Here is a 57149-nt window from a genome sequence, read left to right on the forward strand (position 1 = left end):
CTGACCGAACCACCAACAGAGCCAAACCACCACCCCATCAGCCCGGCGCATTCTACTCGAATCCGCCGCCAGTGCAACCTCTTATTTCGTCTAACTCATTGTTTAACAAGGAGTTTTCAGATCGGGCTGCGCCGGAAGTGGTGCGCATTATAGGCCCGCAGAATTCCTCGTCAACCGATTATTGCGAGAAATATCAAATACTTGCCGAACGGCACCTATAGCCTCGAAAAACGCCTCTCTCACATAGAAGCGACAGACCTACAGCACACCCGCCACACGCAACTCGGCGATCTGCTCAGCCCTCAGCCCCAGCCATTGCTGCAGCACCTGTTCGGTATGCTCCCCCAATAACGGCGGCGCCTGTCGATACTCCACAGGCGTAGCCGACAGGCGAATCGGGCTGGCCACCTGGGGCACCACACCGGCCAGTGGATGCGGCAGCTCGACCCTCAAGCCACGCGCCTGCACCTGAGGATCGGCGAAGACCTGCTCCAGGTCGTTGATCGGCCCACAGGGAACGCCCGCCTGCTCGAGCGCAGCAATCCACTCCTTGGTGGTCTTGAATACCGTGGCCTGACGAATCAACGGGATCAGCTCCGCCCGGTGCGCCACCCGCCCCTGGTTCGTGGAGAAGCGCGGGTCATCCGCCACGCCAGCCAACCCCGCCACCTCGCAAAATTTACGAAACTGTCCGTCGTTACCCACCGTCAGGATGAAATCGCCATCGGCGGTCGGGAAGTCCTGGTACGGCACAATGTTCGGGTGTGCATTGCCCAGGCGACGTGGTGCTATCCCAGTGGTCAGGTAGTTCATCGCCTGATTGGCCAGACACGCCACCTGCACATCGAGCAGCGCCATGTCGATGTGCTGCCCTTCGCCGGTCTGCTCCCGACTGGCCAGCGCCGCCAGGATCGCCGCCGTCGAGTACAGGCCCGTGAGAATATCGGTCAGCGCTACGCCTACCTTGACCGGCCCCGCGCCCTCCTCGCTTTCGGCCCGCCCGGTCAGGCTCATCAAACCACCCAAGCCTTGGATCATGAAGTCGTAACCCGCCCGCTTGGCATAGGGACCACTTTGACCAAAGCCGGTGATCGAGCAATAGATCAGGCGCGGGTTGATGGCTTTCAGCGTGGCGTAGTCGAGACCATAGGCCGCCAGACCACCCACCTTGAAGTTTTCGATCAGGATGTCCGACTTCGCCGCCAGCTCCCGCAGCAGGGCCTGCCCCTGGGGCTGGGTGAAGTCCACGGTCAGCGATTGCTTGTTGCGATTGGCCGCCAGGTAATAGGCCGCCTCTCCGGTAGCCTGCCCCTCCGCATCCTTCAGATAGGGCGGCCCCCAGTGACGGGTATCATCCCCCGCGCCCGGCCGCTCGACCTTGACCACATCAGCCCCAAGGTCGGCGAGGATCTGACCGGCCCACGGCCCCGCCAGCACTCGGGACAGATCCAGAACACGCAGATGGGAGAGCGCGCCAGCCATGACAACTTCCTTCTATATAGAAGAAGGGGTGCCGACGAACGCGCCGCACCCGTGGATTGACTCAGAAGAACGCCTGGATGCCGGTCTGCGCGCGCCCCAGGATCAGCGCATGCACGTCATGGGTGCCTTCGTAGGTGTTGACCACCTCGAGGTTGACCAGGTGGCGCGCCACACCGAACTCGTCGCTGATGCCATTGCCGCCGAGCATGTCCCGCGCCAGTCGCGCGATATCCAGTGCCTTGCCACAGCTGTTGCGCTTCATGATCGAGGTGACTTCCACCGCCGCCGTGCCTTCGTCCTTCATCCGCCCCAGGCGCAGGCAGCCCTGCAGGGCCAGGGTGATTTCCGTCTGCATGTCGGCCAGCTTCTTCTGCACCAATTGGTTGGCAGCGAGCGGCCGACCAAACTGCTGACGGTCCAGGGTGTATTGACGCGCGGTGTGCCAGCAGAACTCCGCCGCGCCGAGCGCACCCCAGCTGATGCCATAACGGGCCGAGTTCAGGCAGGTGAACGGCCCCTTCAGGCCACGCACATCCGGGAAGGCGTTTTCTTCCGGGCAGAACACGTTGTCCATGACGATCTCGCCGGTGATCGATGCGCGCAGACCAACCTTGCCGTGGATCGCCGGCGTGCTGAGCCCCTGCCAACCTTTCTCCAGGACGAAACCGCGAATCTCACCCGCCTCGTCCTTGGCCCAGACCACGAACACATCGGCGATCGGGCTGTTGGTGATCCACATCTTGCTGCCGGTGAGCCGATAGCCACCGTCCACCTTTTTTGCCCGCGTGATCATCGAACCCGGGTCGGAACCATGATTCGGCTCAGTCAGGCCGAAGCAGCCGATGTACTCGCCCGACGCCAGCTTGGGCAGGTACTTCTGCTTGGTGGCCTCGCTGCCGAACTCGAAGATCGGCACCATCACCAGTGACGACTGCACGCTCATCATCGAACGGTAACCGGAATCGATGCGCTCCACTTCGCGAGCGATCAAGCCATAGCACACGTAGTTCAGGCCACTGCCGCCATAGGCCTCGGGGATGGTCGCACCCAGCAGGCCGGTCTCGCCCATTTCGCGGAAGATCGCCGGGTCGGTCTGCTCATGACGGAAGGCTTCGAGCACACGGGGCGCCAGCTTGTCAGCGGCGAACTGCCGGGCGCTGTCACGCACCATGCGCTCCTCTTCGCTGAGCTGCTGATCCAGCAGCAATGGATCTTCCCAGTTGAACTGCGCTTTACCCGCCATGAGCCAATCCTCGATACGTGACAGTGAATGCAGGGCGCGCCTGCTCGATAGATTCAGCCTAGGCACCCAGGCCCCAGGGAGCAAACGAGAATTCCGCACTCATCTGTGCATAAACCTCACTTCGAGATAGTCTGGAACGGCCTTTATCTCCATCACGAGTGAGTGCTTCGCATAGATGCGCCGCAAGATCCCCAGCACCACCGCCCTGATCGCCTTCGAAGCGTCCGCCCGGCACCAGAGTTTTACCCGCGCCGCCGACGAGCTGGCCCTGACCCAGGGCGCCGTGTGTCGGCAGATCGCCAGCCTGGAAGCGTTTCTCGGGGTCGAGCTGTTTCGCCGCTCACGCCGGGGCGTGGTCCTCACCGAAGCCGGCACCGCCTACAGCCGCCAGGTGGCGGCACAGCTGGACGCCGTGGAGCGCGATACCCTGGCCCTGATGGGCGCGCAAGGCGCCATGAGCATCGAGTTGGCGGTGGTGCCCACCTTCGGCACCCAGTGGCTGCTGCCCCGGCTCAAGGCCTTCCAGCGATTGCACCCGGAAGTCACCGTGCACCTGACCAACCGCACGCGTCCGTTTCTGTTCGCCGACACCCACTTCGACGCGGCCATCTACTTCGGCGATGCCGAGTGGTCCGGTACCGAGGCGCACTTCCTGATGCACGAACACCTGCTGCCGGTGTGCAGCCCCGCCCTGCTTGGTGGCCAGCCGGCGAGCGCATCGCGCATCGCCGAACTGCCACTGCTGCAGCAGACCACCCGCCCCTATGCCTGGCGCCAGTGGTTCACCGCCCAAGGGATGAGCGTTGCCCGCGACATGACCGGGCCGCGCCTCGAACTGTTTTCCATGCTCGCCCAGGCCGCTCGCCATGAGATGGGCGTCGCCCTGATCCCGCCCTTCCTCATTCAGCGAGAACTGGATGAGGGTAGCCTGATGGTCGCCCTGGACAACCCCGTACCGCACAACGACCGCGCCTATTACCTGATGGTGCCGGAGCGCAAAGCCCAATCCGCAGCGCTCACGGCCTTTCGCGACTGGCTGCTGGTCGAGGCAGGCGCCTACCGCCAACGCTGATCAAGAGTCGCGTGCGGGCGCCCATTCGCCCAGCGCTGCGAACACGGTGGTGCGTTGTCCCGGAATCCCCGCACCAGATACCGAAAAGCCCCAGCCAGCCTGGCCTGCAGCAAAGTAGTGACTCGATCACAGCACTACATAAAAAGTTCAACCTAAAATGGCTGAAACGCCCGTCACCACTGGCATTCACGCTATTTCGAACAGCCTGTGCATTACCTTCCACACCCTGCCGGGTGCGACAATCTGTCATTCACATGACGAATGCCCCCATCCACGCTACAGGCAGCGCCAGCAAAGGCCTAAGCTAGAAACGACGCGGCCTGCAGGACGTATGAAAATTCGTCATGCGCCCATAACTTGTAGTTATCCAAATTTTTTACTCCATAACTTATTGTAAGGGCTCGTGTTCGCCTGCAAAATGCCGCGCCCGGCCCGATTGCTGTGTCGGTCGGGCAGGTTTGTGCTGATCCTCCTTTCGCTGGCGTGCCATCCGTAGTGCGCCGGTTCACTAAAAAGATCACGCAGGAGATTTAACGTGCACATCGGTGTTCCTCTCGAAACCCACGCAGGCGAGACGCGGGTAGCCGCAACGCCCGAGACCATCAAGAAGCTGATCGGCCAGGGTCATCAGGTCACTGTGCAGAGCGGGGCGGGCGTCACCGCCAGCATCCCGGACAGTGCCTATGAAGCCGTTGGCGCAACCGTTGGCGACAGCGCCGCTGCCTTTGGCGCCGAGCTGGTGTTGAAGGTCGTCGCGCCGAACGATGCCGAACTGGCCCTGATGAAACAGGGTGCCGTGCTGGTCGGCATGCTCAATCCGTTCAGCAACGAAACCATTGCGCGCCTGAATGCCCAGGGCATCACCGCCTTCGCCCTGGAGGCCGCCCCGCGCACCTCCCGCGCGCAGAGCCTGGATGTGCTGTCCTCGCAGGCCAACATCGCCGGCTACAAGGCCGTGCTGCTGGCGGCGCATCACTACCCGCGCTTCATGCCCATGCTGATGACCGCTGCCGGCACCGTGAAGGCCGCGCGCATCCTGATCCTGGGTGCCGGTGTGGCAGGCCTGCAGGCCATCGCCACGGCCAAGCGCCTGGGCGCGGTGATCGAGGCCTCCGATGTGCGCCCGGCGGTGAAGGAACAGATCGAGTCCCTCGGCGCCAAGTTCGTCGACGTGCCGTTCGAGACCGATGAAGAGCGCGAGTGCGCCCAGGGCGTAGGCGGCTATGCCCGCCCGATGCCGGCGTCGTGGATGGAACGCCAGGCCAAGGCCGTGCATGAGCGCGCCAAGCAAGCCGACATCGTCATCACCACGGCACTGATTCCGGGCCGAAAGGCTCCGACCCTGCTGCACGAGGCCACCGTTGCCGAGATGAAGCCGGGCTCCGTGGTCATCGACCTGGCCGCCGCACAGGGCGGCAACTGCCCCCTGACCGAAGCCGAACAGGTGGTGGTCAAGCACGGCGTGACCATCGTCGGCCACAGCAACCTGGCGGCCCTGGTGCCGGCAGACGCCTCGGCCCTGTATGCGCGCAACCTGCTGGACTTCCTCAAGCTGGTCATCGACAAGGACGGCCAGTTCCACCTCAACCTCGAAGACGACATCGTCGCCGCGTGCCTCATGTGCCGCGACGGTCAGGTCGTCCGCACCAACGGCTAAGGGGAGCGCACAGACATGGATCTGATTTCCGATGGCATCTACAACCTGATCATCTTCGTGCTGGCGATCTACGTCGGCTACCACGTGGTCTGGAACGTCACCCCCGCCCTGCACACCCCACTGATGGCGGTCACCAACGCGATCTCGGCGATCGTCATCGTCGGCGCCATGCTCGCCGCGGCGCTGACCGTCACCCCCCTGGGCAAGACCATGGGCACCCTGGCCGTGGCCCTGGCGGCGGTCAACGTGTTCGGCGGCTTCCTGGTCACCCGGCGCATGCTGGAAATGTTCAAGAAGAAGGCCCCGAAGGCCCCGGTGGAGAAGCACTAAATGAGCATGAACCTGATCACTGTTCTCTACCTCGTGGCCTCGGTGTGCTTCATCCAGGCGCTCAAGGGCCTGTCGCACCCGACCACCTCACGCCGCGGCAACCTGTTCGGCATGATCGGCATGGCGATCGCCGTGCTGACCACCGTGGGCCTGATCTACAAGCTCGGCGCCGAGCTGGCGACCCAGGGCATCGGCTACGTCATCGTCGGCCTGCTGGTCGGCGGCACCGCCGGTTCGATCATGGCCAAGCGCGTCGAGATGACCAAAATGCCGGAGCTGGTGGCTTTCATGCACAGCATGATCGGTCTGGCCGCGGTGTTCATCGCCATCGCGGCGGTGGTCGAGCCGCAGTCGCTGGGCATCGTCGCCAGCCTGGGTGACGCCATCCCGGCCGGCAACCGCCTGGAGCTGTTCCTGGGTGCCGCCATCGGTGCGATCACCTTCTCCGGTTCGGTCATCGCCTTCGGCAAACTGTCGGGCAAGTACAAGTTCCGCCTGTTCCAGGGCGCCCCGGTGGTCTTCAAGGGCCAGCACTGGGTCAACCTGGCGGTGGGCCTGGCGATCCTCGGCCTGGGCCTGTACTTCACCTTCACCGGCAACATCACTGCCTTCGCCATCCTGGTGGCCCTGGCGTTCGTGATCGGCGTGCTGATCATCATCCCGATCGGCGGCGCCGACATGCCGGTGGTGGTGTCGATGCTCAACAGCTACTCGGGCTGGGCGGCGGCCGGTATCGGCTTCTCGCTGAACAACTCGATGCTGATCATCGCCGGCTCCCTGGTGGGCTCCTCCGGCGCCATCCTCTCGTACATCATGTGCAAGGCGATGAACCGTTCGTTCTTCAACGTGATCCTTGGCGGTTTCGGTGCTGACGCCGATGCCGGCGCGGCAGCCGGTGGCAGCAAGGAGCAGCGCCCGGTGAAGTCGGGGTCGTCCGACGACGCAGCGTTCCTGCTGACCAACGCCGACACCGTGATCATCGTCCCGGGCTACGGCCTGGCGGTGGCCCGTGCCCAGCACGCGCTGATGGAACTGGCGGAAAAACTGACCCACCGTGGCGTCACCGTGAAGTACGCGATCCACCCGGTGGCAGGCCGCATGCCCGGCCACATGAACGTACTGCTGGCAGAGGCCGAAGTGCCTTATGAGCAGGTGTTCGAGATGGAGGACATCAACTCCGAGTTCGGCCAGGCCGACGTGGTCCTGGTGCTGGGCGCCAACGACGTGGTCAACCCGGCGGCGAAGAACGATCCCAAGTCGCCGATCGCCGGCATGCCGATCCTCGAGGCCTACAAAGCCAAGACGGTCATCGTCAACAAGCGCTCGATGGCCAGCGGCTATGCCGGCCTGGACAACGAACTGTTCTACCTGGACAAGACCATGATGGTTTTCGGCGACGCCAAGAAAGTCATCGAAGACATGGTCAAGGCCGTCGACTGATCCCCTGTCGGCAGCCTCCTGAAGCCCGGCCTTGAGCCGGGCTTTTTTTCGTCTGCCACACCCTTCGGCCAACCCCTGAAAAAGTGATACAGATCACTCGCCTCGATACTGAAAATCAGCAAAAAGCTGAACTTCAGGTCAGTCGATCAAACCGATCAATTTGAAACTGTACCTATAGACAAATCTCGCCGGTAACATGCTTCACAGGAAAATATCTCGCCTGTTGTACCGGTACGCGGCAAACCACTTATGGCCAGTACAGTTGACTGAAAAAACGATCAAACAGTTACAAAGCAACCTATCTAATAGGGCAACAATTTAATGCATCTGTGACTACTGAGTCGGTCGGCAAAAGCGGATTATTGATTTCAGTAAACAACCCTTACCAGACCCGCCACAAGCGGAAGGATGCACACCATGGAACGTACCCTCAGTTCCGACCTGCTCTTCGAACAAGCTTCCACCAAGACCCAGGCCGCCTGGCCGCTGCGCCTGATCGCCGCCCTGACCATATGGCAGCGCCGCATCGTCAGCCGCCGCCAACTGGCACGCCTCGATTCGCGCCTGCTCGCCGATGCCGGCATCAGCGAAAGCCAGCGCTACGTCGAGATGAACAAGCCGTTCTGGCGTTGAGCAGAGCGGCACCTGCCGCTCGCACACGACTTGCGACAAAGCCCGCCATTGGCGGGCTTTGTCATTTCTGGCGTCGCACGTCCGATACAGATTCCGCCCACCCGAGCAGAACAGTTAGCAGGAAATCCAAACTGCGCCAATACAATCCTCTTCCACTGTGTCTGCCGGTTCTCGCCCGATAGCGCGACGATGGTCTCTCATACCCCTACTCCGCATGACGCGGAAGGTTGAAGACCATGGAGCAGATACTCAGCCGCTCGGCACACGCCCTTCAGAGCCCCCCACACCGCGCCCCTCAATCTGGCCTGCTAGCCCTCCTGCGGCGCTGGCAACTGAACCGCCGCACCCGCCAGCAACTGGCCCTGCTGGATGAACGCCTGCTGGCCGACGCGGGTATCAGTCCCAACGAACGCAACGCCGAACTGGACAAGGCCTTCTGGCAATAAGCCAGGCTGTGCCGCGCCGGACGCCTGCGCTACCCTTGCGCCTGAACGGGCACGACAGCAGGTCGTGCTCCCCTGAGCCCTGGGAGTGATCGGGATGAATTCTGTGCGTGTAATCGGTTTCGTCACCTTGATGGCGGCGGCCTCCAGCGCGGCGGCAGGCAGTTTCCTGCTCACCACCGACACGGTGCTCGGCGCCGTGGCGGCAACGGTGGATGGCGTATCCGATCTCACCTCGTCCCTGCAGGACGCCAAGGTGGTACGGGCGGCCCGGGATGACGCCGCCAGCTTCGTCGCCAGCGAAGGCACGATCCGCGGTGCGCGCCTGGAGGCGGCGTTGCGCTATATCCGCCAGGAAGCGCCCGCACTCGTCGCCGACGACCTGCAATTGGCCCAGGCCATTCTCAGCCGCTGACCCCGCGGGCCACGGGCCGGTCAAGCCCATGCTGGCTCCCCCCGAGACATTCCGTTAGCCTTGTGCCGACCCCATACAGACAGCCCATCCTTCATGGCCTGCCGGAACTGATGCGGTCGTTCGTCGTCGAATCGCCATTCCCTGATTTATTGGAGACTCCGTCCATGCATCGCCCGTTGCTCGCCGCCGTTGCGCTGGCTGCCCTGTTCGCCGGTAACGTCCAGGCCCAGACCCTGGTCGCCACCAGCAATATCATCGTGCGCGCGCTCGACCGCACCATCAACTTCACCTCGGACACCACCACCTCGATTCGCGACATGAAGGTCGTGATCGCCGCCCGGGATGACGCCGCCAGCTTCGTCGCCAGCCAGGGCGAGATCCGCGGTGCACAACTGGAAGCCGCACTGGTCGCCGTGCGCACCCACGTACCCGAAGCCCAGCACGCGTCCGACCTGGACCTGGCCGAAGCCATTCTCGCGCTGTGAGCAAACGCCCTGCCTGGCTCCTGACGCTGGCCCTGTTGGCCAGCACCAGCAGTCAGGCCGCCCTGCGCCTGGTCCTGGATGCCGAGCCGCTCGATGCGGCACAGCGCCAGGCCAGCCAGGCCTTGCTGGACGAAGCCAGCGCCGCCCTCCCCCCGCTGTTCATCCAGCGCCTGGACCGCGATGTCCCGGTGCGCTGGACACCGATGCCCACCGACATCTATGGCCGCGCCGGTCGCTTCAGCGGTATCGAGCTGAATGCCGGCCTGCTGCCGGCGCTGACCGACGGCCGGGCTGCCGAGGACCGGACCGACCGCCCCCACGGCACCGTCCGCCAGGAACTGCTGGCCACCGTGCTCCATGAGCTCACTCACCTGTACGACCGGGGCCAGTTCTGGCCAGCGGCCGACCGGCGCCAGCAGCAACGCTGCCGCCAGCGCGAGAAGAGCCAGGGCCTGGTCGGCCTGCCCGATGACTGCCGTGGCCAGACCGAACGGCGCTTCACCCTGAGCGATGACCCGACCTTTCTCGACCTCGCCGGCTGGCCCCAGCAGGTCGGCACCCGGGGCGAGCGCGAGCGCAACAACGGCCAGGTGGCCCGGACTCCGGACCCTTACGAGCTGAGCAACCCGCGCGAGTTCATCGCGGTGAACATGGAGTACTTCCTGCTCGACCCGGCCTACGCCTGCCGCCGGCCGAGCCTGGCCCGCTACCTGGGAGAGCATTTCGGCTGGTCGCCCGCCAACCAGGCACCGTGCGCCAGCGAGCTGGCCTACCTGAACGCCGGCCGCGATTTCGCCCGCCAGCCACTGGGCAGCCTGGACCCCGAGCGGGTCTATGAGGTCGACTACCTGCTGGCGGAAGCCAACCAGGCCTGGGCCAGCCGCTGGGGCCACAGCATGCTGCGCCTGGTCATCTGCGCCCCGGGGCGCCCCCGTGGCCCGGATTGCCGGCTGGATCTGGAGCACCACCTGGTGCTGTCCTACCGCGCCTTCGTCGGCGACGTGCAGCTGTCCAGCTGGGACGGGCTGACCGGCGTCTACCCGTCGCGCCTGTTCGTCCTGCCGCTGGAGCAGGTGATCGAGGAATACACCAAGGTCGAGCTGCGCAGCCTGGCCTCGGTGCCGCTGAAACTGCAGCGCCCGGAACTGGAACAGTTGGTGGTGCGCGCCGCCGAGCAGCACTGGAGCTACGACGGCGACTACTACTTCATCTCCAACAACTGCGCGGTGGAAACCCTCAAGCTGCTGCGCAGCGGCAGCCGCAACCCCGGCCTGCAGGCGCTCGACAGCATCATGCCCAACGGCCTGCTCGACACCCTGGTGGCACGCGACCTGGCGGACCGCAGCGTGCTCGACAACCCGCAGGAAGCCCTGCGCCTCGGCTACCGCTTCGACTCGTTCCGCGACCGCTACCAGGCCATGTTCGCGATCCTGCAAACGCGCCTGCCGATTACCCAGAACACGGTCGAGGACTGGCTGGCCCAACCGTCCAGTGAGCGCCGCCCGTGGTTCGAGCAGGCGGACCTGCGCACCAGCGCGGCGCTGTTGCTACTGGAGCAAGCAGCCCTGCGCCGGCAACTGCTGCTGGCCCAGGACGAACTCAAGCGACGCTACCTGACCGGCCGTGCGGCCAATGACCCGACCCTGAACAAGGCCGGCGGGGCGCTGGACCAGATTCTGGCCAACAGCGGGTTCCTCAGCCGCCCGGCCGAGCTGCTGGAAGGCGGTTACGGCCTGCCGCAACAGGCCGAATGGCAGCGCCTGGAAGCCGAGAGCCGCAACCGCCAGCAGCAACTGCGCCAGCTCAGCGACGACCTCGACCATGAGGTACGGGGCCTGCTCGAACCAGCGCGGCTGGCCGAGCTGGAAGCCAACGAGGCCAACCTAACCCAACTCGGCGACCACCTGCGTGCCCTGCACAAGGCCAGCGGCGGGGTGCAGCTGCCCTGACCGAGTCGGTCAGGGCCGGTTTCAGAAACCGACGGTGGCCGACAGGATGAAGGTGCGCGGCGCCGACAGAGTCAGGCCGGGTTCGCTGTCATCCGAGGCACCCGCCGAGATCCAGTCCCGCGAGTCCGCCACGTTTTCGACGTTGCCGCGCAGGGTGACGTCCGTGCCATCGACCTTGAAGGCATAGCGCGCGCCGACGTCATAGCGGGTCCAGGAGTCGATTTCCTTGGTGTTGGCCTGATCCAGGTACTGCGAGCTGCTGTAGATCTCGCGGCCGGTGAGCGTCAGGCCCGGCACGCCCGGCACGTCCCACTCGATACCCAGGTTGGCGTTGAACTTCGGTGTGGCCGGTGCGCGGTTGCCGTCGGTCAGGCCGCCCACGGTATCGTTCAGCTCGCTGTCGATGTACATCACGCCGCCCAGCACGCGGAAGCCCTGCACCGGCTCGCCGAACACGCTCAGCTCCACGCCGTCGTTGACCCGCTTGCCGTTGGGGCCGAACACCCGGGACGTGGCGTTGGTCTCGTAGGCCGGCTGCTTGATGCGGAACACCCCAGCGGTCAGGGCGAACGAACCGAAGTCGTACTTGGCGCCCGCTTCGACCTGGCGGCTGATGAAGGGCGGGAAGATCTGGTCTTCGTTGATCGAGGTCGACGGGGCGATCTTGCCCTGGCTCAAACCTTCCATGTAGTTCGCGTACAGCGACAACTGGTCGGTGGCCTTGAACAGCACGCCCACCGATGGCGAGAGTTTTTCCTCGTCGTAGGCGGTCGGGCGCTTCACGCCGCCGGCCCAGTCGTCCACCTTCACCCGCTGCCAGCGCGCCCCCAGGGTCAGCAGCACGCGGTCCTCCATGAAGCCCAGGGTGTCGGACAGCGCGACGCCGGTGAAACGGTTCTCGGTGTAGACCTTGACGTCGGAGCGCGTCGGCGTGGCCGGCGTCGGGGTCGGCCGTGGGTTGTAGAGGTTGCTGGGGGACGCCGCATAACGCGCGCCGCCGTTCTCGAAGTCGAAGGAGAAGTAGTCGGCAGCCAGGTTCACCTCATGGCTGACCGACCCGGTCTGGAACCATTTGCGCAGGCCCATGTTCACGGTGCGCACGTCCTCGTCACGGGTGAAGTCTCGGGGCTGCACGCTGAAATCGCCGGCGTCGTTGGTGATCGACACGTTGTGCCGCAGGAAGTCGTGGTTGCTCTTGCGTGCCCCCACGGCGCCGTAGACCATCAGCGAGTCATCGATGTCGAACTCGCCGCGCAGGGCACCGAAGGTGTCGCGGGTCCGCGCCTTGCTCCAGGCCTGTGCATAGTTGTGCCGCACATCATCGGCGTCCGGCACCTTGGCGTTGGCGCCGACCAGCACCCGTTCCTGGGGCGCATCGGTATCACGCTCGGTATGGCCCACGTCCATTGACAGGCGCAGCCGCTCGTCACGCAGGTCCAGGCCCAGCACCGCCATCTCGCGGTTGACCTTCTGGTCATCCCATTCGGTATCGCCCGACTGCTTCACGCCGTTGAAGCGAATACCGAAACGGTCCCCTTCGCCGAACCGACGGCCGATGTCCACCGCACCGCCCACCTGGCTGTCGGACACATAGCTGCCGGTGAATTCGGTGATCGGCTTGCTGGTCGCGCGCTTGGGCACCACGTTGACGCCACCGCCGACGCTGCCGCGTGGCGAGATGCCGTTGACCAGTTGGGTCGGCCCGCGAAGGATGTCGACGCGGTCGGCCATCTCCATGTCGATCGAGTAGGTCGGCAGGATGCCGTACAGGCCGCCGTAGGACACGTCGCTGTTGAACAGGCTGAAACCGCGGATGGTGAACTGCTCGAAGCGTCCGCCCGCCGGGTTGGTGGAGCGCACCGCGGGGTCGCTGGCGGTCAGGTCATTCAGGGTCCGGGCCTGATTGTTCTTCACCGCCTCGCTGGTGTAGGTGGTCATGCTCAGCGGCGACTCCATGAAGTCCCGCGAGCCCAGCAGTCCCTGGGAACTGCGGCGCGCCACCTGGCCACCGGCGTAGCGCTCGCCGTCGAGGCTATCGGCCGGCAGCGTGAGCCCGGTGATCGCCGTCGGCGCGATTTCCAGGGCCCCGGCGTCCTCGGGCACCGGGATCAGGGTATAGGCCGAGCTGCCGACCGGCTGCAGCTGCAACCCGCTGCCCTGCAGCAGGCGCGCGAAGCCTTCGTCGACGCTGTAGCTGCCGGACAGGCCCGGGCTGCGACGCCCGCCCACCAGGGCCGGGTCCACGGAAATGCTCACCCCCGCCTGGCTGGCGAAGCGGGTCAGGGCCGCCCCCAGGTCGCTGCTCGGCACGTCGTAGGTACGCTCCTGGGCGTGGGCCACCAGCGGTGCGACCGCGCCGAAGCCGAGCAGCAGGCTCAGGCACACGGAGGAGCAGGAAAGGGAATGCAGCGGGCGCTTGCGGAACGGGGGTACGGCGGGCATCGGTGGAACTCTCTTGTCGATTCACTTACTTCCCATGACAAGCGAGTAAGAAAAAGGGGACAGGCCTCAGGCGTTTTTTTCACGGGGCACGAGCGTGACCCAATAGCGCGTGCGGGTGCGCACCTCCAGCGGCAGGCTGGCGGCCAGCAGCGCAAGGATCTGGTCCGTGTCGTCCAGGCGGAAGCTGCCGGTGACACGCAGCGATTCCAGGGCCGGCGACCAGCGCAGAATGCCGGGCCGGTACCGATCCAGCTCGCGCAGGAACGCACCGAGGGCCTGGTCGTTGGCGGTGATCACCCCTTCGCGCCAGCCGGGCTGCTGGGCATCGAAAGTCGCGATCGGCTCGACGCCCTGCGCCGTGAGACGTACCCGCTGACCCGCCTGCAACTGCAGCGTGCCGTGGCCACGGGTGCGCAGGATGCTCTCACCGGCGAACACCGAGAACTCGCACCCTTGCTCGTCCCGGCGTACGCAGAGTTCGCCGTGGGCCACCGTGGCCTGCCCGAAAGGCGTATCCACCCTGAACGGCGTGGCATCGGCCAGGCGCAGGGCAATCTCGCCGCGCACCAGGGACAGGCGCCGCTGCCCGGTATCCAGGTTGACGGCCGAGGCAGTGTTCAGTGCGAGCACGCTGCCGTCACCCAGGGACAGGTTACGCCGCTCGCCAGTGGCGGTGGACAGGTCGGCGCGCCAGGCCTCGAGGGGCAGTTCGCGGGTCACCAGCCAGGCAGCAGGTGCCACCGCGGCCACACCCAGCATGCCCTTGAGCAGGCGTCGACGCCCCGGATCGGGACGGTCCAGGCTGGCCATCGCCAACTCGGCGGGCAACCCGGAAAAGCGCTGGCGCAGCGCCTGGGCCTTCTGCCAGGCGTGTTCGTGACTGGCGCTGAGCGCGCGCCATTGCTGCAACCCGGCATGGTCGCGCTCGCTGGCCGAGCCCGATTCGATCAGCGCCAGCCAGCGCGCCGCGGAACGCGCGACGCTCCGGGCGTCGTCACTGACGTCGCGGTTCAGCACAGTTCCACCAGCAGGCAATGCTCGTAGGCCTGGGCCATGTAGCGCTTCACGCTGCGCTCGGAGACCTCGAGCCGCTCGGCGATTTCCCGGTAGCCCAGGCCCTCCAGTTGGCTGAGCAGAAACGCCCGGCGCACCACTGGCGGCAGGCCGTCGAGCAATTCATCCAGCTGCTGCAGGGTTTCCAGCAGCAGCCAGCGCTGCTCGGGGGACGGCGCGCAGGCCTCGGGCAACAGCGCCAAGGCGTCGATGTAGGCCTGCTCCAGGCTGCGGCGCTTGTGGAAATTGATCAGCAGCCGCTTGCCGATGGTTTTCAGGTACGCCCGCGGCTCCTGCAAGTCGGCGATCTGCTGCGAGCTGGCCAGCACCCGTACGAAGGTGTCCTGTCCCAGGTCGGCCGCATCCCAGCCGTTGCCCACCCGGCGGCTCAGCCATTGCTCCAGCCAACTGCGGTGATCGCGGTAAAGGTCGTGGAAAGCCTGCTCACTCGATACCGTCGTACCCGACATACCGCGCACTCACTGCGGAAACCAATAATGAGATCGATTCTAATTAACATGCGTAGCAAACGGTACCCTCGGCCCTGCGATTTGTCGTGACGTTCATCGGTGCAAGGCGGCGAACGCGGGGCAATCAGTCGATGCGCTCTTCGTCTTCCTCAGGCAGGTGCGGGTCCAGGTGCAGCCACGGCAGTCGGCTGGTGACCCAGATATGGCGGTCCGCCGGGGCCTGTTCCGGGTGATCCAGCGTGGCGATGGTGACATCCAGGGTCGTCGGGCTGTGCGAGGTGAACAGCGCCAGGTGCGCGCCACAGTCCACGCAGAAATAACGCGCGCAACTGGCGGAAGACTCAAAGCGCCGCGGCTCGCCGGCTAGCCACTCGAAGCTCGCCAGCGGCACCGTGATCCAGGTGGTGACGAGACCGCCGCTGCTGCGTCGGCACACCGAGCAGTGGCAATGGGCGATATCGCGCAAGGGCGCCTGGAACTGGTAACGCAAGGCTCCGCACTGGCAGCCGCCGGTATGGATATTCATCATCACCGCCTCTCGCAGTACTGCCTCACCGCTGAGAATGCTCCCGAATGAAAAGCAGCACCATGCCTTCGGATAACACTCCGCGTCCCAGGCGCGCGTGCTGTCTGCCGGGACCGCTCATCGTGGCTTGTCAGAAGCATGGCGCAAAGCCCGCACCGCCGGCGGCATCCGGCAGTGCGAGCTCTTTACTAGAACAAGCTCACCGTATAACTGACTATCAAGCGGTTTTCGTCAATGTCGGTTCGGTAGTTGGAGCGGGCCGTGACATTGCGCCAGCGCAGCCCGACCCCTTTGAACAGGCCATTCTGCACAACGTAGGCCAGATCCAGGTCACGCTCCCAGTCCTTGCCTTCATATCCCCGCCCGGTACGCACGCTATCGCCGGTGACGTAACGCAGAGTACTGGTCAAACCAGGGACACCCAGCGCCGCAAAATCGTAGTCATGACGTACCTGCCAGGAGCGCTCGCCAGGGGCGGAGAACTCATAGGTGGGCAGGGTATTACCCATGGGATTGGTATTGGCCCCTACCTGAATAAAGCCATCGTCACCGTCGATACGCTGGTGTCCCAGGTAGAAGGTATGGCCGCCGTGCCGAGCCGAGAGCAGGGCGAAGGCGGCCTGGTTATCCAGCTTGCCGGCGATGCTGCGCCCTTCGTCGCGGCTGTCGAAGTAGCCGGCGTTCAGCGCCAGTGTCCAGTCGCCGATCGGCTCGGCATGCTTGAAGCTGTAGAAGCGCTGCTGGTAGATGTCCTGCAACTGCGCCTGCCACAGGCCGACACTGGTGCGGTTGGTGTTGAAGGCGTAGTCGGCGCCAAGGTAATTGAAGCGATCACTGGTGAAGCGGGCGATGCGCGCCGGGTTGACCGGATCGTTGATCAGCCCGTACATCTCCTGGCGATCGGTGGAATCGCGCAGGCTGGTGGAACGCATTTGCCCGGCCTGCAGCGTTAGCCCCTGGATCTCGCTGGATACCAGCGCCGCCCCCTGATAGGTCGGCGGCAGCAGGCGCAGGTCGCTGTGCACCAGCACCGGCAGGTTAGGACGCAGTTCACCGACTTTCAGTTCGGTGCGCGACACCCTGGCCTTCAACGCTGCCCCCATGCGCCCGTACTCGTCGGCAGCCCGACCGTCGTGCACCGGTAGCAACCCGCTGCTGGTATGGCCACGGCCACTGTCGAGCTTGATGCCGTACAAGCCCAGCACGTCCACGCCAACACCCACCGGGCCCTGGGTATAACCCGAGCGAAAATCGAAGATGAAACCCTGGGCCCACTCCTGGGTTCTCGACTGTGGATTGCTGCCAACGATGCCGGAGTAGTCGCGACTGAAGAAATAATTGCGCAGTTGCAGATCGGCATGGGAACCCTCAAGGAAACCGGCCTCTTCGGCCTGGACGGCGATACTCAGGCCAGCGGCCAGCCAACCGGCGAAAACACGATGCAGACGACTCATGATCGACTCCAAAAAAAGCGCGCACGTCACCACGCGCGGCCTTTGGCAGCGCAAGCGAATGCAAAATAGGGGGGAAATTCCGCAGCACGTCCCGCGACGCGCTGCGGCAAACCAGGAGTGCTGCGTGCTTAGCGATTAACCAGCTTGGCCGGTAGCGCAATCACCAGGAAACAGCTGAGCAACAGGCAGCCGGCGAAGAACCACAACGCCGCGTGGGCAGTACCGGTCAGGTCGGTAACCAGGCCCATCAGCGAGTTGCTCACCAGACCGGCGATATTGGCCAACGAGCAGGCCAGGGCGAAACCGGTGGCCGCTGCCGTGCCCTTGAGAAAGGTCGCCGGCAAGCTGAAGAACACGGGCACGGAGCCGATGATCGCTGCCGAAGCAATGGAGAACAGGACCACCGTCATCACCAGGTTGTGACTGAAGATGGTACTGCTGGCCATGGCGATGGCGCCGATGATGAACGGCACGATGATGTGCCAGCGGCGCTCGCGATGGCGATCGGAACTGGCGCCAATCAACAGCATGCCAGCGAGTGCGGCAAGGCTTGGTATTGCCGTCAGCAGCCCGATGTGGAAGGTATCCATGACACCGGTATTACGGATAAACGTCGGCATCCAGAAGCCCATGGCATAGGCACTGAGCAGGATGGAAAAGTCGATACCACCGAGCATCCACACCTTGAGGTTGAAGAAGCCATCACGGAAGCTGTGCTTGCTGCCCTTGCCTTCCGCGTCGTCGGCCGCCAGGTCGCTGGCCAACCGCGCTTTTTCATCGGCACTGAGCCACTTGGCCTCGTTGAAGCGATTGGGCAATACCCAGAAGGTCAGGATGCCCAGCAGTACGCTGGGAATGGCCTCCAGGAAGAACAGCCACTGCCAACCGCGCAGACCGTGCATCTGATCGAAGTAGTCCATGATCCAGCCAGAAAGCGGTCCACCGATGACACTGGAAAGCGGCAGGCCGATCATGAACAGCGCAATGATCCGGCCACGCCGGTAGGTCGGGTACCAAGTCGTCAGGTAGTACAGCACCCCCGGCAGGAAGCCCGCTTCCGCAGCCCCCAGCAGAAAGCGGATGATGTAGAACTCCGTGGTGGTGGTGACGAACATGGTGCAGCCCGACAGCACGCCCCAAGTGATCATGATTCGGGCGATCCAGACCTTGGCACCAACCCGTTCCAGTATCAGGTTGCTGGGAACCTCGAAGATGATGTATCCGACGAAAAACAGACCGGCGCCGAGTCCGAAAGCGGCCTCGCTGAATTGCAGATCGTCGAGCATCTGCAGCTTGGCGAAGCCGACGTTGATGCGATCCAGGTAGGCGGCGAGGTAGCAGAAACACAGGAAGGGGATCAGCCTCCAGGTCACTTTGCGATACAGCTCGCGGGTACTGTCGGTCGCACTGCCCAGGGCAGTGCTGGTGTTGGGTACGTAAGACATTGCGTTGTCTCCTGGCGGTGACTTGTGATTTTTGTTGAGGCCAGCAGTTGTCGACGCACCCAGGCGTCACCAACTGGCGACCGTCCAAGGCAGCGTCAGTGCCACACCATGGGCGTGGCAGCCATCCCGCACGAGGATGGCCAGTGGAAAAAACGGCGTACCGCAGATTCCTTATTGGGTATTCACGCAGACAGTTGAGCGAGATAAGCCAGGGCCTCCTTCAGCCCCACCACATCGCCGTATTTACTATCGATGTCGAAGAGGTTGGCTTCGTGTGGTGCCTGGTGCCGGTCACCTACGCAGTCGCGCACAACGATGGTTCGAAAGCCGTGCTGCACGCCGTCAACTGCGCTGGCGCGGATGCAGCCACTGGTCGAGCAGCCGGCCATAAGCAATGTGTCGACGCCCTGCGCGTGCAGCTGAGAAGCCAGGCTCGTGCCGAAAAACACACTGGCGTACTGCTTGGTCAGAACCTGCTCGCCTGGCTGCGGAACCACCTGCGGACAGAACTCGGCGAGCGGGTTGCCCTCGATCATGGCCTTCATCACCGGCGCCTTACGCACCCACATGCCCCCATCGACACAGTCGTTGGCCAAGTAGCGGATATTGCTGTGCACCACTGCAATACCGGCGCGGCGCGCACCTGCCAACAGCGCCACCGACTGCCCCACCGCCGCAACCACACCCGGTGCATATAAAGGAGCACCCGGCGTGGTGTAGGCCTGCATGAAGTCGATCATCAGCAGGGCGGGACGGCTGCCGAAACCGATGCGCTGCCCCCACACGCCCTGGTAGTTGTCGCTCAGGCTTTGCTCCTGCATGGCCATTTCCTCAGTAAGCACCGGACAACAGCGCGCCGGCGCCCGGTACAACCGGTTCCAGATCCAGCGCCTTGAGCAGGGCGTAGGTGGTGGCAATGGCCGCAGTCACCACCGGCTTGCCGGTTTGCGCCTCGACCTTGGCGACCGCCGCCAGCGAGGGCATCTGTACGCAGGCGGAAAGCACCACCACGTCGACCCCCTCCAGGTTCATGCTGGCAACGATGCCTGGCAGGTTGGCCGGATCATGGCGGGCCACATCGAGGTTGTCGGGGATTTCCAGGGCACGCCAGTCGACCACCTCGAAACCTTCCTCGCGGATGTAGTTGACCACCAGTTCGGTCAACGGCTTCATGTACGGCGCGACAATGGCGATACGCTTGGCCTGCATGACCTTGAGCGCTTCAACCAGGGCGCCGGCACTGGTGACCACTGGCGAATTGGCGTCGTTGTCGACCGTTACCTGGCGCAGGCGCCGCTCGGACTGGCGGTGATAGCCCAATCCCATGGCCATGATCGCCACCAGGCAGGCGTAACCCAGCACGTCGACCTGGGCGTCGGACAACTCCAGCGCGCAGCGATCCGACTCGGCATCCATGGCCGCCAGTTCTTCCTTCTTCACCTGTTTCATGCGCATGCGCGCCGAGTGAAAGGTGAAGCGCTCCGGGCGAATGGCCTGGCGTGCCAGCAGCATCGCCGGGATTTCGGTTTCCATGGTGGTATTGGAGCTCGGCACGATCTGGCCGATACGGTAGAGCCTGTTCATGGCTGAATCCCCTGGCGAATCGGCTGACCGAGAAAGTCGCCGAAGGCAGCGAAGAACCCCTCGAGATCGTCCCAAGGGATCATGTGTCCTGCATCCGCGACGCGAGCGACCTGCAGGTCGGTTTTCAGTTCGCGCAGCTCGACTTCGTCGGCCGGCTCGATGACACCACCACGCCCCGCGACCATCAGCAGCGTGGGCTGCTGCACGGCCGGCAGATGCTGGTGAATGTCCACCGTGTGGAACTCCTCGAAAGCCTGCACGATGGCTGGTTCAAAGCAGGTGTGCAGCCACTCGGCGCGCAGTTGCAGTTGCGCCAGGCTCCAGGTTGGGCAGAAGGCTTTCATCGCCTCGGCATCCATGCCCTGCTCGGCCTGGCGAATCGAGTCGACGTACCAGGGCAGCTTGCTCGGATAGGCGCGCCGGCCGGGGCCGGACACCGGTGGGTCGATCAGCACCAAGCGCTCCAGCCCGGGAGCACCTAGAGCAGCGGCGCGAACGGCGAAGCGCGCACCCATCGAGTGTCCAAGCAGGCTATACCGCGTCAATCCCAGCGCCGCAGTGAAAGCGAGAATGTCCGTAGCACAGGTGTCGGTGTCATAGGCCAGTTGCGGACCGCTCGACGACAGGCCACGGCCACGCACATCGAGGATATAAGTATCGAACTGACGCCCCAGCACCTCGCCAACAAAACCCCAGGTAATGGCCGGGCTGGTGATGCCGGGCACCAGCACCAGCACCGGGCCCTGCCCGCCGTAACGCAGGTAGTGCTGGCGGATGCCGTTGGCTTGCACGTTTCCGCCGCCAATCAGGGTGCTCATGCCGTTACCCCGCTTTTCAGCGGATGGGCGTAGACGTCATAGCCGTAAACCCAGGCAGGATCTTCCTGAGTACGCAGGAACGTGTTGGCATTGGAGACCGCCTGCACACGCGATGCACGTTCCTTGCGATTGGTCTCATAGAGTTCGAAAGCCGTGCGGAAATCCGATAACCCGGTTTCCTGCAGACAGCGGGTAAGCATCGCCGCATCCTCGATCGCCATGCCGGCACCTTGCGCCATGTGCGGCTTCATCGGGTGGCAGGCATCGCCCAGCAACACCAGACGACCACGGCTCCACAGCGGCAGCGGGTTGCGATTGCGCAGTGGCCACTTGGTAATGTCCTCGGCGGAGCGGATCAGCTTCTGCACCGTGGGGTGATAGCCCTCGAACGCGGCCAGCATTTCTTCCTGGCTGCTGTCGACATAGTTGCCCTGGAAGTCCCAGGCCTCATGCGGCACTCCCGAGACGAAGTAGTACTCATCACGCTTGCCGGTGGTGTGATAGACCATCAGGTGACGATCATCCGTCCACCACTTCACACAAGGCTCGAACAGATCGGCGTGACGGACCAGGCTTTCACCGCGAATCAACGCACGGTGCGCGACCCAACCGCTGTAGATGGGCGATTCGGCACCCAGCAGCTCCTCGCGTATCTTCGAATGAATGCCATCGGCACCGATGACGATATCGGCGGTAGCTTCGGTGCCATCGGTGAAGCTCAGGCGCACCTGATCGCCTTCATCGACGATGCGCTCCAGCTTCTTGCCGAACTGCACCGAGCCCGGCGCGATGCTGTCCATCTGCAAGACATGCATGTCGCCACGATGAACGGTGATATAGGACGCGCCGTACTCGCGACGAGCGAACTCACCCAACGGAATGCGCGACAGATACTCCCCTGACTGGCCGTCGCGGCTATGCCAGAAATCAGGATGCGAGCCCATTTCCTCGAGTGGCTTCTCCAGCCCCATGCGCCGGAAGATCTTCATCACGTTCGGCCCGACGTGAATACCGGCCCCTAGTCGGGAGAACTCCGGTGACTGTTCGTAGACGGTGACTTCAAACCCTGCCTGCTGCAACAAGGTGGCGGCAGCCGCGCCTCCCAGACCGGCGCCGACGATGGCAATTTTCTGCTGAGCCCCCATGGGCATGTCTCCTCTTCTTGGGTACGACCATGCGGGATATCCCGCCAGACGATTACAGTGTATGCACTGTAATTTTAAAAAGTGAAGAGGCCTTGTCGATTTTTTAAAAAACAGCTGTTTGAATCTCACAAACAAGATCAAGCCGCTTACTAATGGGGATTGTGTAGATCGGTAACGTAACACCAAGAACCTTGCCAACTGCTTTTGCTTGGTGTTTTATCTATCCAAATAGAGTGCACACTCTTTAAAAACGCACCGAAATGCAGCGCGACACACCAAGTCGGTGCAGTCCCTTCACACCCACCAGGAGGCATGTCATGCCGGTAAGTGATAGCGAACTGACCCAGATGTTCGAACAGGTGCTGACCCTGTCCAGGGTCGACGCGACCCAGAGCGTCGCCATTCTCAAGAGTCATTACTCGAACCCGCGCACCGTGCGCGCAGCGATGGATGCCGCGCAGCGCCTGAAGGCCAAGGTGTATGCGGTAGAGCTGCCGTCCTTCAACCATCCGCGGGCGATGGGTAACGACATGACGGCCTACTGCGGCGATACCGCGCTGACCGGCAACCTGGCCGCACAGCGCGCCCTGGAGGCCGCCGACCTGATCGTCGATACCATGATGCTGCTGCACTCACCGGAGCAGGAACAGATACTCAAGACCGGCACTCGCATCCTGCTGGCGGTGGAGCCACCCGAAGTGCTGGCGCGTATGCTGCCCAGCGAGGAGGACAAACGTCGCGTACTGGCCAGCGAGACCCTGCTCAAGCAGGCGCGCAGCCTGCACGTGAAATCCGCTGCCGGCAGCGACTTCCATGCCGACCTGGGACAGTACCCAGCGGTGACCGAATACGGTTTCGCCGACGAACCCGGGCGCTGGGATCACTGGCCCAGCGGGTTTCTGTTCAGCTGGCCGAACGAAGAAAGTGCCCAGGGCACCCTGGTGCTCGACATCGGCGACATCCTGCTGCCGTTCAAGAACTACTGCCGCGAGCGCATCACGCTGGAGATCGACAAGGGGTTCATCACCCGCATCCACGGTGGATTCGAAGCCGAATACCTGCGCGACTACCTGAAGTACTTCAAGGACCCCGAGGTCTACGGTATCTCCCACATCGGCTGGGGCCTGCAGCCTCGTGCCCAGTGGACAGCCATGGGCCTGCACGACCGCAACGACGGCATGTGCATGGACGCCCGCGCCTTTTACGGTAACTTCCTGTTCTCCACCGGCCCGAACACCGAAGTGGGCGGCACCCGCAAGACGCCGTGCCACTTGGACATCCCGCTGCGCAACTGCGACATCTACCTGGATGATCAGGCCGTGGTACTGGCCGGCGACGTGGTGTATCCCGAAGCCTCCAGAGCCAGCTGACCCGCGTAGGGGAGCATCCAGCGCTGCTCCCCTACAACCAGACACGCCGCAACGCTACACGGTTATACTCGACACACTGCGCCTCGAACCGAACCCTTCCCATGTCGACCGAAGATTTTCCAGCAGACAACTATCAAGTGACCGAGCAGATCGGTCACCTGCTGCGCAAGGCCTACCAACGCCATACGGCGATCTTCCAGCAGAACGCCTGCGACGCTCAGCTCACCTCCATCCAATTCGTCACCCTATGCGCCCTGCAGGATCACGGCCCCAGCTCCCAGGCCGAACTGATCAAGGCCACCGCCGTCGATCAGGCCACCATCCGCGGCATCGTCGAGCGCCTGAAGGCTCGAGGCCTGGTCGCCCTGTCACCAGACCCGGATGACCGACGCAAGATCATCGTCGAGCTCACCAGCACTGGCCAGGCCCTGCTGACCGAGATGATTCCCTGTGCCCAGCAGATCAGCGAGCTAACCATGGGCAGCCTCAACCCAGGCGAGCGTATCGCCATCCTCTACCTGCTGCGCAAGATGAACGACAACAACGAATGACCCCCCGGCCACACCACTGACGCAGACGGGATCAGACTGCCCATAAGCCTGATCTCGATCTTATCGCGGTGCGCGTGGCCAATTTGGTGGGCTGAAGCCCACCCTACAGCGCATCCTCGATCACCGTAGGGTGGGCTTCAGCCCACCAAAGTCGCGTGCCAGTCCCCGCCTTTCACACCGTAGAACGTAGCGCGACCAGCCGCAGGCGTATCCCGGGGCCGAAGGTCTGATCCGCCGCCCAATACAGCTCATCGAACGCTCGCTCTTGCCACCTTGCGTGGCGTACATGAGCAAACGCCTACCGACATTACCTCCTGCCGCCTCGTCAATGGCCCGTTCCTTGCGTACATGAATACGCACTTCATGTAGTAAGCACTTAATGAACAAAATCCCCTTGCCCTGAGTACAACGGTAACGACGGGACTTGGGCCAACGGCAAAGCAAGGCATCCCATGGAAAAGAACCTGACCCTGCTGGTGAACGGGAGAACGGTGCAACTGAGCGCCGAACCCCAGACTCCGCTGCTGTACATCCTGCGCAACGACCTCGCCCTCAACGGCCCCAAGTACGGCTGTGGCCTCGGTGAGTGTGGCGCCTGCACAGTCATCGTCGATGGCCGCGCCACTCGCTCCTGCGTGTTCCCCGTGGCCGGTGCCGCTGGCCGCTCGGTGACCACCCTTGAAGGTCTGGGCTGCCGCGAACGGCCCCATCCGGTGCAGCAGGCCTTCATCACCGAGCAGGCGGCACAGTGCGGCTATTGCCTCAACGGCATGATCATGACCATCAAGGCCCTGCTCGATCGCAACCCCAATCCCAGCGACGCACAACTGCGCAACGAGCTCTCGGCGAACCTGTGTCGCTGCGGCACCCATGTTGAAATCATGCGCGCGGCCCTGCGCGCCGCTGGCCGCCCGGCCGCCCCGCACGGAGAAACCCCATGCGCCTGACTCGTGACCAATGGCTCGAACGCCAGGATGTACTGCTGGTAGTCGATACCATCCAGCCGCCCTCCGGCCCCATGCCCAAGGGCCAGATTCCCGAAGCCAAGCCCAGGGAGCTGGGTTTGTTCCTGGCCATCACCGGCGAAGACCAGGTGTACGCCTTCAACGGCCACGTCGACCTGGGCACCGGCATCCGCACGTCGTTGGCGCAAATCGTCGCCGAGGAACTGAACCTGGATCTGGAACAGGTGGAAATGGTGCTCGGTGACACCGAACGCGCGCCCAACCAGGGCGCTACCATCGCCAGCGCCACCATCCAGATCAGCGCCATACCGCTGCGTAATGCCGCCGCCGAGGCGCGGCGGCACCTGAGCCAACTGGCCAGCGAGCGCTGGCAGACCGGCAGCGAGCAGCTCATCCTGGAAGGCGGCCACTTCCGCCACCCCGACGGTCGCCAGTTGAGCTTCGGCGAACTGGTCGCCGGCCAGCACATCCGCCTGCACATCAGCGGCGACGCGCCCCTCAAACCGGCGAGCGAATACCGCCTGGTCGGCCAGGGCGCAGCGCGTGTGGATATCCCGGCCAAGGCCACCGGCGAACTCACCTACGTCCACGACATGCGCTTGCCCGGCATGCTGCATGGTCGCGTGGTGCGCCCACCGTACGCCGGCTACGACAGCGGCGAGTTCGTCGGCAACAGCCTGTTATCGGTCGACGAAAGCTCCATCGCCGACATCCCCGGCATCGTCGCCGTGGTGGTGATTCGCGACTTCGTCGGCGTGGTCGCCGAACGTGAGGAACAGGCCATTCGCGCCGCGCAGCAGTTGAAGATCGAGTGGAAACCCTGGACGCACAAGCTGCCCGACATGTGCGATGTGGCCCAGGCAATCCGCGATAACCCGCGCATCGTCCGCACCGTGCTGGACAAGGGTGACGTCGAGCATGCATTGGCCAATGCCGATCAACGCCTGACCCGCAGTTATCTGTGGCCGTACCAGTTGCACGCCTCGATCGGCCCGTCCTGCGCCCTGGCCGATTATCAGGAACAACACTCGCGGGTCTGGTCGGGTACGCAGAACCCCCATCTGTTACGCGCCGATCTGGCCTGGCTGCTGGAGTGCGATGAGAACCAGATTGAAGTGATCCGCATGGAAGCGGCGGGTTGCTATGGGCGCAACTGCGCCGACGATGTGTGCGCCGACGCCCTGTTGCTGTCACGGGCGGTGGGCAAGCCAGTGCGGGTTCAGCTGACCCGCGAGCAGGAGCATGTGTGGGAGCCCAAGGGCACGGCCCAATTGATGGAGGTGGATGGCGGCCTGAACGCCGATGGCAGCATCAGCGCCTATGACTTCCAGACCAGCTACCCGTCAAACGGCGCGCCGACCCTGGCGCTGCTACTCACCGGCCGTGTCGAACCGCTGCCGATGATGTTCGAGATGGGAGACCGCACCTCGATCCCGCCGTACGACTATGAGCACATGCGCGTCACCATCAACGACATGGCGCCGCTGGTGCGTGCATCCTGGATGCGCGGCGTTTCCGCCATGCCGAACAGCTTCGCCCACGAGTCGTACATCGACGAACTGGCATTCGCCGCCGGGGTAGACCCCGTGCAATACCGGCTGCAGCACCTGGACGACCCTCGCGCCAAAGACCTGATTCAGGCCACCGCCGAACGCGCCGACTGGCAACCCAGAACCCAGCCACAGCAGACGCCTGCCGAGGGTGATGTGCTGCGCGGTCGCGGCTTCGCTTATGCCCGCTATATTCACAGCAAGTTTCCCGGCTTCGGCGCCGCCTGGGCGGCCTGGGTCGCCGATGTGGCAGTAGACAGGCGTACCGGCGAGGTGGCGGTTACCCGCGTGGTGATTGGCCACGACGCGGGCATGATGATCAATCCGGAGGGCGTGCGTCATCAGATCCACGGCAATGTGGTGCAGTCCACCAGCCGGGTACTCAAGGAACAGGTGCAGTTCGAGGAGTCCAGGGTCGCCAGCACAGAATGGGGCACCTACCCGATCCTGACCTTTCCCGAAGTGCCCGCCATCGACGTGATGATGATGCCACGGCAAACGGAGCCGCCGATGGGCAGCGGCGAATCGGCTTCGGTGCCGAGCGCGGCCGCCATCGCCAATGCCATCTATGACGCCACCGGCCTGCGCTTTCGCGAGTTGCCGATCACCGCTGAGCGGGTTCGCGCTGCACTCAATGGTGGCGAAGCAGGCGGCACCGCAACGCCAGCTACACCTGCCGCCAGCAAGCGTGGAAAATGGTGGTTTGGCGGGTTGGCTGGGGTGTTTGGCGCGACGCTGGGGCTGCTGACGACCGCCCTGCCCTGGCGTGCGGAAATCGCTCCGGTGGCACCAGCACCATCGGGAACCTGGTCTGCCGCCACCCTGGAGCGCGGTCGACTGCTGGCGGCCGCAGGCGACTGCGCTGTTTGCCACACCGCCCCGGACGGCGTCATCAACGCCGGCGGGCTGGCCATGGATACGCCCTTCGGCACGCTGTACAGCACCAACATCACCCCAGATCGTGAAACGGGTATCGGCTCCTGGTCCTTCGGTGCCTTCGAACGTGCCATGCGCGAGGGCATCAGCCGCGATGGCCGCCACCTGTACCCAGCGTTTCCCTATACAGCGTTTCGCAACATCAGCGATACCGACATGCAGGCGCTGTACGCCTACCTGATGTCGCAGGAGCCGGTGAAGCAGCCAGCCCAGGCCAACAGAATGAGCTTCCCGTTCAACATTCGCCCGCTGATGGCCGGCTGGAACGCGCTGTTTCTCGGGCGTGGCGAATACCAGGCCGATACCACGCGCAGCGAGCAGTGGAACCGTGGCGCCTACCTGGTCAACGGCCTGGGCCACTGCGCGGCCTGTCACTCACCACGCAACCTGCTGGGGGCGGAAAAAGGCGGTCAGTCGTTTCTCGCCGGCGGTATGGTCGACGGTTGGGAAGCGCCAGCACTCAACGGCTTGCGCAGCAACGCCATTCCCTGGACGGAGGCCGAACTCAGCGATTACCTAAGCAGCGGTTTTTCCGAGCGACATGGCGTGGCAGCAGGCCCCATGGGACCAGTGGTCACCGAACTGGCGATGTTGCCCAAAAGCGATGTGCAGGCCATCGCCAACTACCTGATATCGCTCGATACGCCCGCACCGCAGACAACGACCTCAAGCACCGCCAATGCACCCGATACCCTGGCGCTGGCCCGCGGCCAGCGCACGTTCGAAGGCGCCTGCCAGGCCTGCCACAGCGATGGTCTCGGCCCCAAGCTGTTCGGCGTGAGCCCGTCGATGGCCGTCAACAGCAACGTGCATAGCGCCATACCGGACAACCTGCTGAACGTTATTCTGCATGGCATCGACAAACCCGCCACCCCGGAGCTGGGCTACATGCCAGCCTTCAAGGACAGCTTCAGTGACCGCCAGGTGGCAGAGCTGGTCGCTTATCTACGCCACCGCTTCGCCAGCGAACGACCGGCCTGGAACGGCCTGCTGGAAAAGGTCGCGCAGATCCGCGCCAACCCCGGCAGCCACTGATCGCCATCATCCCTGCGCGCGGCGTAGCCCGCGCAACACCAGGTCGCAGATGAAATCCAGCCAACGCTGCTTCTGTTCGGCAGTGGCCAGGCCATCGTCGAGAAAGCAACTGAGGGTGTGCAGGTTGGAGTTGTAGAAGTAGCACAGCGAGGCAATCATCAGGTAGACGTGATTGAGCTCGATATCCTCGCGGAACAGCCCCTGCTCCTGCCCTGCCCGAATGATCGGCTGCAAGACTCCGACGGCCTTGCCGGACAACGCGCGCAGGTTGCCGGACTTGCGCGCGTGCACGCCCTTGAGCAGGTTTTCCGTGCCCAGAATGGTGATGAATTCCGGGTGCTTGAGGTAATAGCCCCAAATGAAGGTAACCATCTGGCGCACGGCCTCCTCGGGCCGGCTCAGGTCGAAGCGCTGACGCGCCTCGGCGCGATTGAAGCGCTCGTAGATGGACTCCAGCACGCAGACGAACAGCTGATCCTTGTTGCCGAAGTAGTAAAAGATCATCCGCTCGTTGCACTTGGCCAGGCTGGCGATCTGCTCGGTACGCGCTCCGGCATAACCCTGGCGGCTGAACACGATGACAGCGGCCTTGAGAATCGCTGCCCGACTGCGATCGGCCTGGGCGACCCGGGTGCCGCTCTTGGGCTTGTCCATGGGTACTCCGCAGAGGAAAGGGAACCAAGTATGCGTCATCGGCAACACCCGCTCCAAGGCGAGCGCCTGGCCACGGCGCATTTACCCACCACCCTGACGACTTGCATGCTCGCCAAACGCTGACCAAGATAGACGCCTACCACCACCGGGGGTCCCCGTGACAGAACTGCTGCTGGCCCTCTGGCCATTGTTCGCCTTGATCGTTGCCGGCTACTACCTGCGCCGCCGCGCCTTTCCCAACGAGGAGTTCTGGCCCGGTGCCGAGCGCCTCAACTACTTCATCCTGTTTCCTGCCCTGCTGTTCAGCAGCCTGGCCAAGGCACCGCTGAACAACCCGGCCTTGCCGCGCCTGGCGTTGGCGGTGATGCTGGGGCTGGGCATCGGCTGGCTGGCCCTGCTCCTGGTCAGGCGCCTGCGTGGCTGGCCTGCCGGACGTTTCGGCGCCTTCAGCCAGGGCATTCTACGCTTCAACACCTACCTGGGGCTGGCCGCCGTCGGCAGCCTGTTCGGCCAGGAGGGCCTGACCCTCGCCGCGCTGATGCTGGCGCTGATGGTGCCAACCGTGAACGTGCTGTCGGTCTGGTCGCTGACCGCCGAGCGCGGCGTGAGCGCCCGCAGCCTGCTGCTGCCGATCATCAAGAACCCGCTGATCCTCGCCTGCCTCGGCGGCGCCCTGGTCAACCTCAGCGGCCTCGGCCTGCCGGGTGGCAGCGATCGCCTGCTCAGCCTCCTGGCGGCCGCCAGCCTGCCCCTGGGCCTGCTGTGCGTGGGCGCGGCACTGAAACCCGAACAGCTCACCGGTGAAGTCCCGGCCCTGGCCTGGAACAGCCTGCTGCGCCTGCTGGCCATGCCCGCACTGGCGTGGGCCGTCGCCTACGGCCTGAACCTGCCGCCCATGGAAAGCACCGTGCTGGTGCTGTTCTTCGCCCTGCCCACGGCGCCGACCGCCTACGTGCTCACCCGCCAGCTCGGCGGCGACAGCCAGCTCATGGCCGGCATCATCACCCTGCAGACCCTGCTGGCCGTCGCTAGCCTGGTGCTCATCCTGACACTGATCCAAGGCATCGCGGCCTGATCCCACCGTTCATCCGCTGCGTGGCCATCGTCACGCAGCGAAAGCTCGCTGAAAGCTTCGCCCCCTAGCATGTGCGCATAGCCGGCATCCGACCGGCCGATCCCGATAACAACAAGATGGTGATTGCCATGTGCCGCTGCAACCGTTTCCCCGCCCTAGCCATGCCCGCTCTCCACCTGCCGACGGCCTCGCGCTGATTCCACTCAGCCCACGCCGCCCCCTCTGGAGACTACTGCCATGCTGACATTCCTTGGCTTCGCCATGGTTTCGACGTTCATGTTCCTGATCATGAGCAAGCGCCTGTCGGCGCTGATCGCGCTGATCATCATCCCGATCCTGTTCGCCCTAATCGGCGGGTTCGCCACCGAAATCGGTCCGATGATGCTCGAGGGCATCAGCAAGCTCGCGCCCACCGGCGTGATGCTGATGTTCGCCATCCTCTACTTTGCGGTGATGATCGACTCGGGCCTGTTCGACCCGCCCGTGCGCCTGATCCTCAGGCTGGTCAAGGGCGACCCGATGAAGGTCGCCGTCGGCACCGTGGCCCTGGCGCTGATCGTGTCTCTGGACGGCGACGGCTCCACCACCTACATGATCTGCGTCGGCGCCATGCTGCCGCTGTACAGCCGCCTGAAGATGAGTCCGACCATCATGGCCGGCCTGATCATCATGGCCGGCGGCATCATGAACATGACCCCGTGGGGCGGCCCGACCGCCCGCGCGGCCAGCGCCCTGCACGTCGATCCGTCGGACGTGTTCGTGCCGATGATCCCGACCATGGTGTTCGGCGCGATCGTCCTGTTCGGCGTCGCCTACCTCTATGGCCTGCGTGAGCGCAAACGCCTGGGCGTGCTGCACCTGCCGGACGAGCAGGTCAACCACGAAGAAATCAGCGTGTCGCAGTTCCCCGAGGCGCGTCGCCCCAAACTGCTGTGGATCAACGCCCTGCTCACCGTGGGCCTGATGACCACCCTGATCGCCGGCCTGCTGCCGATGCCGGTGCTGTTCATGATCGCCTTCAGCATCGCCATGATCATCAACTACCCCTGCCTGCAGCAGCAGAAGGAGCGCATCGCGGCCCACGCCGGTAACGTCCTGGCAGTGGTCGGCCTGATCTTCGCGGCGGGCATCTTCACCGGCATCCTCAGCGGCACCGGCATGGTCGATGCCATGTCCAAGAGCCTGCTGGCGGTCATCCCCGATGCACTCGGCCCACACCTGGCGGTGATCACCGCGCTGGTGAGCATGCCGTTCACCTTCTTCATGTCCAACGACGCCTTCTACTACGGCATCCTCCCGGTGCTGAACCAGGCCGCCTCCGGCTACGGCATCAGCGCCGTGGAAATGGCCCGCGCCTCCATCGTCGGCCAGCCGGTGCACCTGCTCAGCCCGCTGGTGCCCTCGACCTACCTGCTGATCGGCCTGGCGAAGATCGAATTCGGCGACCTGCAGCGCTTCACCCTGAAGTGGGCGGTGCTGGTGTGCATGGCCATCATGGTGACTGCATTGGTGCTGGGTGCGTTTCCGCTATTCGGTAGCTGAAGCGCACATATTTTGACGAAATTTTCACACGACTGGCGTTAGAATCCGGCACCTGGCCGGTATCTGGCGCCAGTCTGTTCTATCACTCGCAAGGAACCTCTATGGAATGGCTGACCAACCCGGAAATCTGGGTTGCCTTCTTGACTCTGACTGCTCTGGAAATCGTCCTGGGCATCGACAACATCATCATGATCGCCATTCTGGTCGGGCGCATGCCGCCTCACCTGCAGGCACGCACCCGGATGTTCGGTCTGGCCCTGGCCATGGTCACGCGCATCCTGTTGCTGCTGTCCATCACCTGGATCATGCGTCTGACCACCGACCTGTTCCACATCTTCGACCAGGGCATCTCGGGCCGCGACCTGATCCTGTTCTTCGGTGGCCTGTTCCTTCTGTGGAAGAGCAGCAGCGAGATCTACCACGGCCTGGAAGGTGAAGACGAAAGCGCCGAAGCCCCGAAAGGCGCGGCCAAGCACTTCATCGGCACCATCATCCAGATCGCCATCATCGACATCGTGTTCTCCCTGGACTCGGTCATCACCGCTGTCGGCATGGTCGATCACGTACCGGTCATGGTCGCCGCGATCATCGTCGCCGTCCTGGTGATGATGCTGTCGGCCGGCACCATCAGCGCCTTCATCGACCGTCACCCGTCGCTGAAGATGCTGGCGCTGTCGTTCCTGATCGTGGTCGGTACCGTCCTGATCGCCGAAGCCTTCGAAGTGCATGTGCCGAAAGGCTACGTCTACTTCGCCATGGCGTTCTCCCTGGCCGTCGAAGCGCTGAACATCCGCATGCGCATTGCCCGCCGCAAGGCAGAAGGCAAGGACGTCGACGACCTCGACCCGGTCAAGCTGCGCAAGGACATCCCAGGGCAATAAGCCTGGCGGGATGACAAAAAAACGGGGCCTGATGGCCCCGTTTTTCGTTTCTGCACGGTTACCCCGGCTCGAACCGCTCACCGCGAAACACCCGCGTCGGGTTGCCCCGCTCCACCTGGTGGTGGGACAAGCGCCGCTCGGCACGCAGGGCGATGCCGGCCTCCTGCTCGCGTTGGGCCAGGCGCTGGCCGATCAGCAGCAGGGCCAGGCGCTTGTTGGCGTGCTGGCTGCGCTCGCTCTGCACCTTGACGCTGATGCCGCTGGCCAGGTGGGTGGCGCGCACCGCCGAGTCGGTGGTGTTGACGTGCTGGCCGCCCGGGCCGGACGAACGCAGGGTCTCGAAGCGGATCTCGCTGGCCAGTTCAGCCGCCGGTGCAGCGAAGCGCGCCCCGCCGAAGAACCAGTTCTTGCGAGCATGGGTCGGCCGGTACGGGCTGACGCAGATCCATTGCAGCGATCCCTGCCACCCCTGCGCCAGCGTGTCGGCCTGTCCGCCTTCCAGCGCCAGCAGCACCGAACGCAGGGTGCCCTGGCGTGGGCCTGGCTCCCGTTCGAGCACCTGCACCCCGACGCCCAGCGCCTGGGCTTCGTCCTGCAGCCTGTGCAGCGCCCTGGCCACGGCCAGCGCGCATTCATCCGGCCCCTGGGCCGCCGAGAGTTGGAGAAGGATCATCAGCAGCACCCTCCCCGCGTCTTGTAGGTCAGCACCGGCTTGAGCCGTGCCAGTACCCGCACCAGGCCCGCTTCGCGCAGCGCGCCGACCACCGAATCGATGGCCTTGTACGCCTCGGGCGCTTCTTCGTAGATCAGCGCGCGATCGGCACAGATCACCCGACTGCCCAGCGCGGTACGGCCCAGTTGCTCGACGCTGTAGCGAGCGGCGAGGCGGTCCTTGCATTCGCTGCGCACCTATTTGCGCCCGGCGCCGTGGGCCAGCGACAGCAGGCTGCGCTCGTCCGCCAGCGGCTGCACCAGGTAGCTGTAGTCGCCCCGGGAGCCGGGGATCACCACCAGCCCCTGGTCCGACGGCGTGGCGCCCTTGCGGTGCAGCCAACCGTGCTGGTTGCCGATGACGGCAGGCGATACCAGGTTGTGGTTGATGTCCAGCAGCGCCTCCCCCTCGCAGCGCAGTGCGTCGAGCATGCGCCGGGCGATCAGTTGGCGGTTGGCCTCGGCGAAACGCAGGGCGCCGTCATGCCGCGCCAGGTAATGCGTGCACGCTTCGCTGCCTGCCTCCAGGCCCTGATGACCGAACAGCTCGACCTGCTCGCGCAGGATCGCCTCGCCCAGCCCGCGCGAGCCGCTGTGCACCAGCAACAGCAGGTGTTTGCGGTCGATGCCGAGCGCGGCAACCGCGTCGGCGTCGTAGCAGGTGTCGAGTTGCTGCAGCTCGGCGAAGTGGTTGCCGCCGCCGATGGTGCCCAGGGAACGCTCGTGCCCCGAATGTGGCAGGCCGAAGGCCGCCACGGCCCCCTGCCAGCTGTCGTCCAGGAGCGTGTCGAGGTTGCCGAGGCGTTTCTCCAGCTTGTCCAGGTTCAGCTTGGCGGTGGCGATACCGGTGCGCCACAGCGCCATGCCGCAGCCGATGTCGTTGCCGACCAGGGCCGGGTACAACCGGCCCACGGAAAAGAACGCCGCGCCGACCGGATAGCCGCGCCCCGGGTGCAGGTCCGGCATGCCGGCCACCCGGTGCATGCCCGGCAGGCGTGCGGTGGTTTCAAGTTGCTGGATCGCTTTTCCTTCGATCCAGGTGTCGTCCGCGGCGATCAAGGCGATGCCGTCGGACAAATGGCGAATGCAAGTGCCCATAGTCCAATCCTGATGGGTTGAAACAGAAGATGTCTTGGATTGGCAGGCCGAAGGCCGGGCGTTGCGGGACCGCTAGCGGGTAGCGGAACGTGCGATCAAACCAGGCGCGACCTGCAAAGGGTAATCAGGGAATGCATGATGAACCTCCTTTGCTGTCGGTTGAGAGAAGGCGCGCATCCTATGCCGATGAGGCGCGCCGTGCAACACCCGCCTCAGTCAGGCAGCGTCAGTGGCAGGCGGCCGGGGTGCTTTTTGACCACGGCGTAGGGCAGCACCGGCCACTTGAGGCCCTCACATGTACGGTCGACCCGCGCGAAGACGGGATCGAAGACGATGCCTTTGTCATTGAGGTACCAGCTGGGGTAGTCCCAGACCTCAGGGTCGCTGTAATCGCAGCGGTCGGCATCCCCCGCACCTGACAGCTCGCCGGGCGCAATGCGCCGCCACTGCTCGACCAGCCAGGGCGCGAAATGCTCGTTGCGGTAGCGCGAGTAGGTGTTGAAATCCACCGAGTTGACGCTCGTGCGGCCACGCAACTCCACGTAGTGGAAGGCCGGGCCCTCACCAACCCAGAGCAGGTCCTCCAGGCCCAGCGGCTCGCCTGTCCGGGCATCCAGCGTGAGCGGCGCATCGCCAAAGTCGGGGTGCGCGCCGCCGCAGCTGTAGCTGGTGAAGATGCTCAGGCTGACGAGATCGGCCGATAACAACCCCGGGGTCACGGTCTGTTGGAACTCGCCCCAGTCACCGCCCGCCCCCAGCTTGCAGGCGTGGTAGCTGATGATTTCCTGGCGAAGCCGCTGCCGCAGCTGCTGGTTGATCAGGTCCAGTTGCGCCTGCGGGTAGCCGCTCACGACTTCGAACAACGTCAGGCCGGAAACCGGTTCCGTCCACCACTGCAGGTCGTGTCCCATGAAGCGCTGCACCTTGCCCGGCTGCAGCGGCGAATCCCTGAGGCGCAGGAACTCGTAGGGCGCTTCTTCGTGGAGCTGGTACCAGAAGGGCTCGGCGCCGGCCGGTGGCGCCTCGACGGCCGCCGGGACCAGATTGACGTCGAGGCGCTTGCCCTCGGGCCCGATCCACTCGCCCGCCCACCCATCGGCGGCGCGCTGCAGGACCAGCTCGGGACGAGGCGTATCGTCATAGCGATCCCGTCCTTCCACCAGGTTGACCTGCGAATGCTCGAGGCGCCCCTCCAGGGCCAGGTCGTGGCGGTACTTCTGGTAGAAGTAACGCCCCGTGACCCGCTCGGGATCGCGCACATCGAGCTCGATCACGATCGCCGCCCTGCCCAGCGTGCCGGTGAAGACTTCGGGCGCGTCGGCCGCCAGCAGTGCGGGCGACAGGGTCCACAGCAACAGCGCCGTCATCCGGCGCCGGAACAGTCCCTTGCTCATCAAAAACTCCTAACTGAACAGATCGAGTTGGCCCCGCTCACTCGCGGGTATGGCCGGGCCAGTGGTGCTGGCGCCGGTTGACGCCAGGCGCTCGGCCAACCCCGCCGCGCGCTCGGCGCGGGTGGCGACGGCATCGCCCAGGCGCTGGGCCAGGCCCCAGATTTCCACCTTGTGCTTGGCCCGGGTGATGCCGGTGTAGAACAGGCTGCGGGTCAGCAGCGGGCTGGGTTGCTCGGGCAGCACCAGCAGCACTTCGCTGAACTCCGAGCCCTGGCTCTTGTGCACGGTCATGGCGAAGGCACTGTCGTGGCTCGGCAGACGGGCAGGGGCGAAGAAGCGGAAGCCCTCTTCGCCTTCAAAGCACACCCGCAGGCCGTGTTCGGTCTGCAGGCAAATACCGATGTCACCGTTGAACAGGCCCAGGGCGTAGTCGTTCTGGCGCACCATCACCGGCCGGCCAATGTACCAGCGCTCACGGCTGGCGACCTGGGAGCGGCGCTTGATGCGCGCTTCCAGCGCCTCGTTGAGCCCGGCCACGCCCCAGGCGCCCTCACGCTGCGCGGTCAGCGCGCGGAAGGCGTTGAAAGCGTCGAAGGTGGCCTGCGGCTCGCCCGTTCGAGCCGTGGCGATAAAGGGCGCGTAGCCCTGGTCCAGGCGCTCCAGCAGGTCGGCGGGCGTCGGCTGCTCGTACCAGGCCAGGTCCGCACGCCCCTCTCGAAGCAGCGCGAGGGTACCGGCCACGTCGCCGCCGTTGATCCGCCGTGCCAGTTCGCCGATGCCGCTGTCGCCGGCGAAACGGTGGCTGTGGGTCAGCAGCACCACCGCATCGCCCAGGGCCGATCGGGGTGTTTCCACCGCCACCTGTTGGCCGGTGATGCGCTGCAAATCCGCCGCGGCCTGGGCATCGAAGCCCCGGCCTTCGCACAGTTCGGCGAACACCGCACCGGCTTCCACGGCGGCCAGTTGGTCCTTGTCGCCCAGCAGGATCAGCCGCGCCGAGGGCGGCAGGGCATCCACCAGCTTGGCCATCAGTGCCAGGTCGACCATGGACGCTTCGTCCACCACCAGCACGTCGAGGGCCAGCGGGTTGGCCGCGTGATGCCGCACCTGCGGGCTGTCGCCCCGGCTGCCGAGCAGGCGGTGCAGGGTGCGCGCCTCGTCAGGCAGGGCGGCCTTGATCGCCTCGCTGACCGGCAGGCTGGCCTTGGCCGAACGGATCGCCTCGGCCATGCGCGCCGCGGCCTTGCCGGTGGGCGCCGCCAGGCCGATGGCCAGTGCGCCGCCTTCGGACTGCTCCAGCAGGGCCGCCAGCAGGCGCACCACGGTGGTGGTCTTGCCGGTGCCGGGGCCGCCGGAAATCACCGCCAGCTTGCGCCGCACCGCCTGGGCCGCCGCCAGGCGCTGCCAATCCGGTTGCTGGGTGTTGAAGGTAAACAGCCGCGTCAGGCTCTCACCCAGACGCACCTCATCGATCGCCGGCCAATCGGCCGCGCGGCTCAGCAAGCGCTCGGCCAGTTGCTGCTCGTAGGCGTGGTAGCGCGCCAGGTAGAGCCGTCCGCCGTCGAGAATCAGCGGGGCGAATTCACCGCTCGCGCCCACCAAGGGGCTGGCCGTCAGGACGCGCTGCCACTCTGCGAGCGGCGGCAGGCTGAACGGGTGCTCCGGCCAGGGCCGCTGGCCGGCCAGGCGCGCCAGCGGCAGGCACACGTCGCCGCGCTCCAGGGCCGCGCAGAGCAGCGCCGCCGAGGCCAGCACCAGCGAATCGGCCTCGGGATCGAGCCGCGTCAGGCTGTCGACCAGGGCGCGTTCCAACTGGCCAAGGGGCAGGTCATTGAGCACGGTACTGGCCATCAGTGCGCCCCCTCGAACAACTGGTCCAGGGCATCCAGCAGGCTGTCCGCCGGGCGGGCGAAGTACACGCCGGCACCGGGCATGCCGCGCAGGAACAGGTAGTAGGCGCCGCCCAGCTGATCCGAGGTGAAGTCGCTCAGGCGCTGGCGCAGGAAGCGCCGTAGCGCCACCAGGTAGATCTGGTACTGCAAGTAGTAGTGCTCGGCGGCGAGGGCCTGGAGCAGGCGCTCGCCGCTGTAGTGGCTGACATCCGGGCCGAGCCAGTTGGATTTGTAGTCGGCGATGTACCAGCGCCCTTGGTGCTCGAAAGTCAGGTCGATAAAACCCTTGAGGAAGCCCTTGAGGCTGTCGAACTCCAGGCGCGCCGCCGCATCGCGCATCGGCGCCGGCAGACCATGGGCCGGGTCGGCCAGAATCGCCCGCAGACGCTGCACGTCGAGCCCGGCCACCGGGAAGGTGAAGCCCAGCTCGGGCAGGCGCCTGGCCGGTTCGAGCGTGGCCAGGGTCAGCCCCTGGCCATCCAGATCGGTGTCGATCACCCGCTGCAGGTGCTCCAGCGCCACGGCGCTCCAGTCGCTGCTGATGCCGTGGCCGCCGAGGGCCGGCTCCACCAGCTCGGACAGCGGCGCCTTGCCGCGTGCCCAGTCTTCGAGGATGGCGTGCAGGCAGGTACCGGCCCGCGCGCCGCGGGGGAAGGCGAAGAAGCCCGTGCCCGGCTCGGCGGCATCCGGCAACGCCAGGCCGTCGCGATCCGGCGCCTCCATGTGCATCCCGGCGGCCAGGCCGGAGAAGCTGCCGATGCGCCAGGCGCTGTACAGCGCGCGCTGCAGCGTGGCCAGGTGCTGGGGCGCCGGGGCGCGCTGCTCGCCGGCGGCGCTGGCTTCCGCCTCGCGCAGCGGCTGCAGGACCATGCCGCCCTGGCTGCCATCCACCAGCAACTCGACCTCCAGCTTCAGGCTGGCCGGGGTCTGCGTCTGCAGGTGGCCGGCCATCTCGCGCAGGGCGTCCTCGCCCGGCAACTGGCGGCCGTGCAGCAACCAGGCCAGGGCGCTGCTGTGCAGGCCACTGTCGGCCAGGGAACCGTCCTTCTTCGGTTTGCAGTCAACCGGTCCCCAGTGCAGCCACAGGCGGTCACGGGCACGGGTCAGGGCCACGTAGGTGAGCCGCAGTTTTTCGGCGAAGCGCTCATGGCGCGCGCGCTCGCGGTGGTCGTCCAATTGCTCGCCACCCAGGTCGAGCAGCGGCGTGCCGTCGTCGGCGTGGCAGCTGATGTCTTCGTGTTGACGCAGCAGCGCGCCGTCCCACAGGTAGGGGCAGAACACCAGCGGGTACTCCAGGCCCTTGGACGTGTGGATGGTGACGATCTGCACCCGCTCGGCATCGCTTTCCAGGCGCAGCAGCGCTTCCTCGCCGTGGCTTTCCGCGGTGCGCTGGGCGTTGAACCAGGCGATCAGCGATTCCAGGCCGGGGCGCTGCAGGCTTTCGGTCTGCAGCAGTTCGGCCAGGTGCAGCAGGTTGGTCAGGCGCCGTTCGCCATCGACCAGCGCCAGCAGGCGCGGCGCCACCTGCTGCTCGTCCAGCCAGGCACGGAACACGCGCATGAAACCCTGCTGCTGCCACAGCTGGTGATAGCGCTCGGCGGCTTCCCGCTCCAGGTCCCAGGCCTGCGCGTCCTCGGTGCAGGCGGCCAGGTCGGCGGCGCTGCGGCCCAGCAGGCGGGTGGCCAGGGCGTAACGCAGCACGCCTTCGCGACCCGGCTCGGCATAGGCGGCCAGCACCGCGCCCAACTCTTCGGCCTCCTCGCTGTGCCAGACGCTTTCCTTGCCACGGCGCACGCTGGGCACGCCGCGTGCCGACAGCTCGTCCGCCACTTCCCCGGCCTGGCGGTGGCTGGCGACCAGCACGGCAATGTCGCCGCCGCGCAGTGGCGTGCGCTCAGTGTTCTGCTCGAAATACGCCTCGCCGGCGGCACTGGCCGCCAGCAGCGCCGCAATGCGCCGGGCCGTGTCACGCGCCGCGAGGCTGCCGGCCTCGCCCTTGCCGAGGTAGTCGTCGTCCAGCCAGACCAGCGCCAGCGGCGCTTCGTCCTCACCCTCCACGGCCGGCAGCACCAGGCGCGCGCGGTCGCGCTCGCTGGCACCGACACGGGGATACACCAGGCCTTCTTCGGCGAACGGCCGTGGGCGGTCGAACAACCGGTTCAGGGCGTCGATCAGTTCCGGCGTGGAGCGGTGGTTGGTGGCCAGGCTGTACTGCCGCGCCGCCTCTTCGCGCGCCTTGAGGTAAGTCGCCAGGTCGGCACCGCGGAAAGCGTAGATGGCCTGCTTGGGATCGCCAACGAAACACAGGTCGCCGGCCCCGTCGTAGATGCGGTGGAACACCTGGTACTGCACCGGGTCGGTGTCCTGGAATTCATCGATCAGCGCCACCGGGTACTGGTTGCGCAGCGCCTGCGCCAGGTGCTCGCCGCCCTCGCCGTGCAGCGCCTGCTGCAGGCGGTTGAGCAGGTCGTCGAAGGCCAGCAGGCGTTGCGCGGCCTTGCGCGCCGGCAGTTGCTCATCGAGCTGGCCGATCAGTCGCACCTGCAGGTCGATCAACCGCCGGGCGGCCTGGGGCTGGGCGTCGTCCAGCGCCTCGCAGAGGCTCTGCAGGGCCTCGCAAAGCGGGCTGGGCGGCGCCTCGACATCCTTCTTGCAGGCCTTGGCCAGGCCATCACGGGACAGGCGACGGTAGGCGTCACTCTTGCTGAACAGCGCCGCGGCATCGCTGAAGTAACCGTCCAGCTCGCTCTGCCAGGCGCCCAGCTTGGCGGCATCGACCATGTTGCTCTTGAAACCGCCGAACGCCTTGAGCTGCACCAGCCAGTCGCCGCTGTGCGCCAGCCACAGGCGCTGCGCCTGGGCCCAGGCCTCGCGCAAGGCGCCCAGGTCGGCATCGGCGCCCGGCTGCGGCTCGATACGCAGATAGGGTTTGCCCAGGTGATTGCGCAGGCGCTGACGCAGGCTCTGCGGGGTGATCTTTTGCTGCACCAGGAATGCCGCCCATTCCGGCTCGGCGCTGGCCAACTCATGGCGCCAGAGGTCGGCCAGCAGCGCGTCGAGGATTTCCCGGTCGTCCTGGGTCAGCTCGTTGTCGAAATCGCCACCGGCCTCGAAGGCCGCATCCTGCAGGGCCCGCTGGCAAAAACCGTGGATGGTGAAGATCGCCGCTTCGTCGAAGCCATGCACGGCCAGCAGCAGCCGGCGGTGACTGGCATCGTCCGGGTACTGGGCGTGCAGGCGGTTGAGCAGGTCGTCCGCACCCGGCCCGTGTTCATAGACGGCGAGCAGCTCGGCCAGGCGCTTGCGGATGCGCTCGCGCAGCTCGGCGGTGGCGGCGGTGGTGAAGGTCACCACCAGGATCTGCCCGACAGTGAGCTGCTTTTCCAGCAACAGGCGCGCGTAGAGCGCGGTCAGCGTCCAGGTCTTGCCGGTGCCGGCGCTGGCCTCGATCAGCGAGCGCCCGCTGAAGCTGTCCTGCAGCAGGTCGAGTGACTGGCTCATTCGTCGTCCTCGCCCTGCAGGGCATCCAGGGCCGGGCCGTACAGCTGCTCGGCCAGTGCCTCGAAGGTGGCGTCCAGTGGGTCGCGGTCACGGAAGGCCAGGGCATTCCACGGGTCCTGGCCTTCGCCGGTCATGAAGTCGTTGCCTTGCCACATCACCCGCGCTTCGCTGCGCGCGGCGTCGATCGGTTCCTTGCGGCCCGGGTGGCGCCATTTATGGGCAAAGCCGTGGCTGCACTTGGCGAACAGCGGCAGCGGCTCGCACAGCGCCCGCTGGTAGGCCTGCAGCCAGGGCTCGAGCAACGCGCGGGCATCGACCAGCGGGCCCAGGCGCCATTCGCTTTTCGGCGACAACAGGCGGCTGTCGCGGGCGATGCCGGCCCCGGCGGCGCAATTGAGCAGCAGGTGGCGCAGCCAGAACGGCGCCAGCTCCCAGGCGCCGAGGTCGCGCAGGCGGTAGTCGAACAGGCCCTCGTCGGTCACGCCCTCGAGCCAACCGTGGATGCGTACGCCAGCCAGCTCGATGTCCACCAGCAGCGGCTGGGGCGCACCGGCCGGGCGCTCATCGAGCAGGGTCGGGGCGAAGGCACGGATCGGCCCGCGAATCTGTCCCCAATGCGCCTGGCCCAGTTCGCCCACCGGCAGCCAGCCGGACGCCGCCGCCAGGGCCCGTTCTTCCTGCTCGCTCCAGCCGTTCTCGAAGGCTTGCAGGGCCAGTTGGCGCAGGCCGTGCTGGCGCGTCCACTCGACACTGAACGGCTCGTCGCCGGCCAGCGCCTCTTCGCTCTGCACCAGGCGCAGGCCGAGACGCTGCTCCAGCAGGTAGCGCGTCGGGTGCTTGAAGCAATGGATCAGCTGGCTCGGTTCCAGGGTCAGCGCCGCGCCATCGTCGTCTGGCGCAGCCAGGGTGGTGGCGAAGGGCGGTGCGGCCGCGGCGGGCTGGTTGAGGCGCTGCGCGGCGCGGAACCAGGAGCCGGCGAAGCCCAGGTGGCGGTCGCCGCCGAAGTTGCCGGGGGCGAACGGCTGCAGCGGGTGGTCGATGGTGATGTGCTGGCTGACCCTGTCGTTGGCCGGCGCTTCGTCGCGGCTGAAGCCCCTCCCACACACCGCGGTGAGGTCGACCACATCCAGCAGTTCGCTGACCAGCACCGAGGGCGGCAGCTCGGCGTTGCTGCGCGGGTCACGGCCAACGTGGCTGAGGTACAGGCCATCACGGGCCGACAGCAGGGTTTCCAGCAGCAGGTAGCGGTCGTCCAGGCGCCGCGCGCGGTCACCTCGACGGGGGCGCTGGCTGATCAGGTCGAAACCGGCGGCCGGGGTGCGGCGCGGCAGGGCGCCGTCGTCCAGCCCCAGCAGGCAGACGTGGCGGAACGGCAGGCTGCGCATCGGCACCATGGTGCAGAAGGTCACCGCACCGGTGAGAAACCCCGAAGCGCCGCCACCCTGCTCCAGCGCCGCCGTCAGTTGCTGGCGCACCAGGGCCAGTTCCAGCGGCCGTTCGATGCCGGCGGCATCAGCCTGCTCCTTGAGCGCGGCGCAGGCCTTGGCCAGCAACAGCAGGGTTTCCCCGGCCTCGCGCTCGTCGAACAGATCGTCGATCACCTGTTGCAGCGACTCGGCCCAGGCCGCCAGCGGCCGCGCGCGTTGCAGCTCACGGGCCAGCGCGGACAGACGCTCGACGAAGCCGATCAGGCGGCCGAGCAGCTGCGCGCGGCCACCTTCGAGGGCATCCAGCGGCCAGTTGCCGCCCAGCAGCGGGGCCTGCTGGCCGGCCAGTTGCGGGGGCACGGCGAAGCCCAGCAGCAGACGATCCAGGCCCTGGCGCCAGGTGAACGCGGCGTCCGCCGGCAGGCCCAGGTCACGCCGGTGCGCCTCGTCCCGACCCCAGCGCACGCCGGCATCGCGCAGCCAGTCGCGCAGCAGCGGCAGGTCTTCGGCCTCGATGCCGGCGCGGCGGGCGATGGCCGGCTGTTCCAGCCAGGCCAGTACCTCTTCGGCGGTGAAACGGCTGTCGGGCAACGCCAGCAGGCCGAGGAAGGCTTCGATCAGCGGCAGCTCGGCGCGCAGGCTGCGGTCGGCCAGGCTGTAGGGAATACGCGGGGCGGACGCGGCGCGGGGCGCAAACACGGCTTCGATATAGGGCGCGTAGCGTTCGATGTCGGGGGTCAGTACCACCACCTGGTCCGGGGTCAGCGTCGGGTCGGCGGCAAAACGCGCCAGCAGCTGGTCGTGGAGAATTTCCACTTCGCGCAGCGGCGAATGGGCGACGTGCACTTCCAGCGAGCGGTCGTCGTCGCGCAGCACCAGGCGTTCTTCCGGCAGCCGTGTGCGCAGGCGCAGGATGTCGTTCTGCAGGGCACGCAGCAGGCTGCTGTCGTGCAGGTCGGCGTCTTCGGAATAGACGCCCAGTTCCTGGCAGCCCTCGCCGGAGGCCAGGGCGAACAGGCTGTCGAAGAAATCCCGGCCTTGCTTGCCGAGGCTCGCCAGCAGCGGGTGACCGACATCCAGGTACCAGTCGTCCGGGTTCAGCTCGGGTTGCCGCGCCAGCTCGTGGATATCGCGGATTTCGCCCCAGGCCTCACGGCACGGGTTGAGCGCGAACAGCACCACCTCGGTGTGCCGGGCCAGGCCCTCGAGCACCCGCAGGTGGTGGGCCGGCAGGCTGCTGATGCCGAACACCAGCAGGCGCTCGGGCAGGCCGTCGATCGGTTGCGAGTCGTGCAGGCGCCGCAGCAGGTCGTCAAGCAGGCGCGCGCGGTGCGGGTGGCCGTCCCGGGTCAGTTCGCGCCAGAGCAGGGCCTGCCAGGCTTCGTCCAGCCCCAGGTCGAGCAGCTCGTTGCGCTCCCAGGCGGCCAGCCAGTCGTCGCGGTACAGCAGGTATTGGTCGAATACGTCGGCGATCTTCGCCGCCAGGGACAGGCGCCGGCGTTCATCGCCGCCTTCCAGGTAGTGGGCCAGGCGCGGCGCTTCGGCGACATTCGCCGGCTCGCACAACCAGTCGTACAGGCGCCAGCTCAGGGTGCCGGGGGAAAAGGCCGACTGCTCGGGCAACTGCCCCAGCACCTGGCGCGACAGATCCCAGACGAACGCCGAGGGCAATTGCACGTCCAATTGCATGGCGATGCCCTGTTTGCGCGCCAGCTCCAGCGTCAGCCAGCGCCCGATACCCTGACTCGGCACCACCACCCGCGCAGCGGCGAACGGCTCGCGCAGCGGCTGCGCCAGCAGGGTGGTGGCCAGCTCGCCAAGGGTTTCCAGGTCGGACGCGTGGTACAGGGTCAGCATCGGGCAGGCCAGCTCCATTCGGTCGGGCTAGGTTACCAGTTCAACCCCAGCGGCGGGATCGCCCGATGGCCACTGGCACATCGGATCATCCGCGACTAAAGCTAAAGATGAGGCCGGCCCGCGCATGGCCTTCCATAACACGTGCGGCCCCCTGCAGGCGTGCAGGCGGGCGGCCACCGCCAGGGGAGATGCACGATGCTGACCCTGCTCAACCTGCTCTCGGCCATCGCGCTGCTGATCTGGGGCACGCACATCGTGCGCAGCGGCATCCTGCGGGTGTACGGCTCGCACCTGCGCAACGTGCTCAGCCGCCACGCCGACAACCGGCCGCTGGCCTTCGTCGCCGGGATCGGCGTCACCGCCCTGGTGCAGAGCAGCAACGCCACCGCGCTGCTGGTCACCTCCTTCGTCAGCCAGGGGCTGATGGCCCTGACGCCGGCCCTGGCGATCATGCTCGGCGCCGACGTGGGCACTGCGCTGATGGCCCGGGTGCTCACGCTGGACCTGAGCTGGCTGTCGCCGCTGCTGATCTTTCTCGGGGTGGTGTTCTTTCTCTCGCGCAAACAGACCCGCGCCGGCCAGCTCGGCCGCGTGGCCATCGGCCTGGGGTTGATCATCCTGGCGCTGGAGCTGATCGTCGCCGCCGCCACGCCGATCACCCAGGCCCAGGGCATCAAGGTGCTGTTCGCCTCGCTCACCGGCGACCTGCTGCTGGATGCCCTGGTCGGCGCGCTGTTCGCGCTGATTTCCTACTCCAGCCTGGCCGCCGTGCTGCTCACCGCGACCCTGACCGGCGCCGGCCTGATCAGCCTGCCGGTGGCCATCGGCCTGGTGATCGGCGCCAACATCGGCAGCGGCCTGCTGGCCTTTCTCACCAGCAGCCTGCAGACCCCGGCGGGCCGGCGCGTGGCCCTGGGCAGCCTGCTGTACAAGCTGATCGGCCTGCTGCTGGTGATCCCGGTGCTGGACCCGCTGGCGAGCTGGCTGGACAGCTTCGACTGGCGCCCGGCGGAGCTGGTGATCGGCTTTCACCTGCTCTACAACGGCCTGCGCTGCCTGCTGATGCTGCCGAGCATCGGCCTGATGGCGCGCTTCTGCAATTGGCTGCTGCCGGATCGCGCCGACGACAGCGGCGTGGCGCGCGCTCGCCATCTCGACCCCACGGCCCTGGCCACGCCGAGCCTGGCCCTGGCCAACGCGGTGCGCGAGACGCTGCGCATCGGCGACCTGATCGACACCATGCTCGGCCACCTGCTGGAGGTGCTGCGCGACAGCCAGCCCGCGCAGAGCCGCGAGCTGCGCCGCCTCGATGATGACGTGGAGGCGCTGTACAGCGCGGTCAAGCTGTACCTGGCCCAGGTGCCACGGGAGGTGCTGAGCGAGCAGGACAGCCGGCGCTGGGCGGAAATCATCGAGCTGGCGGTCAACCTCAAGCAGGCCGGGAGCATCATCGAACGCATGCTCGGCAAGGTGCAGGATCAGAAGACCGCGCAGCGCCATTCCTTCTCCGACAGTGGCCTGGAGGAGCTGACCAGCCTGCATGCGCACCTGATGGCCAACCTGCGCCTGGGGCTGAGCGTGTTCCTCAGCGCCGACACCGAGAGCGCACGCCAACTGCTGCGCGAGAAACGCCGCTTCCGCGCCCGGGAGCGGCACCTGGCCCATGCCCATGTCGGGCGCCTGCACCACCAGGTGCTGCAAAGCATCGAGACCAGCTCCCTGCACCTCGAACTGATCGCCGACATGAAGCGCCTCAACTCGCTGTTCTGCGCCAGCGCCTACGTGGTGCTGGAGGCCTGGGAAACCGGCGCGCTGTCGGCCGGGGAGGTGGGCGGCGAATGAGCCGTCAGGTCGGCCGGTAGTCCAGGGAGCGCTTGGACGATTCCGGCAGCGCCATGCCGCCGGCCAGGGCCAGCAGGGCGATGGCGATCAGGTAGAAGGCCGGCGACATGCGGTTGCCGGTCTGCTCGATCAGCCAGGTCGCCACCAGCGGCGCGGTGCCGCCGAACACCGTGTACGCCAGGTTGTAGGTGAACGCCGAGGCGGTGTAGCGCACCCGGGTCGGGAACTGCTCGGACAGCAGCACCGCCGTCACCACGCCGCAGATCACCGCGCCCACGGCCAGCAGCGCCGCTCCCAGTGCCGAGGCCAGCAGACTGCCAGAGCCCGCCAGCATGAACGCCGGGTAGACCGCGACGATCAGGCAGGTGCAGGCAGTAAAGATGGTGCGCCGGCGCCCGACCCAGTCCGAGTAGCGCCCCACCAGCGGACACAGCAGCGCGGCGAACACCAGGGCCATCAGGCTGGCGAGCAGGGCGGTGGGCCGCGAGGCGCCGCCGACCACCTGCATGTAAGTCGTGAGGTAGGTGGTGAAGGTGTAGAACGACAGCGCCGTGGCGGAAATGAACGCCGACAGGCAGAGGATCGTGCCGCCGTGTTGCTGCAGGGTTTCCTTCAGCGGCGAATGGGCGGCCTGGGGCGCGGCCGCCAGGGCACGGAATGCAGGCGACTCGTCCAGGTGCATGCGCATGTACAGGCCGATCAGGCCCAGGGGCGCGGCGATCAGGAACGGCACGCGCCAGCCCCAGTCCTGCATCTGCGCCTCGCTCAACAGCAGGCCCATGCCGAACACGATCCCGGCGGCCGCGGCGAAAGCCATGAAGGTCGAGACCGGCACGAAGCTGCCGTAGCGAGCCTTCTGCTCGGTAGGCGCGTGCTCCATGACGAAGGCGCAGGCGCCGGCGTACTCGCCACCGGCGGAAAAGCCCTGGACACAGCGGGCCAGGGCCAGCAGCAGCGGGGCGAATAGGCCGATGGTGGCATAGGTCGGCAGCAGGCCGATGAGGGTGGTGGCGCCAGCCATCAGCAACACGGTGATGGCCAGGATGCGCTTGCGCCCGATCTTGTCGCCAAGAATGCCGAAGAAGATCCCGCCCAGCGGTCGCAGGGCGAACGACACGGCGAACACGGCGAAGGTCTGCAGCAGCGCCAGGGACGCATTGCCCGGCGGAAAGAACAGGCTGGCGATGGTCACGGCGAGGAAGCCGTAGACGGCAAAGTCGAACCACTCGACGAAGTTGCCGATGGCCGAGGCAGCGATGACCTTGCGCAGGGTGGCCGGGTCGACGGCGGGGGTGGTGTGGGAGAGGTCGTGGGCTGTCATGGTCGCTCCGTGCCGGCCGGTAGTCACGGACACCTCTAGCCTGGGCCTTGGCGTCCACCTACCGGCAACCTACCGGGCTTGCCCGCCCCACCGGCTTCCGGATGCGACCCACAGGCAACCGGCAGCGACACCGCCTACAGCCAGCCGCGCTCCCGGTAGTAGCGCAGCGCGCCTTCGTGCAGCGGCGCGCTGAGGCCGGCGCGGATCATTTCGTCTTCCTTCAGCTCGGCGAAGGTCGGGTGCATGCGCCGCAGCCGCTCCAGGTTGTCGAACACGGCCTTGACCAACTGATAGACCATTTCCGCATCGGCATTGGCCGAGGTGGCGAACACCGCCCGAGTGCCGAGCGAGGCGGTGGCGCCCGGCGTGCCCCGGTACAGCCCGCCGGGGATTTCGGCCCGGGTGTAGTAGACCTTGGTCGCCAGCAGCGCATCGACCAGCGTGCCCTCCAGCGGCACCAGCACCACGTCGTTGGCCAGGGTCGCTTCCTTGATCGCGCCGTTGGGGTGGCCGACGAAATAGCCCATGGCATCGATGCTGCCGTCGCCCAGGGCAAGAATCTGCTCGGCCGGCTTCAGCTCCGCCACCAGGCCGAAGGCCGAGAGGTCCCAGCCCTTGGCCTGGAGAATGTCCTCGAAGGCGCTGCGCTGCCCCGAACCCGCGCTGCCGATGCTGACCCGCTTGCCCCGCAGGTCATCGAACCCCTGGATACCGGTTTCGCGCCGGACCAGGATCGCCAGCACTTCGTTGTGCAGGGAGAACAGCGCGCGCACATCGTGCATCGCCCCGGCACCCTCGAACGGCGGCAGGCCGTTGAGCGCCTTGTACTGGTGGTCCGACTGGACGATGGCGAAATCGAACTCGCCGCTGCGCAGGCCATTGACGTTGGCCACGCCACCGCCACTGGACGGTGCCTTGCAGCGCAAGCCGTGGGCGGCGGTATCGGTGTTGAGGAACCGGCAGATCGCCTGGCCGGCCACGTAGTACACCCCGGTCTGCGCCCCGGTACCGATGCTGACGAAACGCGCCTCGGGCGAGTCGCCGGCCACCGCACCGGTGGCGAGTGCCGCGCAGAAAAGCCCTGCAAGGAATCGACGGTTCAAGGGGAAGCTCCTGTCCTGATCGCTGCCTGTCCCACACAGCCTAAACGCTGGGACGCATTTTGCCCGGCACAGGTTCACAGCAGCGGCACGGTCGTGGTGCGCGGGCGGGCTATCGCCGCGGCATGCCTTTAGGCAGAATCGACCCATGCCCACGTCAACCCCCGATCCGCGCCACGCCTCAGTCAGCGCCAGCCTCACCCAAGCGGTGCTGCATGCCGCCGGCCGCCTCGGCGTGGACCGCGCCAGCCTGCTGGCCGGCTGCGGCCTCACGGAAAGCCAGCTGGTTGATCCGGATGCGCGCCTGCCGTTCGCCACCCAGGAAGCCCTGTGGCAGCAGCTCAGTCGCCTGCCGCACAGCGAGCCGGGGCTGGCACTGGGGCTCAACCTGGCGCCAGGGCCGTTCAGCGTGCTGGGCTACCTGCTGCAGAGCAGCGCCACCCTGGGCGACGCCCTGGCGGCCGGCCTGCGCTACCAGCGCCTGGTGGGCGAGGGCGGCGAGCTGCACCGGCACGAGCAGGGCGAGGAAGTGCACCTGCTGTACCGCCCCCTGCACCCGAACCTGCCGGCCACCCGCACCCGGGTGCTGGCGCTGATGGCCAACTGGGTGCAGATGGTCACGCCGCTGCTGCATGACTTCCGCCCGCTGCGGGCACAGTTCGTTCATGCCCAGCCCACGGACCTCGCGCCCTACACCGAGGTCTTCGCCTGCCCGCTGCAATTCTCGGCCCCGGACTACGGGCTGGTGCTGCCGAAAGCGCTGCTCACGGCGCCGCTGATCCAGGCCAACTCGCCGCTGCAGAGCCTGCTGCGCCAACATGCCGAAGCGCTGCTCGCGCGCCTGCCCAGCGAAGGCCTGAGTGCCCGGGTGGTGACCCTGCTCGGCGAACAGCTGGCCCATGGCGAACCGGATCGCAGCGAGCTGGCGCGAGCGCTGAACCTCAGCGAACGCACCCTGCAACGGCGCCTGGCGGAAGAAGGCAGCAGCTACCAGCAGTTGCTCAACGACACCCGTCGGCAACTGGCCGAGCACCACCTGAGCAGCGGCACGTTGCCGGCGGCGGAAATCGCCCTGCTGCTGGGCTACTCCGAGCCCAGCGTGTTCTTCCGCGCGTTCCGCCAGTGGACCGGCCTGACGCCGGGCGAATACCGCAGCCAGCAGCACAGCAAGGGCTGAGTCAGGCGCGGGCGCTGATGCCCTGGGCCTGCAGGAAGGCCAGGAAGGCCTCGCGGGTGCTGTAGCGCGGGGTGTAGCCGAAACCGTCCTTCAGGCGCTGGTTGGCCAGCACCGGCCGGTAGCGCAGAAAATCCAGCTGTTCCGGCCCATAGGGCGTCAGCCCCAGGGGTTTGAGCACCCGCAGCGCGGTGCGGATCAGCCCGGCCGGCAGCGGCCGGTAGGGCTTGCCGAGCAGCTCGGCGATCTCGCGCAGCGACAGCGCCCCGTCGCCGGCCAGGTTGAAGATGCCCTCGGCGCCCCGCTCGAGGCCTTGACCGATGATGTTGACCACGTCCTGGTCCCAGATGAACACGAAGCGGCTGTCGCTGCCGCGAATGCCCATGACGCTGCGCTTCTTGAACAGCTCGGTGATCTGGTTGTTCACCTGTTTGCCGAGGATGGTGCCAGGGCGCAGGATCAGTTGCTTCAGGGCCGGGTGGCGCTGACGCGCCTCGGCCAGCAGTTCCTCGACCTCGCGCTTGTGCCGGGCATAGGCGAATTCGGCGTGACCACGCAGCGGGTGATCTTCGTCGATCCACTCGGCATTTTCCGGGAAATAGCCATAAGCGGCACCGGAACTGGTCACAATCAACTGCTCGACGCCCTCCGCCGCCGCGGCCTCCACCACAGCCTGGGTGCCGCCCACATCGATGGCGTGCAGCTGTGCGTCGCTCATGCCACGGGGCGGGGTGACGACCGAGGCCAGGTGCACGATGGCCTGCGGCTGCCAGGTGGCGATGCAGTCCCGCACGGCCCGGGCCTGGCTGATGTCGAGCAACACCGGCTCGACGTTCAGGCGCAGGGTCTTGCGGCTCTGCGGCCGGATGTCGGCGGCGATCAGCGTCCAGTCCGGGTGCTGGATGGCCAGTTGGTCGAGCACTTGCTGGCCGATGAAGCCCGCCGCTCCGGTGATCAAGACACGCATAGCCACCCCTCGGTTGTTCAGTGAACGCCGCCGGCCCACCCGCGGGCCTGGCGCTCGAAGCAGCTTAGAGCGAGGCCCCGCCGACAGCAGTGACGGAGCCGGCCAGCGGCCATGGCCAATCGCGACAGCCGGCGTCTGCGAGTATGCTGCCCGGGTGACCGTCAGGAAGACCTTCATGCGTGCCCTGCTGCTGATATGCCTGCTGCTGATCAACACCGCCGTTGCCGAAGACCGCCTGCAGGTCGAGGGCTACCCCCTGGAGAACGGCCTGCAACTGTTGCTCAAGCCCACTGCCGACCGCGGTCATGTGGCGATCCGCCTGGTGGTCGGGGTCGGTTTCGACCAGTTCGGCTGCCGCGACAAGGAGCTGCCGCACCTGCTCGAACACCTGCTGTTCAGTGGCATCGACGACAGCGGCGAGGCCGGTCTGGAAGCGAAGATGCAGGCCCTGGGCGGTGACTGGAACGCCTACACCCGCGACAGCGATACCGCGTACGTGCTGGAAGTCCCGGCACGCAACCAGCGGGCCGCCCTGGACCTGCTGCTGGCCAGCCTGGTGAACACCGAACTGACGGCCGAGAAGCTGGCCGCCGCCCAGCAGGTGATCGAACGCGAGAACGGCGGCCACTATTCCAACCTGCAACGCCTGCTCGACCGGCAGAACACCAGCCGGGACGCGCACCAGCAACTGGCCGTGGAACTGGGCCTGGAATGCCCCGAGCGGGCCCAGGTCGATCACCTGCAGTTGGCCCAGCTCGAACGCCTACGCCAGGACTGGTACGTGCCGAACAACATGACGTTGATCGTGGTCGGCGACCTCGACCCGCTGCTGCCCGCCTACCTGGACCGCAGCTACGGCGCCCTGCCGGCCGGCAGCGTGCCCGAGGCACGGGAGCTGCCCGAGGCCCGGGGCGAAGCCGCCAAACGCCGCACCCTGATCACCGGCCTGCTGGACGACACCGCCAGCCTGCACTGGCTGCTGCCCGAACCCTGGGTCGGCGATCACGACCACGAGACCTGGGAGCTGCTGCGCGATTACCTGGACTGGCAGCTCTACCAGGCGCTGCGCCTGGAGCAGCCCTTGAGCTACGGGCCCTGGAGCGCGCGCAACGTGTTCGGCACCAGCAGCTTCTTCAGCCTCAACGTCAAACTGGAACGCCAGGACCGGGACCGGGCCGAACAGGCCATGCGCCAGCTCGGCGCGCACCTCAGCGCAGACGGCCTGGACGCCAGCACCTTCGAACGCCTGCGGCACGTCGCCCTGGCTCGGCTGACCTGGGCCACCCAGGGCAACAGCGCCCTCGCCGATTACTACTGGAACGCCCTGGGCGACTACCAGGACGGACGCTTCAGCGACCCGGCCGTGGGCCTGCGGGCCGTCACTCTGGAACAGGCCAACGAGGCCGTGCGCTTACTGTTCAAGACACCGGGCTACCTGCGCACCGAACAGGCGCTGCTCAGCAGCACCCAGCTGTATGCCGCACTCGTCGTGCTCGGCGCCCTGCTGCTCGGCGGCCTGGTGGGGTGGTGGCGCCGCACCCGCGCCACGCCCTGAGCACCCGCCGTTGATCAGGGCGACCCGGCTATCGGACCGGGGCCCTGGCGAGCCGCCCGGTGGCTGAGTATCCTGCGCCCCCTCGCACCCTGTGATGCCCCCGATGCTCGTCTGGAAAACCTACCTGCTGCGCCTGATCGCCCTGATCCAACGTCATCCGGGGGCCGTGGCGGTGTTCGGCTTCGTCTCCGGGGTCGCCAGTTTCATGCTGGTCGATCGCCAGGCCGAGCTGGCGCGGGTGCTGGCCGCGGTGATGCTGGTGAGCTGGCTGTGGCTGATCCTGGAAAACATGCTGCGCGAGCGCATCGCCGCCTGGTTCGGTTTCGAACTGCCGCCCCCGGTGCTGCGCTACGCGACGCAGATGATCCACCAGGAAAGCCTGTTCTTCGTCCTGCCGTTCTTTTTCATCACCACCACCTGGAACAGCGGGCAGTTGCTGTTCAGCGGCCTGCTGGCCGTGGCGGCACTGGTGTCGATCATCGACCCGCTGTACAACAAGTGGCTGGCGCCCCGGCGCTGGATCTACCTGGCCTACCACACCCTGGCGCTGTTCGCGGTGCTGCTCACGGCCCTGCCGATCATCCTCAAGCTGACCACCACCCAGAGCTACCAGTGGGCCCTGGCCGCCGCGGTGGTGCTGTCGTTCCCCAGCCTGATCGGCATCATCACGGTGAAACGCTGGTGGCGCGGTCTGTTGCTGATCGGCATGACCCTGGCGCTGGGCGGCGCCGGCTGGCTGATGCGGGTCTGGGTGCCACCGGCCACCCTGTGGCTGACCGAAGTGGCCGTGACCACCCAGTTCGACAATCGCAGCCGCTCGCCGGGCGAAAGCGTCAAGGAACTGAGCCTGGCCCAGCTGCGCAGCAGCGGCCTGTACGCCTACACCTCGATCAATGCCCCCCGGGGCCTGAACGAGCGCATCTACCACGTGTGGAGCCGCGACGGCGGCGAAGTCGAGCGCATCGCCCTGGATATCCACGGCGGGCGCAAGAAGGGCTACCGTGCCTGGACCCACAAGCAGAACTTCCCCGTGGACTCGGTGGGCCGCTGGCAGGTGCAGGTGCGCACGGAAGCCGGTCAGATGATCGGCGTGCTGCGCTTCGACGTGGTGGAATGACCGGCGTGTGCGCCGATCAGCCGAAGAACCAGTAGCACACGGCGATGGCCGCGATCACCCCGGACAGCTCGGCCAGCAGCGCACAACCCACGGCATGGCGTGCCCGCTGGATGCCCACCGCGCCGAAGTACACGGCCAGCACGTAGAAGGTGGTTTCCGTGCTGCCCTGGATGGTCGCCGCGGCCAGGGCCGGGAAGCTGTCCACCCCCTGGCTCTGCATGGTTTCGATCAGCATGGCTCGCGCCGCACTGCCGGAGAACGGCTTGACCATCGCCGTGGGCAGCGCATCGACGAAGCGGGTGTCCCAGCCGCCCCATTCGACGATCCAGCGGATGCCGTCCAGGCCGAATTCCAGGGCACCGGACGCGCGCAGCACACCGATGGCGCAGAGCATGGCCACCAGGTACGGCAGCAGGCTCTTGGCCACGTCGAACCCTTCCTTGGCGCCTTCGATGAACTGCTCGTAGACCTGCACCTTGCGCAGCGCACCGATCACCAGGAAGGCCACCACGATGCCGAACAGCGTCAGGTTGCCGAGCAGCGAGGACAGGGCTGCCAGGGCCGTGGCCGACATGCCCGCCAGCAGCGCCATGAAGCTGCCCAGCAGCAGCGCGCCCGGGATCATGTAGGCCAGCACCACCGGGTCCCACAGGCGCAGACGCTGCATGATCGCCACGGAGAACAGCCCCACCAGGGTGGACGCGCTGGTGGCCAGCAGGATTGGCAGGAACACCAGGGTCGGGTCCGGCGCGCCCTGCTGGGCGCGGTACATGAAGATGGTGACGGGCAGCAGGGTCAGGGATGAGGCGTTGAGCACCAGGAACAGGATCTGCGCATTGCTCGCCGTGGTGCTGCTGGGGTTGAGCTCCTGCAGCGCGCGCATGGCCTTGAGGCCGATCGGCGTGGCGGCGTTGTCCAGGCCCAGGCCGTTGGCGGCGAAGTTCATGGTGATCAGGCCGAGGGCCGGGTGGCCGCGGGGCACTTCCGGCATCAGGCGGGCAAACAGCGGGCCGAGCACTTTCGCCAGGGCATCCACCAGGCCGGCCTTTTCCGCGATACGCAGCAGACCGAGCCACAGGGTCAGGGTGCCGAACAGCAGGACCATGACCTCCACCGACAGCTTGGCCATGGCAAACAGGCTTTCGACCATGGCCGCGAATACCGCCGGGTCATCGCCCAGCAACCAGCGCGACAGGCCGGCAATCGCCGCCACCACGAAAAAACTCAGCCACAAGCCGTTCAGCATCGCTTACCTCCCCCAACTGTGCGGGCGATGATAACGCGGCCAACCGCGCTTGGGCGGTCCGGACTCATTTAGCGGCGAAAAGCTGAGCGGGCCGAATGGCCCGCGACAGGGAGGGATCGATCAATACCAGTTCGGGTCGCTCTTGAGCTGCTCTTCCAGCAGCGTCTTCACCCCGTCATCCGGGTCACCCAACCAGCGCAGGGTCGCGTGGTTGCTGGGCGACTTGTCCGCCGGCAATCCCGCCGGCAGCTGGACATACAACGCATAGGCGTCGTCCTTGTCCCAGGTGAAGGCCACATACAGACGCTGGTTATAGCAGTCCTGGGTCTCGCAGAGATGGCCGACGAGGTACTTGTCGCCATCGTCCTCCAGCGCTTGCATGGGCGGAGCCACACCACTGAGGTTCATGACCCATTCGGGCAGGCGGCTCTCGTCCTCGACCAGGTCGCGCCAGGCTTCCTGGAATTGCGGATCGCTGGCCAGCAGCTCGTTGAGACGGAACTCGGCATCGGTATCGGCGGCAGAAGCCGCCGCGCTACCGCCCAGCAACAGGGCGGCAACGAGCGCCTTGAGGGGCTTCATGCAGATCCTCCCAGGTCAGCGAGGGCGGCGGCCCATGATGAAGGAGACGATGAACATCACCAGGAAGACCACGAAAAGAATTTTCGCAATGCCCGTGGCGGTGCCGGCGATACCACCGAAGCCCAGAACGGCAGCGACGATGGCGATGATCAGAAAGGTAATTGCCCAGCTCAACATGGCGTTTCTCCTTGGGTTATGGATGGTGCGGTGCAGCACTTCACTGTCAGCGCATGGCGGCGACGCCGGCCCATTGCGCGCGGTGACCGGTGTCCGCCGTGGGGCGGGCGTCGATCGATGCCTGGTGCATGTCGAAGTCGCTCAGGTCATGGCTCTCGTGGAGGGCCTGGGCGACGGTCAGTGCGCTGCCGAGCATGGCGGCGAGCAGCATGAACAGAGTGACCAGCAGCACGGCGGCGATAATCCACATGGCAGTTCTCCTCTCGTTCGGCGATCGCGGTCAGAACACCCAGCGCCCGGTATTGCGGGGCTGGAAAGTCTGGGTGGCTGGCTGGATGGTGGCGTTGCCCACCTGCTGGATGGTGGGGGCGACCGGCAGCGTGATCGGCTTCACCTGCTGTACGCCTGCCTCGACCTTCTCACTGCGGGACTCACCCAGCAGACCCAGCCCCATCACCAGGGCGACACCCGTCAGCAGGCCCTTGGCCGCGATCTGACGATTGAAAGGATGAGTGTTCATGCCGGATAGCCTCCCTCTGCGTGTATGCCGTTACCGATCCTGTTACAGCGCCACTGCTTGGCTGCGTTTACTGCTACTGCTGATATTGCAGGCTGCATGCCAGCCTTGAGAATAATAAAAATGCTTGTAAATCAATCAGTTAAAAATGGTTTTGCTAACGTCTTGCGGGCAACTTGCACGATGGCGATATTTGGGTCGGGCGTTTTGCACGATCGAATTCGTGGCGGAACGTCCTTGTTCCGTACAGGACTCATTGCATGCTGAGTTTCAGGCTGCGCATGCGGTCATGACAGGCCCGGACCTTGGGCATCTCCACCGCCAGCAGGGCGCGGACATCCGGCTCCGCGCTCTCCAGCGCATCCTCGAAGGCGTGCAGGATGCGGTCCTCGGCTTCTTCCAGCTGCGCCACGTAGGTGGCCTCTTCGTCACTCGACAGGCTGGCGCGGGTGTCGGCGTAGACCTGGCGCAGCTTGCCGATCACGGTGCCCCCCGAAGACGGGGTTTCCTGATTGGCGGCGACTTTCACCGCCAGTGCCTGGATCACCTGGGTCTTGACCTGGGACATGTCGCGGAACAGCGCCTGCAGGCGTACGTCCTTGACCGCGTCGTGGGCGTGCTCGTAGAAGCGCTGCCCATCCCGGGTGATTTCGATCAACTCGTTCAGTTGTGCTGTCTTGCTGGTCATGGTGGTTCTCCTGTATCGGTAGGCCCTGCTCAGCAGCGCCCTGACTGGAGCCGCCGACCACATCGATCGGCGGTAGATGCTCGTCACGAGGCGACACGCAGGGCGTCGGCCTCGACGCCGCGCACGCCACGAATGCTGCGCGCGGTTTCGATCGCCAGTTCCTTCTCGGCCTTGCTGGCCACGGTGCCGCCCAGGTTGACCACGCCATCGCGGGTCTTCACCGAGATGTTCAGGCCGTCGAGGTTGCGGCTGGAGAAGTAGCTGGACTTCACCTTGCTGGTGATCCAGGCGTCGCTGATGATCGCGCCGGCGTTATCGGCCACGCGGCTGACCTCGCT

Annotated in this window: 48 protein-coding genes and 1 pseudogene (1 of these 49 running past the window's edge); 20 read left to right on the forward strand and 29 right to left on the reverse strand. The window is 65.9% G+C overall.

Features of this window, described 5'->3' with window-relative positions:
• Positions 1-258: 258 nt before the first annotated feature.
• Together N5C28_RS22335 and N5C28_RS22340 are read right to left on the reverse strand one after the other, a co-directional pair.
• Positions 259-1482 (reverse strand): CaiB/BaiF CoA-transferase family protein, encoded by a 1224-nt coding sequence (locus tag N5C28_RS22335; RefSeq protein WP_279825556.1) that lies wholly within the window; start codon positions 1480-1482, stop codon positions 259-261.
• Positions 1483-1543: 61 nt separating this feature from the next.
• Positions 1544-2725, reverse strand: coding sequence for an acyl-CoA dehydrogenase (locus N5C28_RS22340; protein ID WP_279825557.1), 1182 nt, complete (start codon positions 2723-2725; stop codon positions 1544-1546).
• Between the two features lie 175 nt (positions 2726-2900).
• Here N5C28_RS22340 and N5C28_RS22345 point away from each other — a divergent pair, with 175 nt between their 5' ends.
• The 9 genes from N5C28_RS22345 to N5C28_RS22385 all read left to right on the forward strand — a co-directional run bounded on the left by N5C28_RS22345 (position 2901) and on the right by N5C28_RS22385 (position 11149).
• Entirely contained in the window at positions 2901-3797 is an 897-nt protein-coding gene (locus N5C28_RS22345) for a LysR family transcriptional regulator (protein ID WP_279825558.1), read from the forward strand.
• A 535-nt stretch (positions 3798-4332) separates the two neighbouring features.
• Positions 4333-5454 (forward strand): Re/Si-specific NAD(P)(+) transhydrogenase subunit alpha, encoded by a 1122-nt coding sequence (locus tag N5C28_RS22350; RefSeq protein WP_279825559.1) that lies wholly within the window; start codon positions 4333-4335, stop codon positions 5452-5454.
• 15 nt (positions 5455-5469) lie between these two features.
• The gene (locus N5C28_RS22355; protein WP_058171402.1) at positions 5470-5784 is read left to right on the forward strand and encodes an NAD(P) transhydrogenase subunit alpha; all 315 of its coding nucleotides are present in this window, start codon (positions 5470-5472) and stop codon (positions 5782-5784) included.
• Positions 5785-7224: an NAD(P)(+) transhydrogenase (Re/Si-specific) subunit beta gene (locus N5C28_RS22360; RefSeq protein ID WP_279825560.1), complete on the forward strand. Its 1440-nt coding sequence runs from the start codon at positions 5785-5787 to the stop codon at positions 7222-7224.
• A 417-nt stretch (positions 7225-7641) separates the two neighbouring features.
• Complete coding sequence (locus N5C28_RS22365; RefSeq protein ID WP_279825561.1) at positions 7642-7857, forward strand: DUF1127 domain-containing protein; 216 nt, start codon at positions 7642-7644, stop codon at positions 7855-7857.
• Between the two features lie 236 nt (positions 7858-8093).
• Entirely contained in the window at positions 8094-8303 is a 210-nt protein-coding gene (locus N5C28_RS22370) for a DUF1127 domain-containing protein (protein ID WP_279825562.1), read from the forward strand.
• A 94-nt stretch (positions 8304-8397) separates the two neighbouring features.
• Positions 8398-8715, forward strand: coding sequence for a DUF2388 domain-containing protein (locus tag N5C28_RS22375; protein ID WP_279825563.1), 318 nt, complete (start codon positions 8398-8400; stop codon positions 8713-8715).
• A 164-nt stretch (positions 8716-8879) separates the two neighbouring features.
• Entirely contained in the window at positions 8880-9200 is a 321-nt protein-coding gene (locus tag N5C28_RS22380; RefSeq protein WP_279825564.1) for a DUF2388 domain-containing protein, read from the forward strand.
• Positions 9197-11149: a DUF4105 domain-containing protein gene (locus N5C28_RS22385; RefSeq protein WP_279825565.1), complete on the forward strand. Its 1953-nt coding sequence runs from the start codon at positions 9197-9199 to the stop codon at positions 11147-11149. The genes N5C28_RS22380 and N5C28_RS22385 overlap by 4 nt, the downstream gene beginning before the upstream one ends.
• Positions 11150-11170: 21 nt before the next feature.
• Here N5C28_RS22385 and N5C28_RS22390 read toward each other — a convergent pair whose 3' ends face one another.
• The 10 genes from N5C28_RS22390 to N5C28_RS22435 form a co-directional block, all read right to left on the reverse strand.
• On the reverse strand, positions 11171-13591 hold the full coding sequence (locus N5C28_RS22390) for a TonB-dependent receptor (protein WP_279825566.1): 2421 nt from the start codon (positions 13589-13591) through the stop codon (positions 11171-11173).
• Positions 13592-13657: 66 nt separating this feature from the next.
• Positions 13658-14608 (reverse strand): FecR domain-containing protein, encoded by a 951-nt coding sequence (locus N5C28_RS22395; protein ID WP_279825567.1) that lies wholly within the window; start codon positions 14606-14608, stop codon positions 13658-13660.
• Positions 14602-15114, reverse strand: a complete 513-nt coding sequence (locus N5C28_RS22400; RefSeq protein ID WP_279825568.1) for a sigma-70 family RNA polymerase sigma factor — start codon at positions 15112-15114, stop codon at positions 14602-14604. The genes N5C28_RS22395 and N5C28_RS22400 overlap by 7 nt, the downstream gene beginning before the upstream one ends.
• Positions 15115-15238: 124 nt before the next feature.
• Positions 15239-15643 carry a GFA family protein gene (locus N5C28_RS22405; protein WP_279825569.1) on the reverse strand — a complete coding sequence of 135 codons (405 nt, stop codon included), beginning with the start codon at positions 15641-15643 and terminating at the stop codon, positions 15239-15241.
• A gap of 185 nt (positions 15644-15828) precedes the next feature.
• On the reverse strand, positions 15829-17094 hold the full coding sequence (locus N5C28_RS22410) for an OprD family porin (RefSeq protein WP_279825570.1): 1266 nt from the start codon (positions 17092-17094) through the stop codon (positions 15829-15831).
• A 128-nt stretch (positions 17095-17222) separates the two neighbouring features.
• Complete coding sequence (locus tag N5C28_RS22415; protein ID WP_279825571.1) at positions 17223-18539, reverse strand: MFS transporter; 1317 nt, start codon at positions 18537-18539, stop codon at positions 17223-17225.
• A gap of 182 nt (positions 18540-18721) precedes the next feature.
• The gene (locus N5C28_RS22420; RefSeq protein WP_279825572.1) at positions 18722-19360 is read right to left on the reverse strand and encodes an N-carbamoylsarcosine amidohydrolase; all 639 of its coding nucleotides are present in this window, start codon (positions 19358-19360) and stop codon (positions 18722-18724) included.
• A 10-nt stretch (positions 19361-19370) separates the two neighbouring features.
• Positions 19371-20123, reverse strand: a complete 753-nt coding sequence (locus N5C28_RS22425; RefSeq protein ID WP_279825573.1) for an Asp/Glu racemase — start codon at positions 20121-20123, stop codon at positions 19371-19373.
• The gene (locus N5C28_RS22430) at positions 20120-20941 is read right to left on the reverse strand and encodes an alpha/beta hydrolase (protein ID WP_279825574.1); all 822 of its coding nucleotides are present in this window, start codon (positions 20939-20941) and stop codon (positions 20120-20122) included. Before N5C28_RS22430 ends, N5C28_RS22425 begins: the two co-directional genes overlap by 4 nt.
• Positions 20938-22086, reverse strand: coding sequence for an FAD-dependent monooxygenase (locus tag N5C28_RS22435; protein WP_279825575.1), 1149 nt, complete (start codon positions 22084-22086; stop codon positions 20938-20940). Before N5C28_RS22435 ends, N5C28_RS22430 begins: the two co-directional genes overlap by 4 nt.
• A 317-nt stretch (positions 22087-22403) precedes the next feature.
• On the opposite strand from N5C28_RS22435, the gene N5C28_RS22440 reads away from it, so the two are divergent.
• The 4 genes from N5C28_RS22440 (at position 22404) to N5C28_RS22455 (ending at position 28493) form a co-directional block, all read left to right on the forward strand.
• Positions 22404-23456 carry a 2,5-dihydroxypyridine 5,6-dioxygenase gene (locus tag N5C28_RS22440; RefSeq protein ID WP_279825576.1) on the forward strand — a complete coding sequence of 351 codons (1053 nt, stop codon included), beginning with the start codon at positions 22404-22406 and terminating at the stop codon, positions 23454-23456.
• Positions 23457-23557: 101 nt separating this feature from the next.
• Positions 23558-24007: a MarR family winged helix-turn-helix transcriptional regulator gene (locus N5C28_RS22445; RefSeq protein WP_279825577.1), complete on the forward strand. Its 450-nt coding sequence runs from the start codon at positions 23558-23560 to the stop codon at positions 24005-24007.
• A 452-nt stretch (positions 24008-24459) separates the two neighbouring features.
• The gene (locus tag N5C28_RS22450; protein ID WP_279825578.1) at positions 24460-24954 is read left to right on the forward strand and encodes a 2Fe-2S iron-sulfur cluster-binding protein; all 495 of its coding nucleotides are present in this window, start codon (positions 24460-24462) and stop codon (positions 24952-24954) included.
• A complete protein-coding gene (locus N5C28_RS22455; protein WP_279825579.1) occupies positions 24945-28493 on the forward strand; it encodes a molybdopterin cofactor-binding domain-containing protein in 3549 nt (1182 codons plus the stop codon). Before N5C28_RS22450 ends, N5C28_RS22455 begins: the two co-directional genes overlap by 10 nt.
• Positions 28494-28499: 6 nt before the next feature.
• Here N5C28_RS22455 and N5C28_RS22460 read toward each other — a convergent pair whose 3' ends face one another.
• Positions 28500-29147 (reverse strand): TetR/AcrR family transcriptional regulator, encoded by a 648-nt coding sequence (locus tag N5C28_RS22460; RefSeq protein WP_279825580.1) that lies wholly within the window; start codon positions 29145-29147, stop codon positions 28500-28502.
• A 157-nt stretch (positions 29148-29304) separates the two neighbouring features.
• Between N5C28_RS22460 and N5C28_RS22465 the strand changes: the two genes are divergently transcribed.
• From N5C28_RS22465 to N5C28_RS22475, 3 genes are all read left to right on the forward strand, one after another.
• Entirely contained in the window at positions 29305-30222 is a 918-nt protein-coding gene (locus N5C28_RS22465) for an AEC family transporter (RefSeq protein WP_279825581.1), read from the forward strand.
• Positions 30223-30459: 237 nt separating this feature from the next.
• Positions 30460-31764: a CitMHS family transporter gene (locus N5C28_RS22470; protein ID WP_279825582.1), complete on the forward strand. Its 1305-nt coding sequence runs from the start codon at positions 30460-30462 to the stop codon at positions 31762-31764.
• Between the two features lie 101 nt (positions 31765-31865).
• The gene (locus N5C28_RS22475) at positions 31866-32645 is read left to right on the forward strand and encodes a TerC family protein (protein WP_279825583.1); all 780 of its coding nucleotides are present in this window, start codon (positions 31866-31868) and stop codon (positions 32643-32645) included.
• A 58-nt stretch (positions 32646-32703) separates the two neighbouring features.
• Here the strand turns inward: N5C28_RS22475 and prfH are convergent, their stop codons facing one another.
• The 6 genes and pseudogenes from prfH to recC all read right to left on the reverse strand — a co-directional run bounded on the left by prfH (position 32704) and on the right by recC (position 44525).
• The gene (prfH, locus tag N5C28_RS22480) at positions 32704-33318 is read right to left on the reverse strand and encodes a peptide chain release factor H (RefSeq protein ID WP_279825584.1); all 615 of its coding nucleotides are present in this window, start codon (positions 33316-33318) and stop codon (positions 32704-32706) included.
• Positions 33318-34454, reverse strand: a pseudogene (locus tag N5C28_RS22485) (RNA ligase RtcB family protein). Before N5C28_RS22485 ends, prfH begins: the two are co-directional and overlap by 1 nt.
• Positions 34455-34666: 212 nt before the next feature.
• Positions 34667-35848: a hypothetical protein gene (locus N5C28_RS22490; RefSeq protein ID WP_279825585.1), complete on the reverse strand. Its 1182-nt coding sequence runs from the start codon at positions 35846-35848 to the stop codon at positions 34667-34669.
• A gap of 9 nt (positions 35849-35857) precedes the next feature.
• Entirely contained in the window at positions 35858-37699 is a 1842-nt protein-coding gene (recD, locus tag N5C28_RS22495; RefSeq protein WP_279825587.1) for an exodeoxyribonuclease V subunit alpha, read from the reverse strand.
• Positions 37699-41241, reverse strand: coding sequence for an exodeoxyribonuclease V subunit beta (recB, locus tag N5C28_RS22500; protein ID WP_279825588.1), 3543 nt, complete (start codon positions 41239-41241; stop codon positions 37699-37701). The genes recD and recB overlap by 1 nt, the downstream gene beginning before the upstream one ends.
• A complete protein-coding gene (gene recC / locus N5C28_RS22505) occupies positions 41238-44525 on the reverse strand; it encodes an exodeoxyribonuclease V subunit gamma (protein ID WP_279825590.1) in 3288 nt (1095 codons plus the stop codon). Before recC ends, recB begins: the two co-directional genes overlap by 4 nt.
• A 195-nt stretch (positions 44526-44720) precedes the next feature.
• Here recC and N5C28_RS22510 point away from each other — a divergent pair, with 195 nt between their 5' ends.
• On the forward strand, positions 44721-46367 hold the full coding sequence (locus N5C28_RS22510) for a Na/Pi cotransporter family protein (protein ID WP_279825591.1): 1647 nt from the start codon (positions 44721-44723) through the stop codon (positions 46365-46367).
• A gap of 4 nt (positions 46368-46371) precedes the next feature.
• Here N5C28_RS22510 and N5C28_RS22515 read toward each other — a convergent pair whose 3' ends face one another.
• Together N5C28_RS22515 and N5C28_RS22520 are read right to left on the reverse strand one after the other, a co-directional pair.
• A complete protein-coding gene (locus N5C28_RS22515; protein ID WP_279825593.1) occupies positions 46372-47688 on the reverse strand; it encodes an MFS transporter in 1317 nt (438 codons plus the stop codon).
• A 134-nt stretch (positions 47689-47822) separates the two neighbouring features.
• Entirely contained in the window at positions 47823-48791 is a 969-nt protein-coding gene (locus N5C28_RS22520) for a TAXI family TRAP transporter solute-binding subunit (RefSeq protein WP_279825594.1), read from the reverse strand.
• 145 nt (positions 48792-48936) lie between these two features.
• On the opposite strand from N5C28_RS22520, the gene N5C28_RS22525 reads away from it, so the two are divergent.
• Positions 48937-49965, forward strand: coding sequence for an AraC family transcriptional regulator (locus tag N5C28_RS22525; protein WP_279825595.1), 1029 nt, complete (start codon positions 48937-48939; stop codon positions 49963-49965).
• A 1-nt stretch (position 49966) separates the two neighbouring features.
• Here the strand turns inward: N5C28_RS22525 and N5C28_RS22530 are convergent, their stop codons facing one another.
• Positions 49967-50929 carry an NAD-dependent epimerase/dehydratase family protein gene (locus N5C28_RS22530; protein ID WP_279825596.1) on the reverse strand — a complete coding sequence of 321 codons (963 nt, stop codon included), beginning with the start codon at positions 50927-50929 and terminating at the stop codon, positions 49967-49969.
• Between the two features lie 175 nt (positions 50930-51104).
• Here N5C28_RS22530 and N5C28_RS22535 point away from each other — a divergent pair, with 175 nt between their 5' ends.
• Together N5C28_RS22535 and N5C28_RS22540 are read left to right on the forward strand one after the other, a co-directional pair.
• Positions 51105-52484: an insulinase family protein gene (locus N5C28_RS22535; protein WP_279825598.1), complete on the forward strand. Its 1380-nt coding sequence runs from the start codon at positions 51105-51107 to the stop codon at positions 52482-52484.
• A 103-nt stretch (positions 52485-52587) separates the two neighbouring features.
• Positions 52588-53601 (forward strand): DUF5924 family protein, encoded by a 1014-nt coding sequence (locus tag N5C28_RS22540; RefSeq protein ID WP_279825599.1) that lies wholly within the window; start codon positions 52588-52590, stop codon positions 53599-53601.
• Between the two features lie 16 nt (positions 53602-53617).
• Here N5C28_RS22540 and N5C28_RS22545 read toward each other — a convergent pair whose 3' ends face one another.
• The 7 genes from N5C28_RS22545 to N5C28_RS22575 form a co-directional block, all read right to left on the reverse strand.
• Positions 53618-54847, reverse strand: coding sequence for a spore maturation protein (locus tag N5C28_RS22545; protein ID WP_279825600.1), 1230 nt, complete (start codon positions 54845-54847; stop codon positions 53618-53620).
• Between the two features lie 120 nt (positions 54848-54967).
• Positions 54968-55429, reverse strand: a complete 462-nt coding sequence (locus tag N5C28_RS22550; RefSeq protein WP_279825602.1) for an inhibitor of vertebrate lysozyme family protein — start codon at positions 55427-55429, stop codon at positions 54968-54970.
• 15 nt (positions 55430-55444) lie between these two features.
• Positions 55445-55606, reverse strand: coding sequence for a DUF1328 domain-containing protein (locus N5C28_RS22555; protein WP_279825604.1), 162 nt, complete (start codon positions 55604-55606; stop codon positions 55445-55447).
• A 46-nt stretch (positions 55607-55652) separates the two neighbouring features.
• Positions 55653-55856, reverse strand: a complete 204-nt coding sequence (locus N5C28_RS22560; protein ID WP_279825605.1) for a hypothetical protein — start codon at positions 55854-55856, stop codon at positions 55653-55655.
• A 30-nt stretch (positions 55857-55886) separates the two neighbouring features.
• On the reverse strand, positions 55887-56126 hold the full coding sequence (locus tag N5C28_RS22565; RefSeq protein WP_279825606.1) for a hypothetical protein: 240 nt from the start codon (positions 56124-56126) through the stop codon (positions 55887-55889).
• A gap of 250 nt (positions 56127-56376) precedes the next feature.
• The gene (locus tag N5C28_RS22570) at positions 56377-56811 is read right to left on the reverse strand and encodes a PA2169 family four-helix-bundle protein (RefSeq protein WP_279825607.1); all 435 of its coding nucleotides are present in this window, start codon (positions 56809-56811) and stop codon (positions 56377-56379) included.
• An 83-nt stretch (positions 56812-56894) separates the two neighbouring features.
• Positions 56895-57149: the 3' portion of a BON domain-containing protein gene (locus N5C28_RS22575; RefSeq protein WP_279825608.1), read on the reverse strand. 585 nt of this gene lie beyond the right edge of the window; only the last 255 of its 840 coding nucleotides appear in the window; the start codon falls outside the window, past its right edge; it ends in the stop codon at positions 56895-56897.

The organism is Pseudomonas sp. GD03944 (genome assembly GCF_029839275.1).
Lineage (GTDB): Bacteria > Pseudomonadota > Gammaproteobacteria > Pseudomonadales > Pseudomonadaceae > Aquipseudomonas.

Bases quoted from the DNA above. Each gene is read 5' to 3' on its own strand.
- N5C28_RS22335 (WP_279825556.1), bottom strand. From the start codon at position 1,482: ATGGCTGGCGCGCTCTCCCATCTGCGTGTTCTGGATCTGTCCCGAGTG.
- N5C28_RS22340 (WP_279825557.1), bottom strand. From the start codon at position 2,725: ATGGCGGGTAAAGCGCAGTTCAACTGGGAAGATCCATTGCTGCTGGAT.
- N5C28_RS22345 (WP_279825558.1), top strand. From the start codon at position 2,901: ATGCGCCGCAAGATCCCCAGCACCACCGCCCTGATCGCCTTCGAAGCG.
- N5C28_RS22355 (WP_058171402.1), top strand. From the start codon at position 5,470: ATGGATCTGATTTCCGATGGCATCTACAACCTGATCATCTTCGTGCTG.
- N5C28_RS22360 (WP_279825560.1), top strand. From the start codon at position 5,785: ATGAGCATGAACCTGATCACTGTTCTCTACCTCGTGGCCTCGGTGTGC.
- N5C28_RS22365 (WP_279825561.1), top strand. From the start codon at position 7,642: ATGGAACGTACCCTCAGTTCCGACCTGCTCTTCGAACAAGCTTCCACC.
- N5C28_RS22370 (WP_279825562.1), top strand. From the start codon at position 8,094: ATGGAGCAGATACTCAGCCGCTCGGCACACGCCCTTCAGAGCCCCCCA.
- N5C28_RS22375 (WP_279825563.1), top strand. From the start codon at position 8,398: ATGAATTCTGTGCGTGTAATCGGTTTCGTCACCTTGATGGCGGCGGCC.
- N5C28_RS22380 (WP_279825564.1), top strand. From the start codon at position 8,880: ATGCATCGCCCGTTGCTCGCCGCCGTTGCGCTGGCTGCCCTGTTCGCC.
- N5C28_RS22390 (WP_279825566.1), bottom strand. From the start codon at position 13,591: ATGCCCGCCGTACCCCCGTTCCGCAAGCGCCCGCTGCATTCCCTTTCC.
- N5C28_RS22400 (WP_279825568.1), bottom strand. From the start codon at position 15,114: ATGTCGGGTACGACGGTATCGAGTGAGCAGGCTTTCCACGACCTTTAC.
- N5C28_RS22405 (WP_279825569.1), bottom strand. From the start codon at position 15,643: ATGATGAATATCCATACCGGCGGCTGCCAGTGCGGAGCCTTGCGTTAC.
- N5C28_RS22410 (WP_279825570.1), bottom strand. From the start codon at position 17,094: ATGAGTCGTCTGCATCGTGTTTTCGCCGGTTGGCTGGCCGCTGGCCTG.
- N5C28_RS22415 (WP_279825571.1), bottom strand. From the start codon at position 18,539: ATGTCTTACGTACCCAACACCAGCACTGCCCTGGGCAGTGCGACCGAC.
- N5C28_RS22420 (WP_279825572.1), bottom strand. From the start codon at position 19,360: ATGCAGGAGCAAAGCCTGAGCGACAACTACCAGGGCGTGTGGGGGCAG.
- N5C28_RS22425 (WP_279825573.1), bottom strand. From the start codon at position 20,123: ATGAACAGGCTCTACCGTATCGGCCAGATCGTGCCGAGCTCCAATACC.
- N5C28_RS22430 (WP_279825574.1), bottom strand. From the start codon at position 20,941: ATGAGCACCCTGATTGGCGGCGGAAACGTGCAAGCCAACGGCATCCGC.
- N5C28_RS22435 (WP_279825575.1), bottom strand. From the start codon at position 22,086: ATGGGGGCTCAGCAGAAAATTGCCATCGTCGGCGCCGGTCTGGGAGGC.
- N5C28_RS22440 (WP_279825576.1), top strand. From the start codon at position 22,404: ATGCCGGTAAGTGATAGCGAACTGACCCAGATGTTCGAACAGGTGCTG.
- N5C28_RS22445 (WP_279825577.1), top strand. From the start codon at position 23,558: ATGTCGACCGAAGATTTTCCAGCAGACAACTATCAAGTGACCGAGCAG.
- N5C28_RS22450 (WP_279825578.1), top strand. From the start codon at position 24,460: ATGGAAAAGAACCTGACCCTGCTGGTGAACGGGAGAACGGTGCAACTG.
- N5C28_RS22455 (WP_279825579.1), top strand. From the start codon at position 24,945: ATGCGCCTGACTCGTGACCAATGGCTCGAACGCCAGGATGTACTGCTG.
- N5C28_RS22460 (WP_279825580.1), bottom strand. From the start codon at position 29,147: ATGGACAAGCCCAAGAGCGGCACCCGGGTCGCCCAGGCCGATCGCAGT.
- N5C28_RS22470 (WP_279825582.1), top strand. From the start codon at position 30,460: ATGCTGACATTCCTTGGCTTCGCCATGGTTTCGACGTTCATGTTCCTG.
- N5C28_RS22475 (WP_279825583.1), top strand. From the start codon at position 31,866: ATGGAATGGCTGACCAACCCGGAAATCTGGGTTGCCTTCTTGACTCTG.
- prfH (WP_279825584.1), bottom strand. From the start codon at position 33,318: ATGATCCTTCTCCAACTCTCGGCGGCCCAGGGGCCGGATGAATGCGCG.
- N5C28_RS22490 (WP_279825585.1), bottom strand. From the start codon at position 35,848: ATGAGCAAGGGACTGTTCCGGCGCCGGATGACGGCGCTGTTGCTGTGG.
- recD (WP_279825587.1), bottom strand. From the start codon at position 37,699: ATGGCCAGTACCGTGCTCAATGACCTGCCCCTTGGCCAGTTGGAACGC.
- recB (WP_279825588.1), bottom strand. From the start codon at position 41,241: ATGAGCCAGTCACTCGACCTGCTGCAGGACAGCTTCAGCGGGCGCTCG.
- recC (WP_279825590.1), bottom strand. From the start codon at position 44,525: ATGCTGACCCTGTACCACGCGTCCGACCTGGAAACCCTTGGCGAGCTG.
- N5C28_RS22510 (WP_279825591.1), top strand. From the start codon at position 44,721: ATGCTGACCCTGCTCAACCTGCTCTCGGCCATCGCGCTGCTGATCTGG.
- N5C28_RS22515 (WP_279825593.1), bottom strand. From the start codon at position 47,688: ATGACAGCCCACGACCTCTCCCACACCACCCCCGCCGTCGACCCGGCC.
- N5C28_RS22525 (WP_279825595.1), top strand. From the start codon at position 48,937: ATGCCCACGTCAACCCCCGATCCGCGCCACGCCTCAGTCAGCGCCAGC.
- N5C28_RS22530 (WP_279825596.1), bottom strand. From the start codon at position 50,929: ATGCGTGTCTTGATCACCGGAGCGGCGGGCTTCATCGGCCAGCAAGTG.
- N5C28_RS22535 (WP_279825598.1), top strand. From the start codon at position 51,105: ATGCGTGCCCTGCTGCTGATATGCCTGCTGCTGATCAACACCGCCGTT.
- N5C28_RS22540 (WP_279825599.1), top strand. From the start codon at position 52,588: ATGCTCGTCTGGAAAACCTACCTGCTGCGCCTGATCGCCCTGATCCAA.
- N5C28_RS22545 (WP_279825600.1), bottom strand. From the start codon at position 54,847: ATGCTGAACGGCTTGTGGCTGAGTTTTTTCGTGGTGGCGGCGATTGCC.
- N5C28_RS22550 (WP_279825602.1), bottom strand. From the start codon at position 55,429: ATGAAGCCCCTCAAGGCGCTCGTTGCCGCCCTGTTGCTGGGCGGTAGC.
- N5C28_RS22555 (WP_279825604.1), bottom strand. From the start codon at position 55,606: ATGTTGAGCTGGGCAATTACCTTTCTGATCATCGCCATCGTCGCTGCC.
- N5C28_RS22560 (WP_279825605.1), bottom strand. From the start codon at position 55,856: ATGTGGATTATCGCCGCCGTGCTGCTGGTCACTCTGTTCATGCTGCTC.
- N5C28_RS22565 (WP_279825606.1), bottom strand. From the start codon at position 56,126: ATGAACACTCATCCTTTCAATCGTCAGATCGCGGCCAAGGGCCTGCTG.
- N5C28_RS22570 (WP_279825607.1), bottom strand. From the start codon at position 56,811: ATGACCAGCAAGACAGCACAACTGAACGAGTTGATCGAAATCACCCGG.